A 56,575-nucleotide genomic window follows, 5' to 3' on the forward strand; every position below is an offset into this window, starting at 1 on the left:
TGGCCGCCCCGGCGCCGGTCGCCGCGCAGCCCGCACCGCGCCCGGCAGCCCCGCCGGCCCGCAAGCCGGCCCCGGTGTCCAACGCCATCGTCCGCCCCTTCCTGCGCAGCAGCAGCCGCAGCTGCTGCTGGCCCATCGGCGAGCCCGGCACCCCGGAATTCCGCTTCTGCACCTCGCAGGCGATGTCCGGTAAGCCCTACTGCCCCGAACACGCCGCCGTCGCCTATGTGAAGGTGCGGGACCGCCGCGAAGACGCCGCCTGAGCCAAGCCGGCCTTAGGCTCGGCAGCGAACCAGCCGCCGCATTTAGATCCGTGATGAGAAAGGCCGGGGAAGACATTCCCCGGCCTTTTTGATGTTCCCGGGCGAAGGCGCCTGCCCCGGACTTGTCCGCTTCAGGCAAATACCACAGGCTTTGCCCAGCGCCGCCCATCTCGCCTTGGAGCCGAAGGTCAGGGGAAGGAATTCCCCTGAAACCCCATCTTTTTTCTGTCCGTTGGCGTGCCGCTTCGGGAGCGGGAGGGGACGCCATGGGACTACAAAGGGCCATCGAGCTGAACCGTCAGGCACCGGAGGTCACACGCCTCAAGCGCGACCCGGCCGGGACGCAAAAACCTGACGCCTCCCCAATCACACCCGAACGACCCGCAGAAAAAAAGATGGGGGTCCGGGGGAATTCCTTCCCTCGGCCTTTACCCCATCCCGAAGGCAAGACGCCCTCACCCCACCGGCGTCTCCCGCACTCCGATCAGCCGCTTACGCACCTTGGCCGAGAGGTAATCGATCACCCCCACCGTGATCACCATCAGGATGATGATGAACGCCACCTCGTCCCAATGCCGCACCTTGATGCGCTCGGCGATCTGCAGGCCGATGCCGCCGGCGCCGACCACGCCCAGGATGGCGGCGGAGCGGGTATTGCTTTCGAAAAAGTACAGTGCCTGCGCCAGCATCACCGGCATCACCTGCGGCAGCACGCCGTAGCGCATCGCGTGCAGCCGGCTGCCACCGGCGGCGATCACGCCCTCGCTCTGCTTCTTCTCGGCATTCTCGATGGCCTCGGCATAGAGCTTGGCCAGCACCGCCATGTCGCTGGTGAAGATGGCCAGCACACCGGCCAGCGGCCCCAGCCCCACCGCGCGCACATAGGCCAGCGCCCAGATCAGCTGGTCCACGCCGCGCACACCATCGAACAACCGCCGGACCGAGAAGCGCAGCAGCGTGACGGTGACGATGTTGCGCGCCCCCAGGAACCCCAGCGGCACCGCCACCAGCGCGGCCAGGAAGGTACCCAGGAAGGCCATGGCGACGCTTTCCGCCATGCCCTTCAGGATATCCATCCACAACTCGCCCGGGCTCGGCGGCACCATCAGCCGGACGATGACGGCCAGGCCCGACAGCCCGTTCCAGATGCGGGTGGGCGTGATGTCGAACCACCACAACAGCGTGCCCAGCCACAGGATGAAGGCGGCGCCCGCCACCCAGCGCAGCGCCTTGACCGCCGGCGTGGGCCCGAAGGCGCGCGGCAGCCGGTTCTGCCAGAGGGCGATATCTGCCTGCGTCATGTCAGTGGCCCTCCGCCGCGCTGCCGATCACCCGGTGCCGCAACCGCTCGGACACCATGTCGATCAGCACCACCGCCAGCACGATCAGCACGATGATGGCGCTGATCTCCTCATAGTAGTTGGACGAGATCACCAGGTTCAGCTCCTGCCCGATGCCGCCGGCACCGACGAAGCCGATGACGCTGGCGCCGCGCACGTTGATTTCGAAACGCAGCAGCGCGTAGCTGATGAGATTGGGCATCACCTGCGGCAGGATGGCGTAGCGGCACGCCTGCGCCCAGTTGGCGCCGGAAGCCCGCAGCCCTTCCCACGGCTTCAGGTCGGCATTCTCGATGACCTCGGAGAACAGCTTGCCCAGCGCACCCGCCGTGTGGATGAAGATCGCCAGGATGCCCGCCAACGGCCCGACGCCGAAGGCCCAGACGAAGATCAGCGCGTAGACGATCTCCGGCACCGTCCGCGCCGCTTCCAGCCCACGCCGCGTGGCGATGTTGATCCAGCGGGCCGGCGCCACGTTGCGCGCGGCGGGGAAGGCCAGCAGCAGCGCCACCACGGCGCCCGCCAGCGTCGCCAGCGCCGCCATCTGCGAAGTCTGCAGCAACAGCCAGGCCCAGTCGTCCAGCCGGTAGAACCAGAAGGCGATGCTGCCTTCCGTCCCGGCGCCGGAGAGCAGCGCATGCCACTGCAACGACGGCAGCAGCTTATAGAAATATTCGCCCACGCGCGGCAGGCCGGCGGCCAGCGAAGCCGGGTAGAACTCGCTGATCCGCGCCGCCAGCAGCAGGCACACGGCCAGTACGGCCAGGGCCAGCAGGCTGGAAAGCCGCCGCTGCCGGCGTTGCGCCTGGAAGGCCGCCTCGCCGCGCAGGGCGGCGGGATGGGCTGTCACGGCCAGGCTCATGGCTGATGTCTCATGAAGTGCTATTCCCGGCGGCGTCGCGCCGCCGCCTCTTCGCGCCGGAGGTCGATGAAGATCTGGTAGTCGCTGTGCCGCGCCTCGCGGTACCCGGTGCCCTCGCCACGGCTGATCTGCGTGTAGATGTCCGGATGCGCCTTCGGCAGGCCCAGGAAGAACTGCAGCAGGTCGGCCTTCAGCGCCGCCGGCAGGTCGGACCGGATGGAGATCGGCCCGGTCGGAATGGGCTCGGACCGCCAGACGATGCGCAGGTCGCTCATCGTCAGCATGCCCTTCTCCACCATCGCCCGCAGGTTGCCCCGGGTGAAGCCGCTATCCTCCGGCCCCTGACCGGAGGTCCAGGTGCAGGCGGCGTCGTACTGCTTCTGCAACACCGCCACGACGGCCTGCTCATGTCCGCCGGCGAAGCCGGTACGGCTGAAATACTGCTCGGGGTTCACCCCCTGCCGCCGCAGCGCGGCGCGCGGCACCAGGTACCCGCTGGCCGAATTCGGGTCCGCCCAGGCCAGGGACTTGCCCTTCATGCCGGCCAGGTCGTCGATGCCGGAATCCGCCCGCGCCACCATCACCGCCAGGTAGCCGATCGAGCCATCCTCCTGCTCTGGCACCACCAGCGGCTCCACGCCGCCATTGGTATCCAGCCACGCCCCCGCATAGGCGGAGGAACCGAGCGAGGCGATCTCCACCTGCTTCGCCCCAAAGGCCTGGATGGCGCCGGCATAGTCGCTGGCCGGATACACCTTCACCGGCACGGCGAAGGTATCCTCCAGCAGCCTGCGGTAGCCGTCGAACCGCGCCATCCGGTCCACCTCGTTCTCCCCGCCCAGCAGCGCGATGCCGAGATGCGGCTGCTGGTCCGCCCAGGCGCGGCGCCCCGGCGTGGGGAAGGTGACATCGGCATCCACGCTCCGCCGCGGCGCCGCCTGCGCGCGCGCCACCGCCGGCAACAGCGCCGTGGCGGCAAGGGTGGTCGTGATCTGGCGACGGGTCATCAACATGGCAGGGCTTTCACGGCGCAACGGGCCAAAACGGGCAAAGTCTCTTGCGCCAGTAAGGCACGGAGGCCGCCCGCCAGCCAGTATTGCCGCCGATGTGTCGGCGTGGGGAAAGGCCAGGGGGAATGAATTCCCCGCGGACCCCCCTTCTTCTTTTTGCGAGTCCAGGACCGTGCGAATGGCCTGAGGGTGGCGCAATGGGCAAAGCCTGTCGTTCAAAAAGGCCACGCTCGTGGAACCCTCAGTCACCGGGGGTCTCGGACCCCTGGCGTCGCCCCGGAGCGTGCCGCGCCCAAGGCCGAAACCGCTCCAACACCGCAGAAAAAGAAGGGGGCCTGGGGGAATTCCTTCCCCCAGCCTTCCTCACCCCAGAACCTTCAAGCGGCGCCCGGTACCAATCAGGACCGGCGGCGACGCTCCGCCGCTTCCTCGCGGCGCAGCTGCACGATCGGCTCGAACTGGGCGTGCGTCACGCGGGCATAGCCCTTGCCGCCGCCGCGCTCGATCGCCTCGTAGATCGCCGGGTGGGCGGCAGGCAGCGCCAGGTGCAGATTGGTGAAGTCTTCCTTGAAGGCCGCCGGCAGGTCGCTGCGGACCACCAGCGGGCCGTTCAGGATCGGGCGGGACTTCCAGATGATGCGCATGTCGCCCATGTTCAGCATCCCCTTCTCCACCATCGCGCGCAGATTGCCGCGGGAGAAGCCCTGCGCCTCGTCGCCGATGCCGGATGCCCAGGTCACGGCGGCGTCGTACTGCTTCTGCTGCACGGCGACGACGGCCTGCTCGTGCCCGCCGGCGAAGCCGGTGCGGCTGAAGTAGCTGTTGATGTCGATGTTGGACCCGCGCAGCTCGGAGCGCGGCACCAGGTAGCCGGACGTGGAGTTCGGGTCGGCCCAGGCCAGGGACTTGCCGCGCATCTGCTCCAGGCTGGTGATGCCGGAGTCCTTCCGCACGATCATGACCGAGATGTAGGAGATCGAGCCGTCATTCTCCAACGGCACCACCAGCGGCTCCACGCCGCCATTGGTGTCCAGCCAGGTGCCGGCATAGCCGGACGCACCCATGGAGGACGCCTCGATCTGCTTGGCGGCGAAGGCCTGCATCACGCCCGAGTAATCGGCAGCGGGGTACAGCCGCGTCGGCACCTTGAAGGTGTCCTCGATCAGCTTGCGGTAGCCGTCGAAGCGGCCCAGCCGGTCGCCTTCATTCTCACCGCCCAGCAGGCCGATGCGGATCTGCGGCACCTGCTTGGCCCAGGCGCGCTCGCCCACGGCCGGCATGGCGGCGGTGGCACCGGAAGCGGCGCCTTGGGCGCGCAGGGAAGCGGGCAGCACCAGAGAGCCGGCCGCCAGGGCGGCCAGGGAACGACGCGTAATCATTTCAGCAATCTCCTCGGGGGTGCCCCCTGTCCGGGGGCGACGGCCTCAGGCTGGCATCGGTGCGGCCCGCGCATGGGCCACTGGCGCCGCGGCGGGGGCGCCATCCGGCACCTCCGCCTCGGCGAATTCGTCTTCGGACACGCCGTAGATCTCGCGGATGCGCGCGCCGGTCAGCTCGGCGGGCGGGCCGTCGAACATCATCCGGCCCTGCTGCATCGCGACGATGCGGTCGCAATACTCGCGGGCGGTGTCCAGGTGGTGCAGGTTGACCAGGACGGTGATGCCGTCCTGCCTGTTCACGTCGCGCAGCGCATCCATCACCACCTGCGCGTTGCGCGGGTCCAGGCTGGCGATCGGCTCGTCCGCCAGGATGATCTTGGGCTGCTGCATCAGCGCGCGGGCAATCGCCACACGCTGCTGCTGGCCGCCGGAAAGCGTATCCGCCCGCTGCAACGCCTGGTCGTCCAGGTCGAAGCGCGCCAGCGCGGCCAGCGCCATCGCCCGCTCGGCGGCGGAGAAATGCTTGAACAGGGACGCGACGGTGGCGGCGAAGCCATGCCGGTGGTTCAGCCGGCCGACCAGCACGTTGGTCAACACGTCCAGCCGCTGCACCAGGTTGAACTGCTGGAAGATCATGGCGCATTCGGTGCGCCAGTTCCGCAGTTCCTGCCCCTTCAGCCCCGTCACGTCCACGCCGTCATGCAGGATGCGGCCCTCGGAAGGCTCGGTCAGGCGGTTGATCATGCGCAGCAGGGTGGACTTGCCGGCACCGGAACGCCCGATCACCCCGACCATCTGCCCCGCCGGCACGGACAGGCTCACCCCATCCACCGCGGTATTGGCGCCAAACCGGCGCGTGAGACCTTCAAGCTGCAGCATCGACCGCCCTTCGCGTTCCCGGGGCGTATATAGGGCACGCATGACAGACCGATGACCAGCGGATGACATCCGTATGGAAGCCGCGAATGTTCAATCCCGGTTGACGTTGCCCGCCGATCCCTCAATAGCCGCGCCGCAGCAAACCGGAGCAGCCCGTGCCGCCAGCGCCCTCGTCCCGCTCACCGGCCGCCCCTGCCCCCGGCGCCAGCATCCTCCCATCCGCGGCCCCCACAGGCGCGCCCGCGACGCCGGTCCCGGCCCCCGGCGCCGGCTCCGTGGGGGCTTCCACGTTGACCACCAAGGACACGCCAATCCCGGCCATCCCCACCGGCTCCGTGGCGCCTTCCACACCCACCGCCATCACGGGTGGCCCCCCAGCGGCCATCCCCGCCTCTCCCAACCCCACCTCCGGCATCGGCACCACAGCCGCCGGCGCCACCCTTGCCCTGGGCAGAGGCACCACGGGCAGCATCGGCACCAACGGGGTGACCGCCGGGGGGCCCACCGGGGGAGCCGGCGCAGCCCGGCGCGGCCGCCTGGAAGCCTATGGCATCGGCCTGCTGCTCGGCCTGCTGATGGTGGGATGGCTGCTGCCGGCGGAGGTTCTCTCCGGCCAGGGCGGCCTGTGGCGCAGCGCGGGGGTGGACCTGTCGCAGAACCTCTCCGGCCACCTCGCCTACCAGTCCGGCCCCTGGCACTGGCCGCTGCTGGTCAGCGGCAACCTGTTCCCGCCGCACGGCCTCAGCATCGCCATGACGGACAGCAACCCGCTGCTCTCCCTGGTCGCGCGCATCGTGGTGGCACCGCTGGCCGGCCACCCGGTCAACCTGTTCGGCGCCTGGATCGCGCTGTGCTGGCTGCTGCAGCCGGTCGCCGCCATCTATGCGGTGCGCGGCTTCACGCCCCCGGCGCTGCCACGCGGCCGCGCCCTGGCCATCGCCGCCGCCGCCGCAGCCATGGCGCTGCTGTGGCCCACCCTGCTGCACCGGCTGGGCCACACCAACCTGCTGGCGCATTTCTGCCTGCTGGCCGCCCTCGGCCTCGCCGCCCGGGCGTTGCGCGACGGTACGCCCCTGCGCTTCTGGCCCGGCTTCGCGCTGCTGGCCGCCACCATTCTCATCCACCCGTATCTGTTCCTGTTCGCCGGCGCGGTGCTGGCCGCGCCGGTCCTGCGCCCCCAGCCCGGCGGCTGGCGCGGCCTGCTGCGCCCGGGTGCCACTTTCCTGGCCATGCTGGTGCTGCCGGTGCTGCTGCACCGCCTGCTCAGCGGCACCAGCGGCGGCGCGGACCGGGGCTACGGCTTCTATTCCATGAACCTGCTCTCGCCGCTCTGGCCCCAGGTCTCCGGCCTGTTCGGGGCGGACCTGCCGGTGCTGGATGCCACCGGCGGCCAGTATGAAGGCTTCAACTACCTCGGCGCCGGTACGCTGCTGCTGGTGCTGCTGGCGCTCATCCTCGGCTGGCGGCGCGGCTGGCTGGGGGGCTGGCGCCGCTGGGCGCCGCTGCTGGCGGTGCTCGCCAGCCTCACCGCCGTGGCCGTGACGCCCCGCCTCTATGCCGGCCCCTGGCTGATCCTGCCCCTGCCCGCTTGGCCGTGGGACCAGGTCTTCGGCATCGTCCGCGCCTCCGGCCGCGTCTTCTGGCCGGTCGGCTACGCGCTGCTTCTGGGCGCCATCGCCCTGCTCGGCACCCGCCTGCCCCTGCGCGCCCTGGCGCCCGCCCTGGCCCTGGCCGTGGCACTGCAGGCCGCCGATGCCGCTCCGCTGCTGGGCGAGGTGCGCAACCGCCTCGCCCAGGGCGATGCCGGCCTCACACCGCTACCCACCCTGCCGCCCGGCACCACCCTGCTGCGCACGGCCCTGGCCTGCCCCGCCACCGCGGCCGACACCACCCTGGCCGAGCGCCTGCGCCTGGCCGCCGTGCAGCAGGGCGCCGCGCTGGCGGAAATCCGTGCCTCCCGCCAGCCGCGCTGGTTCAACTGCGAAACCGCGCTGACCGACGCGCTGGAGACCCCCCTGGCCCCTGGCGAGACCCGCCTGCTGCTCGGCCCCGCCATCGCCCTGCTGCGCCCGGCCGCGCTGGGCCCCGGCGCCACCTGTGTCCGCCAGCCCAACGCCGGGGCGGACGCCGTGTTCTGCGCCACCACCCCCCACCTGCCCGGCACACCACTGCCCGCCACCGCGCCCCTGCCCCGCCTGGGCGCGGCCCCGGTGCTCGCCAGTTCCTGGAAGCCCGACGCCCACGGCCTGCCCTGGTCCGAAGGCCCGCGCGCCACCCTGCTCTTCACCACCACCGCCCCCCGCCTGCGCCTGACGCTGGACGGCATCGGCCGCCGCCCCGGCGAGGCCCGCGACATCACCCTCCGCATCCAGGACGCCCCCCCCCTCACCCTCTCCCTGCCGGACCTGCAACCGACCGAAATCCTGCTGCCCATCCCCGACCCCACCCGCCCCGTGCGCGTGGCCATCGACATCTTCCGCCCCATCGACCCCACGCGGCGGGCCCTGGCCGCACCGGTGGACCGGGCGGGGGTGCGGCTGCGGGCCATCAGCGGCGTGGATTGAGGGAAAGGCCGGGGGAAGGAATTCCCCCGGACCCCCATCTTCTTTTTGCGGTGTTGGCCGGGGCGCTAGTGGCGGTGGCTGCCAGTAGAGATGGCATGGCCTGCGGCGCCAACCTCAGGCCGGCCGCGAACGGCGTCTGCCAAGGCGCCCATAGCGCGCCATCGCCATTGGTCGAGACAGAAGGCGCACATCACCCGGCCGGACAAAGGCACCGGCCCCGTTCCGCCCACCTCCTATAGAAAACTAGGGCTGATCGACATTCGGTTCAGTGTGAAAGGGAAGGTCAGGGGAAGGAATTCCTCTGCGTAAACGTATACGTTGACGCCATCTTTTTTCTGTCAGTCGGCATGGGATACGGGGCCAGCAGGTGCGACCGTGACAAAGATCACGGGCCATCTGGACTGAACCAGCAGCCTCCGGCGTCACCCTGGTCCGGGCCTGGAAAAGCCGACGCCGCCACATCCACGACCGAAAGACTCGCAGAAAAAAGAAGGGGTCCGGGGAATTCCTTCCCCGGCCTTCCTCTCCCCGACCGCAGCCCCCCCCTAATCGTCCTTCCCCTCGACGAACGCCTTGAACGCCTCCCCGTAACCGCCATGCCAGCGGGACAGCGGCGGCCGGTTGCGCACGATATCCCCGGCTGCCCACAGGATGCGCCGCTCATCCAGCGCACGCGAAACATCGTTGTCCGGGCACAGGATGTAGAAATCCCCTTCCGACAGGCGTTCCAGCATGAAGTCCACGGTCTGCTCCGGCGTCCACGCGCCCGCCGGCTTCTCGGTGCGCCCCCCGGCTGCCAGCGGCGTGAACACGAAGCCGGGGATCAGCAGATGCGCGCTCACCCGGCACCCCTCGGTGTTCCGCAGATCATGCTGCAATGCCTCGGTAAACGCCTTCAGCCCGGCCTTGGAGACATTATAGGCCGGGTCCCCCGGCGGCGTGGTGATGCCTTGCTTGGACCCGGTGTTGATGATCATCCCGGGCCGCCCCCGCGACACCATGCCCGGCCCGAAGGCCCGGCTGCCATGGATCGGCCCCCACAGATTGACGCCGATCACCCGTTCCCAGTTCTCCACCGGGCCGAAGATGGCGCTGCCCGGCTGCACGCCGGCATTGTTCATCAGCAGGTCGGTGCCGCCGAATCGCGCGCGCACGGCAGCCTCCAGCCGCTCCAGCTCCTCGGCGCGGCTGACGTCGCAGGACACGGCCAGAATATCCTCCTGTCCACCCCTGGCCGCGGCCACCAGCGACGCCTCGGCCTGGGCCAACCGCTCGCCGCCCAGGTCGGCGATGCAGACCTTCAGCCCCATCGCCACGAAGCGCCGCGCCGCGGCCAGCCCGATGCCGGAGGCGCCCCCGGTCACCACGGCCACGGCATCGTCCGGTAGGTTCAGGCTGGGCATGGCATCACTCTCCTCGGCGGTTCATCCTCGGCAGCCATATCGGCAGGCGCCGGCGCCGGGCCAATGGTGCGTCAGCGCATCGCGCCCAGCAACAGCAGCACCACGCCGCCGACGATCCCCAGCGCCCCGATCATCTCCTGCCGCTTCAGCGTCTCCTTCAGGTAGAAGCGGCTGAACAACAGGGTGAACACGATCTCCGTCTGCCCCAGCGCGCGCACCATCGCCACCGGCGCCAGCGCGAAGCCGGTGAACCAGCACGCGGACCCGAAGGCGGAAAGCGCGCCGACCGGCAGGCTGTCCCGCCAGGTGCGGAACACGGCGCGGAACTGCTCCGGCTCCTTCCAGGCCAGGAACCCACCCTGCATCACCGTCTGCATCGCGTTCGCCACGCACAGCGTCACCAGCGCGCGCAGCACCGGGTCCTGGTGCGGCAATTCCAGGTTGGCGGATTTGACGAAGATCGCCGTCAGCGCGAAGCCCGTCCCCGCCCCCAGCCCGCACAGCGCCGCCGGCTGCACCGTCGCCCGCAGCAGCTCCGCCCCCGTCAGGTTGCGCCCGGCCAGCGAGAGGTACAGCACGCCCCCCACCCCCACCGCGATCCCCAGCCAGGACAGCGCGGAGAGATGCTCCCCCAGCAGCACCAGCGCCAGCACCGCGCCCTGCACCGCCTCGGTCTTGGAATAGGCCGTCCCCACCGCGAAGCCGCGCGGCCCGAAGGACATGATCAACAGGTTGGTGCCCAGGATCTGGGTGAACCCGCCCAGCGCCGCGAAGCCCAGGAACGCCCAGCCGGAGATATCCGGCAACGACTGCCCCGTCGCCAGCACATAGGCCGCCAGCAGCGCCAGCCCGAACGGCACGCCATAGAGGTAGCGCACCACCCCCGCGCCATTGACCGAGAGCTGCCCGCGCAACCGCTGCTGCAACGCCGTCCGCCAGCACTGGAACAGGGCGGCGGACAGAGTGGCGGCGATCCAGAGCGGCATGGCGGGTATCCCAGGCTTGGCAGTGCGGTGCAGCAAGCTGGACCCGCAACGTCCCCGCCGCAAGCCGCCACAGCCGGAAGCACGTCCCATAACAGAGCCGCATCCGCCACGCCGCGCCGCGAGCGGGTAGGCCACCCCGCGTCACCCTGTCGGGAACGCCTCTCACCCCGCGAAACAGGGGGTTTCCTTCCGGCGCGGCCCCGTGCAGCTTGTGGCGTCAACCGCCCTTCGTCCAGGACCACCCCTTCCATGCTGCTCCTCATCCCCGGCCCCGTGCAGACCCGTCCCGAGATCCGGGCGGCCATGGCCGTGGACATCGCCCCCTGGGACAACGACTTCAAAGCCGAATACGCCGCCATCCGCGAAGCGGTGCGGGAACTCGCCGGCGGCGTCGCCGGGCAGCATGTCTGCCTGCCGCTGCAAGGCGCCGGCCACTTCATCACCGAAGCCGCCGTGCGCACCTTCGTCCCGCAAGGCCACAAGCTGCTGGTGGTGATGAACGGCACCTATGCCGAGCGCATGGCCCGCCTGGCCCGCGAGGCCGGACGCGAGGTCGTGGTCCTGCCGGTGCCCGACACCCGCAGCGTCACGCCCGAGGAAATCACCCAGGCTCTGGCGGCCGACCCCGCCATCGGCCATGTCGGCATCGTCTATTCCGAGACCGGCAGCGGCATCATCAACGACATCCCCGCCGTCGGCGCCGCCGTGCGCGCCGCCGGACGGCGGATGATCGTGGACGCCGTCTCCGCCTTCGGCGCCCTACCCTTCAGCCTGAAGGACCAGCCGGAGGTGGACGCCGTCGTCTTCACCTCCAACAAGTGCCTGGAAGGCCTGCCCGGCATCGCCTTCGCCATTTCCCCGATCGAGCGCGTGACGGCCTGCGCTGGCCAGGCCAACTCCTGGTCCTTCGACCTCGCCGATGTCTACGCCGTCTCGCTGCGCGCCGGCCCCGGCAGCTTCCGCTTCACGCCGCCGGTGCAGGCGCTGCACGCCTTCGGCAAGGCGCTGGAGGTCTACAAGGCCGAAGGTGGGCGCGAGACCCGCCTGGCCCGCTACCGCGAAAACGCCCGCCTGCTGCATGAAGGCGCCCAGGCCCTGGGCCTGAAGCCCTACCTGGACTGGCAGCACCAGGGCCCGATCATCGTCACCATCCACCAGCCGGGCGACCCCGCCTTCAAGCTGCAGGACTTCGTCGATGCCCTGAAGCGCCGCGGCGTGCTGATCAGCAACTTCTACAACACGCCCGTCCCCACCATGCGCATCGGCTGCATCGGCGACGTTCATGCGGACGACATCCGCTTCGCCCTGCGCGCGATGAGCGAGGCGCTGGACGAACTCGGCATCCAGCGCCGCAACGCCGCCTGACGCAGCGCCACCGGCCGAGGCGGCCCTGATCCACGCCGCCCGGCCACCGCTACGGAAACCCGCCGCGTCCGCCGCGGCGGGACCGGGGACCCGACCCCTGCGCTGCTAGCCTTACCCCTGCGGACGCCAGAGGCCGCGCTCTGGCCGGCCCTCTACCAGCAGGGCATCCCCGATCGGCTGAACGTCGTGCGCCACCTCGTCCTGCCCGCTAGCCAGGCAGGGCCGCAGGAGCCAGCCGACATCCCACAGGGTTGGGGAGAGGGAAGGTCAGGGGAATGAATTCCCCTGAAACCCTATCTTTTTTCTGCGAGTTTGGCGTGGGCTTCAGGACTGGCAGGCCCAGCCTGGATGAAAATCAAAAGCCTGATCCAGGCCCGCAGTCATCGGAGGTCATGAACCTCGTGCGCCGCCCCGGGCCAAGGCTCGCGAAGACCGACGCCCCCACAACCATGCCCGAAAGACTCGCAAACAAAAGATGGGGTCCGGGGAATTCCTTCCCCGGCCTTCCTGCCCCAGGCCCAATGTCGATCCTCGCTAGAAAAACGGCATCGGCCCCGGAAAGCTGCCGATCGGCACCCAGTGCGTCACCAGCCCGGTGCCTTCCCGCCAATGGTGCAGCAACAAGGCCGGAGGCTCGACGAAGGACGCCGGCACCGCACCCGCCCCCAGCCGCAGCGCGATGGCGGTGGTCGTGCTCGGCGCCGTCACCAGCAGGGTGCCGCCGAAGCGCAACTGCATGAAGCGGTGGATATGCCCGCACAGGATGCGCTCCACCGCCGGGTAGCGGGAGACGATCGCCGCCAGCCTCTGGCCCTGCCGGCAGCAATAGGCATCGATGCAGCCTATGCCGCTCTCGAACGGCGGCTGGTGCATCATGATCAGGGTGGGCCGCTCCGGCTCCTCCGCCAGCCGCGCCTCCAGCCACAGGCAGGCGGCGTCGTCCATCTCGCCATGATGCCGGCCAGGTACGGTGACATCCAGCGCCAGCACCCGCACCGCGCCCGCATCCCCCACCGCCGCATGCAACGGGCCGGATGGCGCTACAAAGGGGTTCCGCCCCAGGCAGGCACGGAAAGCCTCCCGCTCGTCATGATTACCGGGAATGACCACCAGCTTCTGCCGGATGCGCCCCAGCAGTTCCGCCGCCATGGCGTAATCGGCCGCGCCGCCCTCATCCACCAGGTCACCGGTCAGCAGCACCAGGTCCGGCGCCGGCACCATCGCCTCCAACTGCCGCAGCGCCGCCTCGAACATCGCGTTGGAATCGACCAGCCCCTGGTACAGCACGCCACGCGGCCGCAGATGCGGGTCCGATAGATGGGCAATCAGCATCCCGCACACCCCGGCGCCACGGCCCCATCGCCCGGCAGCGGTCAGCAGACCAGCAACCACCTGCCCGCGTCAAACCCCGGCCCGCCCACACACGGCACTGAATGCCGGGCCCCACCCAGCATCCCGCCCATCCCGGACGCCATGCCTACCCCGGCTTGCGCGCCACTATCAGCGTCGCCGTCGCCGCCAGGTCCTCCAGCGGCCGCCCGGCGAATTCCGGCGCCAGCCGGCCCTCCAGCCGCATCTGCCGCACCTCGCCCAGCACCTTCGGCGGCACCCGGGCGCGCTCGCTGACAATGATCCAGCCCGCCTCCCGCGCCGCCGCCAGGTAATCCGAATGCCGGAAGCGGTTGGTGTAGCCTTGGATGTTCATCGAGGCCAAGCGCCAGCGCAGGCTCTCCGCCGGGTAGCACAGGAAGCTCATCAGGCTGCCGCGGCCGTCGCCATGCTCCCAGTGGTCGGTGTTGTCGATCGAATGGCACATATGCCCGCCCGGCCGCACCACCCGCAGCAGGTCCCGGAACAGCCCGGCCACGTCCTCCGCCGGCACATGCTCCATCACGGCGCGGGAGACGGCGATATCCACCGAATCCGCCGGATGCCTCCCCGGCTGCCACGGGCAGATGTAAGCCGGCGCGAACTCCGCCATCCGCGCCTCCAGCGCCGCCACCTCCATCCCCAGCCGCCGCGCCGCCTCCGGCAGCCTGGGCCGCAGGAACGCCGCCGCGGTCGGGATGGACGTCTCGTCGTACAGCCGCTCCAGGTCCGTCAGCGTGACATGCGTCACCCCGGCCATATGGAACAGCATGGGCGCGATCGGCGTCCACCCGCTGCCAACCTCCAGCATCTCGCCCTCCAGCCCCACCCCGGCCGCGCGCAAGGCATCGACCATGTCCAGCGCATCATCGAAGGTGAAGCCGTTATGGGCCATGTTCGGCTGGTACGGCACCAGCCGCCGCTTCAGGCGACGCGCCGTATCGGCAAACGGCAAGGCAGCCTTCAACAGGCTGCGGGCGAGCTGAATATTCTGCATGGCGGCGCCATCCCAACGTCTCGCCCATAACGTTACGTTTCCAAATCATTCATGACAAGCGTCGTGTGGGGCTGCCTTCTCCGCAGGCTGTCGGCGGAAGGCCGGGGAATGAATTCCCCGGACCCCTTCTTTCTTCTGCGCGTTTGGCGTGGCGCTTCAGGAATGAGAACTGGACGCTTTGATGATTTAAATAACGGGCCACGCGGGCTGGACCCTCAGTCGCCGGAGGTCCTGGACCTCCGGCGCACCCAGCCGTCTCTCAAGACCACGCCTTCAACGGCCACGCCGTCAAGAACTCGAAAAAAAGGAAAAGAAGGGGCCCGGGGAATTCCTTCCCCGGCCTTCTTTCCCCCTTCACCCCCGCGCGCCCCCGAACGGCAGCCCCGCCAAATCCGGCTCCACCCATTCGCGCCGAGCCTCCACACTGAACAATCGCTCGCGCGACCAGTAGGCCAGCATCCATTCCCGCCGCCCCAGGGGCGACTCCAACAAGGCATTGCAGGCCGCATGCAACGCCGTCCCCGCCGGCACCTCATCCAGGAAGGCCGAAGTCGCCCGCAGGGAGGCCAGGGTGATGGTCGCATGGTAGCCGCGCGTGTCGTCGTTCGGCACGCCGGTTGCTTCGTTATAGGCGCGGATCAGCCCCGGCATGTCGCGCTCCGGCACCAGATGCGGGCAACGCGCGGTGATCCAGATGGAGGTTGCCACATGCGCGGCATGCGTCCAGTCCGGCTTGGGCAGGCTGCGGTCCATCATCGCCTCGGCAATAGCGCGCAGTTCGTCGTCATCGGTGAATATCATCTCGGTCTCTCCTGTGTCGGTGGATGGCCGGCAGGAGGTCCGGTGCCAGGAACCCGCCGGTTGGGGCGGTTCCTGGGGGCCGTCTCGGCGGGGCGGGGGCCTAGCCCCGCCGCGGCCAATCCGCGCGCACCCGCCCCGCCGCGTCGCGGCAGGTTTGCTGGCTGGCCACGCTCAGGCGGCGGCAGCCCAGGCCCGCCATCGCGGGCATGCGGGGGAACATGCGGTCCATGGCGCGCATCTAGCCGCCCGGCCCACGCCGCTGTCAATCTTGCGCCGTACCCGCCCACGCCCGAAGCTGTCGTCCGACGGACTGCAAGAAGGACTGCCTCCGATGACGCTGCGTGACCGCCTGGACGCCCTGCACCCCGAGATGACGGCCTGGCGCCGGGACTTCCACGCGCATCCCGAGCTGGGCTTCGAGGAAACCCGCACCAGCGCCATCGTGGCTTCGATGCTGGAATCCTGGGGCATCGAGGTGCATCGCGGCCTGGGCAAGACCGGTCTGGTCGGCGTGCTGCGCGGCAAGCGGGACGCCGCCGGCGCCAACCGCGCCATCGGCCTGCGCGCGGACATGGACGCCCTGCCGATGCAGGAAGCCAACAGCTTCGCTCACAGCTCGCAGAACCCCGGCCGCATGCATGCCTGCGGCCATGACGGCCACACCACCATGCTGCTCGGCGCCGCCAAGGTCCTGGCCGAGACGCGGGATTTCTCCGGCACCGTCTACCTGATCTTCCAGCCGGCCGAGGAAGGCCTGGCCGGCGCCAAGGCCATGCTGGATGACGGGCTGTTCGAGCGCTTCCCCTGCGACGCCATTTACGGCATCCACAACGAGCCGCTGCTGCCGCTCGGCACCGCCAAGGTGCTTACCGGCACCGCGCTGGCGGCCATCGACTACTTCCAGGTCACGTTGCGCGGCCGCGCCGCCCATGGTGCCCAGCCGCATAACGGCATCGACACCGTCTCCGTCGCCGCGCAGGTCATCAACGCGCTGCAAGCCATCCCGTCCCGCCATGTCGATGCGCTGGAATCCGCCATCATCAGCATCGGCCAGATCCATGGCGGCACGTCCGACATCATCATCCCCGAGACCATCGAGCTGCGCGGCTCCGTCCGCACCCTGAAGCCCGAAGTGCGCGACCGCGTCGAGGAGCTCTTCCACCGCGCCGTCCGCCTCACCGCCGAGGCCCAGGGCGCCACCGCCGAGATCGTCTACCGTCGCGCCTACCCGCCCACCATCAACACCCCGGCGGAGACCGACCGCGCCGCCATCGTCGCCGCCGAGGCGCTCGGCCCCAACGGCACCATCCTGCGCGACGCCCCGCCCATCCTGGCCGGCGAGGATTTCGCTTTCATGCTGGAGAAATGCCCCGGCGCCTACATCCTGATGGGCCAAAGCCAGGGCGGCATCGGCGCCGTGCCCGTGCACAACAGCGGCTACGACTTCAACGACGCCCTGCTGCCCATCGGCGCCAGCTACCTGGCCGGAATGGTGAAACAGGAACTCGGCTGATCTTGGCAGAAGAAAGGCCCGGGAAGGAATTCCCCGGGCCCCTTCTTTTTTCTCTTCGGTTTTTACCGGCGTGGCCGTCGGAACGCGCAGCCCGTCTGAGCCCAGACGAGGCACGATCCTGCACCCGCCGTTCCAGAGGCCTCATGCCAACTGACAGAAGAAAGACGGCGTAAACGTATACGTCTACGCAGGGGAATTCATTCCCCCGAGCTTGCCGTCCCGCCTCATCCCCCCGGCAGCACCCGGCTCACCACCTGCCGGGCCGTGTTCTTCAACACGCTGCCCAGTTCCGGTTCCCCGGCCAGGCTGCTCATGAAGGCCTTCGCCTGCTGCACCGTGATATGCGGTGGCATGGGCGGTACGTTGGGGTCGGTGCGGGCTTCCAGCACCACCGGCCGGTCGGCGGCCAGCGCCTGGTCCCAGGCCGCGCCCACCAGCTCGGGGTCGTCCACCATCAGCCCCTTCAGCCCGATCATGTCGGCGTACCGGGCGTAGGAGAAATCCGGCACGCTCTGGCTTCCCAGGAATTTCGGGTCGCCCGCCATCACCCGCTGCTCCCAGGTCACCTGGTTGAGGTCCCGGTTGTTGAGCACAAGCACGATCAGCCGCGGGTCCGCCCAGTCCTTCCAGTATTTCGCGACCGTGATCAGCTCGTTGATGCCGTTCATCTGCATCGCCCCATCGCCGCAGATGGCTACCACCGGCCGCTCCGGGTGGGCGAACTTGGCGCCGATGGCATAGGGCATCCCGGACCCCATGCTGGCCAACCCGCCGGAGAGCGAGGCCTTCATCCCCCGCCGCAGCTTCACATCCCGCGCATACCAGTTGGTGGAGGAGCCAGAATCCGCAGCGATGATCACGTCATCCGGCAGGCGGGGCGAAAGCTCCCAGAACACGCGCTGCGGGTTGACCGGGTCGGCCTTGGTCATCGCCCGCTTTTCCAGCAGCTTCCACCAGCTTTCCGTCCAGCCGCCGATGCGCTTGCGCCAGCTGGCATCGGCCTTCTTCTCCAGCAGCGGCAGCAGCGCCCGCAGCGTGGCGGCGGCATCGCCCGCCAGGTTCACCTCCATCGGGTAGCGCAGGCTGAGCATGGAGGGGTCGCGGTCGATCTGCACGGCCCGCGCCGCGCCTTCCTTCGGCAGGAATTCGGAATAGGGAAAGCCGCTGCCCACCACCAGCAGCGTGTCGCATTCCTGCATCATCTTCCAGGATGGCTCGGTACCCAGCAGGCCGATGCTGCCGGTCACGAAAGGCAGCTCGTCCGGCACCGCGGCCTTGCCCAGCAATGCCTTGGCGATGCCGGCGCCCAGCCGCTCCGCCACCTCCAGCACCTCGTCCGTCGCCTCCAGCGCCCCGGCGCCGACCAGCATGGCCACCTTCTTGCCGGCGTTCAGCACCTCGGCGGCACGGGCCAGCGTCGCCGGCTCCGGCACCACCAGCGGCGCCGCGTAGCCCACGCCGCTATGGATGGTGCCGTGCGCGTGCGGCGGCGTCTCCACCGCGTCCAGTTCCTGGATGTCGTTGGGCAGGATGACGCAGGCCACCCGCCGCTCCGCCTGCGCCACCCGCATCGCGCGGTCGATCACGTGGCGCAGCTGCTCCGGCACGCTCACCTGCTGCACGTAGTCGCAGACATCGGCGAACAGCACGGCCAAGTTCACTTCCTGCTGGTAATGCCCGCCCAGCGCCGCCCGCGCCTGCTGGCCGACAATCGCCACCACCGGCATGTGGTCCGCCTTGGCATCGTACAGCCCGTTCAGCAGATGGATCGCCCCGGGGCCGGACGTCGCGAGGCAGACACCCACCTCCCCGGTGTACTTGGCATGCGCGCAGGCCATGAAGGCCGCCATCTCCTCATGCCGCACCTGGGTGAAGTGCATCGTCTCCTTCGCCCGGTCCAGCGCCCCCATCACGCCGTTGATGCCATCACCCGGATAGCCGTAGATGCGCTTCACGCCCCAGGCGGAGAGGCGCTCCACCACGAAGTCGCCGGCCGTCTTTGCCATTGCGGGTCTCCCTTCATGCAAGCGGCTGCCGCGGAACGCCGCTGGCCCGGCCTGGCGGAACCTCCGGCCCAGCGCTCACGCCCGGCGAAGCACCGGTCCTGGAACCCCGGCCGAGTCCCGCCGGAACGCACCCGCCCAGCAAGCTGAAGCGCAAAAGGCCAAGCTCCACCCAGCGGGGTTCCGCAACAGTCTCTTGGGGATGCAACGCGAGGGGCGGCCGCCTGTTGCCCGCCTCGCGGCAAAACCGTCCGGCCCACCGCCCCGGCACCGGGCGCCGGATACGCAACAGGGGGCCGAAAGGCCCCCTGCGCGCCGCCATCGTCATGCCGTGCCCGTGGCGGGGCCCAGGGCCCCGCCACGCGCCTCCGGCCTTCAGCCCGCCAGGGTGCGCCCGGCGGAGCCCAGGTCCACGAACGCCTCGTCCAGGCGCTTCACGATGCCCTTCTCGGCCGCGCGCAGCCACTTGCGCGGGTCGTACAGCTTCTTGGTCGGCTTGCCGTTGGAGGGGTCGATCTGGTGCGTGAAGGCCACCGCATTGGCCTGCACATAGGCGCCCACCGGCTCCGCGAACGCGAACTGCGTGTCGGTATCGATGTTCATCTTGAACACGCCGTAGGACACCGCTTCGGTGATCTTGTCCTTCTCGGAGCCGGAGCCGCCGTGGAACACCAGCGCCATCGGCTTGTCGCCACCGCCGAACTTCTCGGCCACCGCCACCTGCGACGCCTTCAGGATCTCCGGCCGCAGCTTCACGTTGCCGGGCGCGTACACGCCATGCACGTTGCCGAAGGACGCCGCCATCGTCACGTGGCCGATGGGCGAGAGCACTTCCCACGCCTTCAGCACGTCTTCCGGCTGGGTGTAGAGATGCGCGTTATCGGCCGATTCCTCGATATCGTGGCCGATACCGTCTTCCTCGCCGCCCGTCACGCCAAGCTCGATCTCCAGGCTCATGCCCAGCGGCGCCATGCGCTTCAGTACCTTGGCGCATTCCTCGATATTCACATCGAGCGGCTCGGCCGACAGGTCGATCATGTGGGAGGAGAACAGCGGCTGCCCAGTCCGCTTCATGTGCTCCTCGCCATGGTCGATCATGGCATTCACCCACGGCAGCAGGCTGCGGTCGGCGTGGTCGGTATGCAGCACCACGCAGACGCCATAGGCCGCGGCCACCGTGTGCACATGCTGCGCGGCGGAGACCGCGCCCAGCACGCGGGCGGCATTGGCATCGGGGCAACCCTCGCCGGCGAAGAAGCGCGCGCCGCCGTTGGAGAGCTGGATGATCACGTCGGACTTGTTCTTGGCCGCCGCTTCCAGCACCGCGTTGATGCTGTTCGTCCCCACCACGTTCACGGCGGGCAGCGCGTAGCCGCCGTCCCGGCAGGCCTCCAGCAACGCCAGGTAATCGGCGCCGGTGACCACGCCGGGCTTCAGCTTGGTGGTGGCCTTCAGGTCGGTTCTATCGTTCATCAAGGGGATCCCCACGGTCGTCTGTCACTATACAGCACCGGCACTATACATCATTGGCGCCGCCGGCCAGAGAGGGCGGCCGGCTGGCCATCAAACTGTCTTGTCATGCTTATCGTTGCCCGGCAGGAAACGTTCCGCCCAGCGCACCAGGGTCAGCAACACCAGACCTATCGCCGTGGCCAGCCCCGCCAGCACCCACTGCCCGGTCCCGGCCGCAATGCCCAAGGCCACGGCCAGGATCAGGCTGGCCGCGCTGGTCAGGTTGTGCACATCCCGGTGCCGGGTAAACACCAGCCCGGCCCCGATGAAGCCCACCGCCTGGAACAACCCCTGCACCACCCGCAGTGGATCAGCCTCCCCACCCTGCCGGTGCACCATCTCGTGCAGCATCAGGCCGGAGATCACCACGACCGCCGCGCTCAACGCCAGAATGCCATGGGTCCGCATGCCAGCGGCAAAACCGCGCAGCTCACGGTCCAGCCCCAGCGCCATGCCCAGCACCGCCGCCGCCACCAGCCGCTCAGCCATCTCCCAGGCCGTGAATGAGCCGATCGTCGCCTCCATCCCCCTCTAACGGCGTAACCCGGGCCGGGATGCGCTTCAGCGGTGGAGCGAAGGCCGGGGAAAGAATTCCCCGGGCCCCTTCTTTTCCTTCTTCGAGCTTGGCGTTGCGCCTCAGGACTGAGAGCGGACGCCGCTTGATGATTTTCATAATGGCCACAAGGGCTGAACCCGCAGTCGCCGGAGGTCTAGGACTCCGGCGCACCCAGCCGTCTTTAGGAACTGCCCTACCAACAGCCACGCCCGAAAACTCGCAGAAAGAAAAGAAGGGGCCCGGGGAATTCTTTCCCCGGCCTTCCTCCCCACCCAGCAAAACCATCACGTCAACGCCCCCGCCCACCGGCTCTCCGGCTCCCGCAGCAGGTCCACGAAGGCGCGCAACGGGGCCGGCATCAGCCGCCGGCTGGGGTAGTACAGGCAGGGTCCGGGGAAGCTCTGCCACCACTCCCGCAGCACCGGCCGCAGGGCGCCGCTGGCCAGATGCGGCGCCAGCACCTCGCCGAAGGAGAAGATGATCCCCAGCCCCTGGGTTGCGGCCTCCATCTGCATCTCGGCACCGTTGGTCAGCAGCGGCCCATCGGGGCGGATTCGCACCACCTCCCCGGCCCTCTCCAATTCCCAGGGCAAGGTGTGGCCGTTGATGAAGCGGTGGCGGATGCAGCGATGCGCCAGCAACTCCCGCGGGTGGCGCGGCTCGCCGTGGGCGGCCAGGTAGGCCGGCGCGGCGGCCAGCGCATAGCATTGCTGCCGGGGCCCGATCGGCACCGCGATCATGTCCTGCGCGATGCTCTCGTCGTAGCGGATGCCGGCATCGTAGCCCTGCGCCAGCACGTCGACGAAGCTGTCCTCCGCCACCACGTCCAGCATCACCCCGGGGTGGCGCAGCATGAAGCGCGCCGCGATCGGCGGCAGCACCACGCGCGAGACGATCCCCGGCACGTTCAGCCGCAGGGTGCCGATCAACCCGCCGCCGTCGCGGAACCCGTTCACCGCATCCAGCGCCGCCGCCACCTCGCGCAGCGCGGGCGCCAGCCGCTCCAGCAATTGCTGCCCGGCCTCGGTCGGGGTCACGCTGCGGGTGGTGCGGTTCAACAGCCGCACCCCCGCCCCCTCCTCCAGCCGCCGCACCGCCTCGCTCAATGCGGAGGCCGAGACCCCGCGCAGCCGCGCCGCGCCCCGGAAGCTGCGCTCCCGCGCCACCGCCGCGAAGGCATCCAGGTCAGCGAGGTCCGGCTCAGCCATTGTGCGGATTTCCGTACAGATCGTGCATGAAAGCGCTGATTATCACCGCAGTCGCCCCGACGCATAACCCCTCCCGGCACGATCCGCTGCCCGAACAGGAGCACCCCATGCAACAGCGCCAACTCGGCCGTACCGGCCCCCAGGTTTCCGCCCTCGGCCTCGGCTGCATGGGCATGTCGGCATGTACGGCCCGTCCGACCGCGCCGAAAGCCTCGCCACCCTCCACGCCGCCCGGGACGCCGGCATCACCCTGCTGGATACCGGCGACTTCTACGGCATGGGCCATAACGAGCTGCTGATCGGCGAGGCCCTCCGCACCCTGCCGCGGGACCAGGTGCAGATCAGCGTCAAGTTCGGCGCCCAGCGAGACCCGGCCGGCAACTGGATCGGCTACGACGCCAGCCCGGCCGCGGTGAAGACCGCGCTGGCCTACACGCTGCAGCGCCTCGGCGTGGAATACATCGACATCTACCGCCCCGCCCGCCTGGACCCGGACGTGCCGGTGGAGGACACGATCGGCGCCATCGCCGAGATGGTGGGGGCCGGCTATGTCCGCCACATCGGCCTCTCCGAGGTCGGCGCCGCCACCATCCGCCGCGCCGCCGCCGTGCACCCCATCGCCGACCTGCAGATCGAATACTCGCTGATCTCCCGTGGCATCGAGGACGCCATCCTCCCCACCTGCCGGGAGCTCGGCATCGGCATCACCGCCTATGGCGTGCTGTCGCGCGGGCTGATCAGCGGCCACTGGCAGGCCGGCCAGGGCAGCGCGGCCGATTTCCGCAGCCACAGCCCGCGCTTCCAGCAGGGCAATGTGGAGCGCAACCTGGCCCTGGTCGAAGCGCTGCGCGCCATCGCCACCGCCAAAGGCGCCAGCGTCGCCCAGATCGCCATCGCCTGGGTCGCGGCACAGGGCCAGGACATCGTCCCCCTCGTCGGCGCCCGCCGGCGGGACCGGCTGGCCGAGGCCCTCGGCGCCCTCGACGTCACCCTCACCCCGGCCGACCTCGCGGCCATCGAGCAGGCCATCCCCAAGGGCGCCGCGGCCGGGGACCGCTACATGGCGGCGCAGATGCACCACCTGGACAGCGAGCAAGGCTGAACGAACGCGCGGCACATCCGGCCCGGGGCGGCATGCCATCCCGGGCCACCGCAACCCAACTGTCATCAATCCCCGCCACGCCACCGCCGCATCCCCCTTGCGGCGCCCCCGCCCACAAGGGCAAGCATCCACGCATCACGCGCGGAGCCACTCCCTTGGACATCGTCATCGGCCTCGGCCTCATCCTGCTGCTGATCGGCGCCAGCATCCTCATCTCCCTGTCCGAGATCGCCTTCGCCGCCGCGCGTGAAACCCGCCTGCGCGTCCTCGCCCAATCCGGCGAGGCCCGCGCCACCCAGTTCCTCGCCCTGCGGCGGGACCCGGCCGGCGTGGTCACCGCCCTGCAGATCTGCGTCAACGCCGTCGGCATCCTCGCCGGCATCGTCGGCGAAGGCGCCCTCACCCCCGGCCTCACCCGCGTGATGCTCAGCCTCGGCGCCGAGGCCTGGGCCAGCAGCCTGGCCTCCATCCTCTCCTTCGTCGTCGTCACCTCGCTCTTCGTCCTGCTGGCGGACCTGGTGCCGCGCCGCGTGGCGATGATGCAACCGGAACGCGTCGCCATCGGCGTCGCCTGGTTCCTCGCCATCTCGGTCAAGCTGCTGCGGCCGCTGATCTGGGTGTTCTCCGGCATCGCGGACGGGCTGATGCGCCTGCTCGGCCTGCCCACCTCCGCCCGCGCGGACGTGGTGACGCCCGAGGAACTGCGCGCCACCCTCGCCGCCAGCGCCGAATCCGGCGCGCTGGACGCCAGCGAGCACCGCCTGATCGAGAACGTGCTGGCACTGCGCGAACGTACCGTCACCTCCACCATGACCACGCGCGACGAGATCATCTTCCTCGACCTGCGCGAAACGCCGGAGGAATGGCGGGAGAAAGTCCACCGCCACCCCTATTCCCGCTACCCGGTCTGCGACGGCGGGCTGGACCACGTCGTCGGCTACACCCGCGCGGAAGACGTCCTGGCCGAAGTGCTGCAAGCCGGCCCCGGCGCCCTGAAGCCGGAAGCCCTGAAGCCCGGCACGCAGGAACCCGCCCGTATGCGGCGGGACGCCCCCTCGGTGCCCGAGACCCTCGACCTCTGGGAAGTCCTGGCCCAGTTCGAGGCCCAGAACGCCGGCTTCGCCCTGGTCGTCAGCGAATACGCCGTCGTCGTCGGTCTCGTCACCTACAAGGACGTGCTCGCCGCCCTGGTCGGCGGCCTGGCCGACCCGTTCGAGGAACGCGTCATCCTCAAGCGGGACGAGAACTCCTGGCTGGTGGACGGCATCGCCCCCATGGCCGACGTCGCCATCGCCCTCGGCGCCGAAACCCTGCCGACCGACGGCCCCTACCACACCGCCGGCGGCTTCGTGATGCACCGCCTCCGCCGCGTCCCCCGCAAGGCCGACCGCGTGGAAGCCGCCGGCTTCGTCTTCGAAGTGGTGGACGTGGAAGGCTTCCGCGTGAACCAGCTCCTCGTCACCCGCAAACAGACACCACCAACCGGTCCCGCCTGAAACACTCGGCGCTCCTTCGGGGAAGCAAAAAGCCGGGGAAAGAATTCCCCGGTCCCCTTCTTTTCTTTTTTCGAGTTTTGTGGGCGCGGATGTTCAGAGGTCTGTCTGACCTGAGACACGGCCTGTCTGCGCTAGGGGTCCCTGACGTTGCTATGGACTACCCGTTAGAAGCCGATATTGCTGTGCCGCCGATGAGAAAAAATATAATTAAATCAATAGTTTGAACCCAACCCCGTGAACCTTTGGTAAGTATTACGGATCTGCGTTCAAGCATCTGGCATTCCTGCACCCGCGTACCGCAGGAAGGTGAAGTAGATCAGCGAATCAAAAGCCGCCATCACAGCATTATAATTTCAGCGCATGCGGTCCCAGCCCGTCTCGCCCACGATAAACATCTTCAAAGAGGCGTCCACTCCCACCCCTGAAGCACCGACGCCAAACTCGAAAAAAGAAGATGGGGCCTGGGGAATTCCTTCCCCAGCCTACCGCTTCCCCGCCGAGCCACCAGGCACGGAAGCCGAACCACGCCTACCCCCGCCGCGTCGCCACCAGCAGCACGTTCGGGAAGGGCGTCCCTTCCCAGCAGGGTGTCACCGTGCTGTCGAAGCCCAACCCCGCCAGCACCGCCTGCATCCGCGGCAGCTGCATCGCCCGCAGGCCGAAGGGCGGCTGGCCGCGCAGCGTGCGGTGCAGCCGTTCGTTCCACAGCCCCACGGCGCTGCGCCAGCCGGCATCCGGGTCCAGGGTGCGGATCAGCAGGCGTTGCCGCGCCGCCGCCGCCATCGCGGCCAGCAGCGCGTGCTGCGCCGGTTCCGGCAGCAGGAACAGCACGTCCATCAGCAGCAGCGTGTCGCCTTCCGGCAGTTCCGGCCGGCTGAGGTCGGCCGCAGCGTACTCGGCGGGCAGCCCGCGCGCGGCGCGCTGCGCATCCTGCACCCGCACCATATCCAGGTCGTAGCCGGACACACGCTCCGCCAGCCCTGCCAGCAGCAGCGCGAGGGAAAGCTGCCCCCGCCCGCAGCCCAGATCGACCACATGGCCAAACCCGCCCGGCGTCGCCGCCGCCTGCCGCAGCACCACCGCCGTCGCCGGGTCCCGCTTCAGCTTGGACGGCACGAAATGCCGCCCCGTCCGCGTCCCCTCCCGGTACCGGGTGGCAACGCTGCGGTAGAGTGCGGGCAGGTCATGCAACGGCAAAGGCTGGGCCAGGGGCATCTGGGCTTCCGTGTCAGGCGGTGCCGCATGAAACCACATGACGTGGCTGCAATCTATCCGCCACCCGCCGCCCATCAGCGGAAGGTGAACCAGCCCTGCCTCTCACATTGAAGGGTCGGGCGGGAAGGAAGGCTGGGGAAAGAATTCCCCAGACCCCTTCTTTTATTTCTGCGAGCTTGGCGTGGCGCCTCGGGACTGAGCGGACTCTCTTAATGATTTTAACAATGGGCCACGCGGGCTGAACCCTCAGTCGCCGGAGGTCCAAGACCTCCGGCGCACCCAGCCGTCCCTCAAGACCGACCCTTCAGCAGCGCCCCAGCAAGACTCGAAAAAAGAAGATGGGGTCCGGGGAATTCCTTCCCCGGTCTTCCCTCAACCGACCACCAAGCGACTCCCCCGTCAGCGCGGTGCCGCCGCTCGCTCCAGCCGGTCGTTGATCGCCACGCCCAGCCCCACCATCGGCACCGGCATCGCCGCAATGCCCATCAGCCCCAGCCGTGCCCCTTCCGCATCCAGCCAGCGCAACCCGGCGAACAGGCGGGCGGCCGCCTCCACCACATCCCCGCTCTCGCTGAGTTGCCAGACGGCACCGGCGCCGGCCAGGGCGGGCCCAAAGGCCAGCAGCGCCTCATCCGCCCGCACGTCGCGCGCGCCCAGCCGCACCGGCAGCCCCGGCGCGTAGTGGGACAGCAGCATCCCGGGGGAAGGCCGCGCGGCGTCCCCGCCATGCGCGCCCGCCACCGCGACAGGCCCGATCTCGGCCTCCAGCTCCTCGCGGGACAAGCCACCGGGGCGCAGCAGCGTCGCCACCGGCGTGCTGAGGTCCAGCACCGTGCTCTCCACCCCCACCGTGCAGGGCCCGCCATCCAGCACCGCCGCCAGCCGGCCTTCCAGCCCCGCCAGCACATGCCCGGCCGTGGTGGGCGAGACCTGGCCGGACCGGTTGGCGGAAGGCGCCGCCACCGGCACTCCGGCCTGGCGCAGCAGCTCCCGCGCCAGGGGGTGGGCCGGCACGCGCACCGCCAGCGTGTCCAGCCCCGCGCCGGTCAGCGGGTCGATCCGGCTCTGGGCCCGGCGTGGCAACACCAGCGTCAGCGGCCCGGGCCAGAACCGCGCCGCCACCCGCCGCGCCCGCTCATCCGCCTCAACCTCGGCGAAGGCGGCATCGGCGTCGGGGAAATGGCTGATCAGCGGGTTGAAACTTGGGCGCCCCTTGGCGGCGAACACCGCCGCCACCGCCCGCCCATCCCGCGCATTGGCCCCCAGGCCGTAGACCGTCTCGGTCGGGAAGGCGACCAGCTCACCCGCCCGCAGCAGCGCCGCCGCGCGCGGCAGCTCGGCTGCCGCCAGCCGCTCGGTCACGGCCGGGCGGGCTCCAGGCTGCCCTGGCAGACGAAGGGCGGGTTCTCCCAGCCCGGCTTGCCGTATTCCAGCAGCGCGCCATCGAAGCGCGTGCAATGCCCGCCCGCCGCCCGCAACACCGCCTCTGGCGCCGCCGTGTCCCACTCCATAGTGCGGCCGAAGCGGGGGTACAGATCCGCCGCCCCCTCCGCCAACCGGCAGAACTTCACCGCGGAGCCGATCTTGATCACCTTCGCCACCTTGCGCCCCTCCAGGAACGCATCCAGCCGCGGGTCGGCCGAGTAATGCCGGCTGGCCATCACCGTCAGCCCTTCCTCCGGCACCGCGCGGGCGAAGATCGGCCGGCGGCCCGCCGCATCCTCCTTCCACGCGCCCTGGCCCAGGATGCCGGTGAACAGCTCCCCGGTCACCGGAATGGCCACGGCGCCCAGATACGGCCGCCCATCCACCACCAGGCCGATATTCACCGTGAACTCATCCCGCCCGGCGGCGAATTCCCGCGTGCCATCCAACGGGTCCACGGACCAGAACCGCCCCGCCACCGCCGTCTCGATGCCAGCGGAGCACTCCTCCTCCGCCACCACGGGGATATCCGGCGTGGCGGCGCGCAGCCCTTCCAGGATGATGCCCTCCGCCAGCCGGTCGGCGGCGGTCACCGGGCTCATATCGTCCTTGCGCTCCACGTCGAAGCCGGCGGCACGGACAGTCAGGATGGCCTCGGCAGCAGCGCGGGCGAGACGGGAAGCCAGGGCAAGCAGGTCTGCGTCATTCATGATGCCCTCTGCTTTAAGGCCTGGCGGGCCGGGGGGGAAGCAAGCAAGGCCGGGGAAAGAATTCCCCAGACCCCATCTTTCTTTTTTGCTGTTTTGGCGGGTCGGCTGTGGGGGCGGCCGTCCACAGACCTCAGCCATCCGGAGCGCGACACAGGTCAGCCCCCAGCCGCTGGCAGATCAGCGGCCCCATTCTCGTCACCCAGGCACCATCCAGCACAGCTCCCGAGCCCGGCCTCCACCAGGTGGATCTTCTGAAAATCGCGCCCGGCGACGCCGCGCGCATCTTCCCGCCAGCGAGAGCGCCCCTCAAGCACCACACAAAACGCGCAGAAAAAAGACGGGGCCTGGGGAATTCCTTCCCCAGCCTTCCTTCCCTAGCGCCCAAGGCGCGGCCCCCTTGATGCACACCCGCACCCCGCCCACCCTGTCCATCCCGCCAAGCCGCCCCACATCCCCCGGGACGCATTCAGGACCTTCCATGGCCCCGCCGCCCCGCATCGCCGTGCTGATCCCCTGCCATAACGAGGAAGTGGCCATCCCCGGCGTCGTCGCCGCCTTCCGCGCCGCCCTGCCCACCGCCGCCATCCATGTCTGCGACAACAACTCCACCGACCGCACGTGCGAATTCGCCGCCGCCGCCGGCGCCCTGGTCACCACCGAGCCCCGCCAGGGCAAGGGCAATGCCGTCCGCCGCCTGTTCGCGGATATCGAGGCCGATGCCTACCTGCTGGTCGATGGCGACGGCACCTACGACGCCGCCGACGCCCCCCGCATGGTGCAATTGCTGCTGGCCCAGCGGCTGGACATGGTGAACGGCATCCGCGTCAGCCACGAACAGGCCGCCTACCGCCCCGGCCACCGCCTCGGCAACCGGGTGCTCACCGGCCTGGTGCGCCTGGCCTTCGGCAACCAGGTGACGGACATGCTCTCCGGCTACCGCTGCTTCTCCCGCCGTTTCGTGAAGTCCTTCCCCGCCCTGGCCCAGGGCTTCGAGACCGAGACCGAATTCACCGTCCACGCCCTGGAACTGCGCCTGCCCGTGGCCGAAATCCCCACCGCCTATAGCGAGCGCCCCCAGGGCTCCACCTCCAAGCTGAACACCTACCGGGATGGCTTCCGTATCCTGCGCGCCATCCTTACCCTGCTGGCGCGGGAGAAACCCTTCGCCTTCTTCGGCGGCTTCTCGCTGCTGTTCCTGCTGCTGTGCCTGGGGCTGCTGGTGCCAGTGCTCAACACCTATTTCGACACCGGCCTGGTCCCCCGCCTGCCCACCTTCCTGGCCGCAATGGTGCTGCTGATGCTCTCCGCCCTCTCCCTCGCCTGCGGCCTGATCCTGGACACCGTCACCCAAGGCCGCCGGGAAGCCAAGCGCATCGCCTACCTCTCCATCCCCGCCCCGCCCCAGCCCTGAGGGTCACCTCCTGAAGGGACTAAAGGCCGGGGAAAGAATTCCCCGGACCCCTTCTTTTTTCTGCGAGTTTGGCGTCAGGCTGCGGGACTGAGAGCGGCGCTGCTTGATGATTTTTACAAATGGGCACCAGGGCTGAACCCTCAGTCGCCGGAGGTCCCCGACCTCCGGCGCACCCAGCCATTCGTCAGAACTACCCCTGCGACAGCCACAAGCAAAAACTCAAAAAAGAAAAAGATGGGGTCCGGGGAATTCCTTCCCCGGCCTTCACCCGCCCCCCAACGCCCCTGCTTTCGCCAATTCCGCCCCCGCCCATCCCGCTGTAGGATTCCGCCAGATTGAAAGCAGGCGAACCACATGACATTGGCGATGAGCTGGGACGAATGGGCCAGGCACGACGCGACGGCGCTGGCCGCCCTGGTCCGGAAGGGCGCGCTGACCCCGGCCGAGCTGGCCGCCCAGGCCGCCGCCGGCATCGCCCGCACCAACCCCACCCTCAGCGCCGTGGTCGAGGTGTTCGAGGACGTGGTGGCCGACCCGTCGAAGGACGGCCTGAACCCTGAGGGCCCGCTCGCCGGCGTGCCCTACCTGATGAAGGACCTCGGCCCCACCCTAAAGGGCCGGCTGCAGGAAATGGGCTCCAGGCTCATGCAGGGCAACCGCGCCACGGCGGACAGCTTCCTCACCAGCCGCATCCGCAATGCCGGCCTCAACGTCATCGGCCGCACCACCACGCCGGAATTCGGCTGCTGCTCCTCGGCCGAGAACCCGGCAATGTACGTCACCCGCAATCCGTGGGACACCAGCTACACCACCAACGGCTCCTCCGCGGGCACGGCGGCGGCGGTGGCGGCGGGCGTGCTGCCCATCTCACACGCCACCGATGGCGGCGGCTCCATCCGCATTCCCGCCGGCGCCACCGGCAATATCGGCCTGAAGCCCTCTCGCGGTGTCTTCTCCATCGCGCCCAATCTGTCGGACCTCTCCGGCCTCGTCTCCATCCAGGGCTGCCACACCCGCACGGTGCGGGACACCGCCGCCTTCGTCGATGCCTGCCGCGGCGGCGCCCCCGGCGAGTTCATGCCCTTCTGGCAGCCCGAGGAAGCCTACTCCACCCTCATCCAGCGGGACCCCGGCCGGCTGCGCATCGCCCTCTCCCACGAATGGGGCGACTACCGCGCCACGCCGCATTTCGTGGCGGAGCTGGAGCGCGTGGGCCGCTTCCTCGAATCCCTCGGCCACCATGTCGAATGGGCGCTGCCGCAGGTCGATTTCCGCGCCGCCTTCGCCGCGCAGACCACCTGCTACATCAGCAACTTCGCCCAGACGGTGAACAACCTCATCACCGCCCGCGGCCTGGAACGCCCGCCGGAAGACCTGGTGGAGCCCATCAACATCCGCATCTGGGAAGCCGGCCTGCACACCTCCTTCACCGAGCGGGCAAAGATGCAGGCGGTGTTCAACACCACCTCCCGCGCCTTCGGGGCCTTCTTCGAGGATTGGGACATCATCCTCACCCCCATCACCGCCCTGCCCACGCCGAAAATCGGCACCACCGAATACCTGACGATCAGCGACAATCCCTCGGTGCTCGACTGGTTTGGCAACCTCTGGCGCAACTTCGCCTATACGCCGCTGTCCAACCTCTGCGGCATACCCGGCATCTCCCTGCCGCTGGCCACGCAGGAAAGCGGCCTGCCGCTCGGCATCCAGGCCCAGGCCAGGCAGGCCAATGACGGCCTGCTGCTGCAACTCGCCGCCCAGATCGAACGCGCCCTTGGCGGCCGCTGGAACGACGGCCGCCGCCCCGGCATCCACGTCACCCAGGACTGAACGCTGCTTCCGAATTAGGAAGGAAAAGGCCGGGGAAGGAATTCCCCGGACCCCTTCTTTTCCTTTTGCGCGTTTGGCGTTCGGGCCAAACGTGAGGGCCAGCGCCTTGGATGTTTCAAAGCCACGCTGCCTCAACCGAGAGCGAAAGCCACACGGTCCAGCGAAAGCCATTATGCCCGATGGATACGGCATGCTCCAGCAGCAAGCGCTGAACCCTGCCCTTAAAAGAGCCATGCCGCTGCCATTCCTTCAAACGATGAAGGCCAGAACAGCACAAAATCTAAATCAGCGCAGCAGAGCTGGAGCGTTGTGGCTTGAAGCGGAACCACCGAAAAGCCTGAAGCACGCGATCACACAAAGATCGAAAGCCGGGTGCATGAGCAAATATCAACGTGTCACGCTCTAAAGGATCTACGATCCGCCAGGAATCGCCACCCGCACGCCACCTCCAAGATTCTGACACGCTCCCCAAAAGGACGGCCGCGATGGACACAGACAGCCCCAGGCCACATCCACCTCCCCTGCAAGATCAACCTGCCAGCGTCACGCCCTCACGCAAGCGGCTCCCCACCCGCCGCCCCGCAGGCGCCCACCTTCACCCCACCTCGCGCAGCAGCGTCATCCAGTTCGCATCCGCCTCGCCCGGCTTGAAGCCGTAGCGCGCATACAGCGCATGCGCATCCGCCGTCGTCAGCGTCCAATGCGTCACCGTCCGCAATTCCGGATGCGCCAGGATCGTCTCCACCAGCGACTTGCTCAGCCCGATGCCCCGCGCCGACGGGTCGATGAACACGTCACCCAGATGCGCCCGCAAGGCATAATCCGTCAGCAACCGCCCGAAGCCGACCTGCCGCCCCTCCGGCGCATAGAGGCCGAAGCACAGGCAATTCGCCCAGCTCCGCTCCGTCACCGCCCGAGGCCGGTCCCGCGCCCAATACGTCCCCGCCAAGGAGGCCAGGACGAACGCCATATCCAACCGTCCTCGCTCATCACTGATCACATAGCCATCCGGCCGCACCACCACATGCGCCATCACACCGCCTCCGCACCCGTCACGCACCACATCAAGGCCATCTCCCGCCGCACCTCATCCATGGCCAGGACACGCGCCGCCAAAGCCAAGGCGCCCGCCCCACCCAACACATTTCCCGGACCGGCCGGGAACCCCAGCTTGCCAAACAGCGCAGCTTTCTGGAAGCGCAGCCAGGCTCACCTTCGCGCTCCCGCACTGGGTCAAAGAAAAGGCCGGGGAAGGAATTCCCCGGACCCCGCCTTTTCTTTCCGCGAGTTTGGCGTCACGCCGAAGAATCGAGCCGACGCCGCCTGATGATTGTTAAAATGGTCCACCTGCGCTGAGCCCTCAGTCGCCGGAGATCCAAGACCTCCGGCGCACCCGGCCGTCTCTCAGGTTCAACCCATCAACAGCCACACACCCGAAAACTCGAGAAAGTAAAAGAAGGGGCCCGGGGAATTCCTTCCCCGGCCTTCCCCTCCCTCACAATCCAGGCCGCCAGTTCACCCGGCATCCCCATCCCGTCGCCCCAGCATCTCCTGGATGCGCCGTGCCAGGATCTCCACCGGGAAGGGCTTGCTCAGCACATGCATCCCCGGCCCGAAATGCCCTTGCCCCAGCATGGCATTCTCCGCGTACCCGGTGATGAACAGCACCTTCAGCCCGGGCCGCAGCAGCCGGGCCGCGTCCGCCAGTTGCCGCCCGTTCATCCCCCCGGGCAGGCCCACATCGCTCACCAGCAGGTCAATCCGCTGGTCGGAGCGCAGGATCTCCAGCCCGGACGGCCCGTCCTCCGCCTCCAGGGCGTTGTAGCCCAGGTCTTCCAGCACGTCGGTCACCAGCATGCGCACGGTGGGCTCGTCATCCACCACCAGCACGGTTTCACCGAACCGCGCCTTTCGCATGTCCGCCTGCTGCCCGGGCGCCTGGGCCTCGGCCACCGGTCCGGCATGGCGCGGCAGGTACAGGCACACCGTGGTGCCCTGCCCCACCTCGGAATAGATCCGCACCTGCCCGCCCGATTGCCGCGCGAAGCCATAGATCATGGAAAGCCCCAGCCCCGTCCCCTGGCCGATCGGCTTGGTGGTGAAGAACGGGTCGAACGCCTTGGCCACCACGTCGGGCGGCATCCCCGTGCCGGTATCACTGACGCAGAGCGAGACATACTGCCCGATCGGCAGCTCCCGCTCCCGCGCCGCCGCCTCGTCCAGCCAGCGGTTGGCGGTCTCGATGGTCAGGCGCCCACCCTCCGGCATCGCGTCCCGCCCGTTGATGGCCAGGTTGAGCAGCGCGTTCTCCACCTGCCCGGCATCCACCAGCGTGCTCCACAACCCGCTGGACCCTACCACCTCGACCGAGATCTCAGGGCCCGTGGTGCGGCGGATCAGCTCCTCCATCCCCGCCACCAGCCGGTTCAGGTCGGTCGGCCGCGGGTCCAGCGTCTGCTGGCGGGAAAAGGCCAGCAGCCGGTGCGTCAGCGCCGCCGCGCGCTCCGCCGCCCCCTTGGCGGCGCTGACGAAGCGGCCGACCTCGTTGGCCCGACCCTGCGCCACCCGCGCCTCCAGCAACTCCAGGCTGCCGATCACGCCGGTCAGCAGGTTGTTGAAGTCATGCGCGATGCCGCCGGTTAGCTGGCCCACCGCCTCCATCTTCTGCGCCTGTCGCAACTGCGCCTCGGAAGCCCGCAGCTCGGAAGTCCTGGCCTCCACCTGCCGCTCCAGCGTCGCGGCCAGCCCCTCCAGGTCCTTCTCCGCCCGCCGCCGCTCCACCGCCATGCGGGTACGGTTGGCCACCTCGCGGATGAAGGTCAGCTCCTCCGCCGGCCACTCGCGCGGCCGGTCGTGGTTCAGGTAGAGCAGCGCCACCAGCCCGTCATGCTCCGTCACCGGCATGTTGATGAAGGACCAGGCGCTGATGGCCTTCAGCGTCGCCGCCGTCGCCGCCGTGCGCGGGTCCGTCTCCGCATTGGTGACGATGGCCGTCTCGCCGCGCTTGAGGTCCTCGATATAGGACCCGTGGTCACGGAAGTTCAGCGTGCCGGCAATCGTCTTGATGCCCGGCGCGTTCCAGTCGCGCTCGACGGTGATGGTCTCCGCCTGCGGGTCCACGCTGCCATAGCCGGCGCGGCTGACATGCAGCGCCTTGCCCAGCACCTCCGCCGCCGCATAGGCCAGGTCGCCCGGGCTCTCCAGCAGGCGGAAGCGGTCATCCAGTTCCAGCAACGCCTGCGTCCGCAACTCGGCTTCCTTGCGCTGGGTGATGTCCAGCGAGGTCCCGGCCATCAGCCCCGGCGTGCCATCCGGCCGCAGGCTTACCTGGGCGCGGATCTGCACCCAGCCGATGCGCCCATCCTCCCGCAATACGCGGTAGTCGAGCTGGTAGTCCTCGCCGGTGCGCACGCTGCGCTCCACCGCCGCCGCCATCCGCGCGGAATCATCCGGGTGGATCGCCGCCTGCAACTCCGCGAAGCTGAACGGCGCATTGGGGTCGCGGCCGAAAATCTCCCGGCAGATGCTGGACGTCACCAGCTCCCCGCTCACCAGGTCCAGCTCCCAGATGCCCAGCCGCCCGGCCTGGGTGGCGAAGCGCAGCCGGCTCTCGCTGTCCTCCTGCGCGCGCAGGCGGTCGCCCAGCTCGGCCAGCAGGGCGGCATTGCGGCTCTCCAACCCCGCCATGCGGTCACGCTCCAGCGTGACATCCACCTGGCTGGCGAAGAAGTATGCCAGCCGCCCCTCCGCATCCCGCACCGGCGCCAGCAGCAGCCGGTTCCAGAACGGCTCGCCGTTCTTGCGGTGGTTGCGGATATCGATCTCGATCGAACGCGCCGCCGCCACCGCCTCGCGAATCCGCCGCACCGTCTCCGGGTCCGTCTCCTCGCCCTGCAGGAAGCGGCAGTTGTGGCCAAGGATCTCCTGGCGCGAATATCCCGTCAGCCGGCAGAACGCATCGTTGGTGAACACCACCGGATTATCGTGCTGCCGCGGATCGGTGATGATCATCGGCATCCGCGTCGCCCGCACAGCCGCGACGAACGGGTCCGTGCCCGAATCGATGCCCAGGATCTCGGCGCCAATCCGCTCCGCATCGCTGGCCGTGCGCTCGGCCCGCGTCGCGTCGTCCCACGGCTTACTCACGGGTATCGCCTTCCGCCGCCTGCCCAAAACCGGGCCTGGCGACAACGGCAAAGCCAAGGCTTGGGCGTCCCAAGGCTCGCGCCCCGGCCCTCCTGCATCCCGAATCGCGTGGGCGTTCAAACGTCATGCTGATGCATGTAGAGCCGTCCGGGGAGGGCACAAGAGACCTTCGGCCCCGCCTTGGCCTTCGCCGCTTCAACAAGACTTCAACACCAGAACAGCAACGAAATCAGCGGTCGCTCAACCCTGCTGCCTCGGCCTGGATCTCTCAGCCCGGGCCCGCGCCTTCCGGGTACACCGCCACCCCCCGCCCGGCGAAGAAGCGGTCGAATTCCGCCGGCGCCATTTCCGCATTCTCCTGCGCCGCCCTGTCATGGCCAGACGGGTTGTGGAACACGATCCGCTCCGCCGTCGCCCGGTGCACCAGCACCAGATGCCCGCCGCGCCCCGGCGGCGCCCGCTCCGGCCAGCGAATGCCCGGATGCACCGACGCCATGAAGAACTCCGCCTGGCGCAGGATGTCCGGCAACGCCGCCGCCTCCACCCCCACCACCACCTCGGCCACCATGCCGAACTGCGCCGCGACATACCGGGTGAACGGCGCGTAGATCAGACCCTTGATGCCGCCATCCGGCTGGCGAACATACCCGCCATGCTCCGTACAGCCGCGCGCCAGCTCCAGCGTCGGCACCACCCGCCCGGTGCGCGCCGCCAGCATCATCTTCAGGCAGGCCATGCCACACACATGGTCCGCCCACTCCACATATTCCGCCTGCGTCGCCGCACCGGAGGACGCCCAGGACGCGTCCCTCGCCAACGCCACCTTGGCCCCCTCCGCCACCACGGCCTCCGTCAGGTCCCGCGATTCCCACTGGCTGAAATACGGCACGCCCATGCAACCGCTCCCCGTCTTTCCACATCTCCGCCTCAGGCGGACCGCTCTTCGAAACGAGAAGGGAAGTCCGGGGAAGGAATTCCCCGGACCCCTTCTTTTTCCTGCGAGCTTGGCGTCACGCCTCGGAACTGGGCGGACGCCGCCTGATGATTGATGAAATAGACCACGCGGGCTGAACCCTCAGTCGCCGGAGGTCCTGGACCTCCGGCACACCCAGCCACCTCTCGGGCGCAACCCATCAACAGCCACAGCAGAAAAACTCGAAAAAGTAAAAGAAGGGGCCCGGGGAATTCCTTCCCCGGCCTTCCCTGACCACCCTCCCCGGTCAGCGCCCCTTGGCGTCGTCCAGCCCGTCGCGCAGCGTCTGTTCCGGCAGTCCCAGCACCAGCAGGAAGGCTGCCGTCATCACCACGCCGCTCAGCAGGAAGCACCCCGTCAGCGCCGTGCGGTAGGCGTCGGACACCGCCAGGTGCTGCGCCGCCGTCAGCCCCGCCAGCGCCTTCACCCCATGTTCCGTGATGGCCGCGACATCGACCTCCCCGCCAATGCGGTGGGAAGCCGCCAGCAGGCGGGAGGACATGATGGTCCCCGACGCCGCCACCCCTACCGCGCCGCCCAGCGAGCGCAGGAAGGTCATCGCCCCCGTCGCCGCCCCCAGCTCACGCTGAGAGACGGCGTTCTGCACCGCCGTGGTCAGGTTCGGCATGCCCATGCCCATCCCCAGCCCCAACAGACCCATCGAGACCAGGAACACCGCCGGCGCGGCGCCGAAATAGGCGAACACCGCCAGGCTGGCCAGCGCCACCGCCTCCAGCCCCAGCCCCGCCAGCAGGAACGCCTTGTTGCGCCCGAGGCGGGAGACAATCCGCCCGCCAATGACCGAGCTGAGCACCATGCCCACCACCTGCGGCAGCAGCATCGCCCCCGCCGCCGCCGGGTCCATCCCCAGCACCAGCTGGAAGTACAGCGGCAGGAACACCGTCGAGCCCATCATGGCGAACACCATCATCCCGCCCACGGTCACGCCACGGGCGAACACCGTGTTGCGGAACAGCGAAAGCCGGATCAGCGGTTCCGCCGCCCGCGTCTCCCGCCACAGGAACAGCGCGAACAGCACCACCACCCCCGCCACCATCCCGGCACTCTGGGTGGAAGCCCAGGGGAACTCCGTCCCGCCCCAGGCCAACAGCAACAACAGGGACGCCGTGGCCCCCGCCAGCAGCGCCGCGCCGGCATAATCCACCGGCCGCGACGGCCCCGGCGGGCGCGGCTTCAGCCCGATCGCCACCAGCACCAGCGCCAGCGCCCCGATCGGCAGGTTCACATAGAACACCCAGCGCCAGGAAAGCGTCTCGGTGATCACCCCGCCCAGCAACGGCCCCGCCACGCTGGCCAGCGCGAAGGTGCCGGTGAACAGTCCCTGGTAGCGCGGCCTCTCGCGCGGGGAGACGACATCCCCCACCGCCGCCTGCGCCAGCACCAGCAACCCGCCCGCCCCCAGCCCCTGTAAGGCGCGGAAGGCGATCAACTGCCCCATCGACTGCGCCGCGCCACTGGCGAAGGAGCCCGCCAGGAACATCAGGATCGCGACGAAGAACAGCCGCCGCCGCCCATACAGGTCGGACAGCTTGCCATAGAGCGGCGTGGTGACGGTGGAGCACAGCATGAACGCCGTCACCACCCAGGAGATATGCGCCATCCCGCCCAGGTCGCCGACCATGCGGGGCAGCGCGGTGTTGACGATGTTCTGGTCCAGCGCCGCCAGGCACATGGTCAGCAGCGCACCCGCCATCACGGTGCGGATCGGCGCCCGCACCGGCGGCACGGTGGCACTGGCCGCCGCGGCACCCACGCCGCCTGCCGCAGCCGGCGCGCCGGTGCCACGGGCCGCCACACGCGGATCGGTGTCGTGCTTCGCCGCGGGCGCGGGCTTAGGGTCATTCGCCGCGGGCGCGGCGGGGGCTTGGTGGTCTGGCACCCGCCTTCCTCCTGTGTCTGGTCCGGCTCGGCCCCGGCCACGCTCCGGCCGGTCGGGCGCGCCATGTTCCCTTCGCTCTACACCCATCTTCAGCCCACGCCAAAACCGGCAGCCAGCCACAGCCAGGACGCTGCCGCCTCTGGACAAGCCCGGAACCGGTATCCTAATTTCATTTCCGAAACGGAGTTCCGGCGATGTCGCGTTGGGGCGAATTATTCTCGGGCGCCGGACTGGGCCTCCTGGTCGGCCTGCTGATGGGCCTCTCCGCCGCCTCTGTCGTCGGCAGCATCCTCGCCGCCCTCGCCGCGGCCTTCGCCGCCTTCTTCGGGCTGGTCCCCAATGTTGGCACGGGCCACGGCCTGCGCGTCGGCGCCTTCGGCCTGGCCTGCGCGGTGGGCGTCCTCGGCGGCCTTACCCTGCGCACCGGCGCCATCGGCCTCGCCCCCAGCATCCACGCCGATGTCGCCGCCTGGCAGGCCGCCGGCTACCCGGCGGAGGAAGCCAGGGCGCTGGTCGCCTTCCAGCGCCTCGGCGTCCGGCCGAAGGCGCTGGAGGTCGGGCCACGCCCCAACGCCGGCATCGTCGACCCGGTGCTGTTCTCCACCGTCACCGACCTCTGCGGCCGCCTCAACCGCCTGCCGCCGCCCGAGGCGCTGAACCTGTTGCGGGACCCGACGGCCGGGTCGGTCGGCAACGCCCTCGCCACCGGCCTGCAAGCCTCGCCGGAGGCCGCGCGGCCCGAGACCGTCCGCCGGGCGGTCGCTGCCCTGTGCAACTGACCCGGCACGGCACACAGGCTCCGCACGGCACCCAGGCTCCGCACCGCGCCCAGCTTCCACACGGCGCCCAGGCTCCGCACGGCACCGGGGCTCCGCGCGGCGCCCGCCGCGCGCTGGCCGCCCTCGCCGCCTGCGCCACCCTTGCCGCCCACCCGGCCGCCAGCCAGCCCAGCCGGGAGGTCCTTGATGGCGCAGCACCCGCCATCGTGCGGGTCATCGCCTCCGGCTGCGGTGGTACCGCCCGCGGCGGCACCGGCTTCGCCTGGGAATCCGCCGGGCAGATCGTCACCGCCCTGCATGTCGTGGCGGGGTGCGATACGCTGCGCGTCAATTTTCAGGGCATCGGTGAACGCCCCGCCCGCGTCGCCCGCCTGTTCCGCCCGGCCGACCTCGCCCTGCTGGCGGTAGACCAGCCACCCACGCTCACCCCGCTCCTCGCCTCCACCCGCATTCCCGTGGGGGAGACCGTCATGGTCTTCGGCTACGGCCTCGATACCTCGACGCGGGAAGAACGGCCGCTCTACGTCACCACCGCCAGCACTAGCACCCCGCTGTTGTCGGACGCGGTGAACGCCGAGGCCCGCACCCAGCTCCTCTCCCTCGGCGCCCCCGCGCTGGAGACCGAGATCTTGCGCGTGGACGGCAACCTCCTGCCGGGCCATTCCGGCGCGCCGGTGCTGGATGCCGCCGGTCGCGTCGTCGGCATCGGCTCCGGCGGCCTGCAGCGCGGCACCGTCGGCGTCGGCTGGGCCATCCGGGCCCGCTACCTGGCGGAACTGGCCCGCGCGCCCGCCCTGGCGGATGGCCGTGCCCCCGGCCTCGGCACCGCCCCCAACAGCCCCGGCTACGCCACCCTGGTACTGGGCGCCGGCGCTCTGCGCGCCCGCTGCGGGCAGCTGGATTTCATCCGCTCCCGCACCGGCCTCTCCCTGGCCACCCTCGTCGCCTCGTCGGACGACCAGCGCGGCTTCCAGTCCATCGCCATGACCGCCGGCCGCCCCTGGGACGTCCTGGCCGCGATGCAATTCGACATCTGGACCGAGCAGCGCAGCGGCGCCGGCGTCGCCGTCCCCGCCGGCGGCACGCTCACCCCCCAGGCCCATGGCTGCACCGCCCGCTGGGCCAACGGCCTGGTCGACCTTTTCGTCAGCGGCGCCGACGTGCCGGCCGCCAACGACCCCACCTGGCCCATGGCGGTGGAGCTGACGACAAGCGCCTTCGGCAACGCCTGGGCCCAGGAATTCCTGCCCTTCCTGCAGATCGACCCTGGATTCTCCTACGGCCCGCCCCGCTCCGGCCCCGGCGGCCTGCTCATCAACCGCATGACCTTCATCGGCCAACGCCCCGGCCAAGTGCCCCACGCCGCCTTCCAAACCCTCCTGGCCAAGGGCAATGCCACCATCGGCGTCGCCGCCATCACCCGCCACTACCCCTATCCGATGACCCCGCCCCCCGACGAAGCCACCTACCGCGCCTGGGTCGCCGCCGCCCTCGCCGCCTACCTCTCCACCGTGCCGCCCTAGCCGGGCGTGGTGACAAAGCGGGAAGGCCGGGGAAGGAATTTCCGGACCCCTGCTTTTTCCCTGCGGGTTTTGGTTGGCATCAGGGCCGGACGTGCAGGCTCGTTGTGAAAAGCCGCCCTCCGCGCAGGCGCTTAGCTTTCCGAAAACGATCTCCCCGTCACACTTCAAGCGATCGCTGCGAAGCAGGGCCCTGCAAGGATATGAAAACTCACCGTGGCTGAACCACCCACCGCCAATCGCGCGAGACCCCACCGCGACAAGGCCAAGTCTTCAAACATCCGCTCCCAATAGCGCCGACCAGAAACTCGAAGAAGATGGGGTCCGGGGAATTCCTTCCCCGGCCTTCCGCCCGCCAAGCCGGTACGGAACACATCCACCCGGGTACAGCTCCCCCACGCCCCAGCCCCTCCCATCCGCAGCCTGGAAAATGGCGCCCGTGGCATTCCTTCGCCGCTCATCGCCCCCGCCCATGGCGCCCCCGATCCGCCATGCTATCCTGGCCTGACGATCCAGCCCCTCCCCATCCCTCACCGATGGAACCTGCCGCCCATGACCGACATCCTCTTCGTCAAGCCCATCCTCCCCCGGGCCGGCGCCCTGGTGCTGCCGCTGGCGGAGGGCTTCGTGCTCGAAGGGCTGGCGAAGCAGGCGGATGAAGCCACCAGCGGCGCCGTCTCCCGCGGCCTGGAAGCCGCCGGCTTCAAGGGCAAGAAGGGCCAGTCCGCCACCCTCTACGGCCCCGGCGGCCACCTCTCCCGCATCGTCGCCGTCGGCCTCGGCGCCGCGCCGCTGGAAGCATCGGCGGCCGAGGCCGCCGGTGGCCACGCCCTCCCCTTCATCGCCACCGAGGTCGAGGCCACGATCGACGCCGGCTCCCTCCCCGCCGCCCAGGCGGCCTCGTTCGCCCTCGGCCTCCGCCTGCGCGCCTACCGGTTCGACCGCTACCGCACCAAGGAAGCGGCGGAGGAGAAGCCCAAGCTCACCCGCGTCACCATCGCGGTGCCGGATGTCCCCGCCGCCCAGGCCGCCCACGCCCCGCTCTCCGCCATCGCCGACGGCGTCTTCCTGACGCGGGACCTGGTCAGCGAGCCGCCCAACATCCTCTACCCGGCCGAGATGGCCGATCGCTGCCGCGCGCTCGAGCCCCTCGGCGTCACGGTCGAGATCCTGGAGCCGAAGGCGCTGGAGGCGCTCGGCTTCGGTGCCCTGCTCGGCGTCGCCCAGGGCTCGGCGCGGGAAGCCCGCGTGGTGGTCATGCGGTGGAATGGTGGCGCGGAGGGCACCGCCCCCGTCGCCTTCATCGGCAAGGGCGTCACCTTCGATACCGGCGGTATCTCCATCAAGCCCGCCGGCGGCATGGAGGACATGAAGTTCGACATGGCGGGCGCCGGCACCGTCATCGGTCTGATGTCCGCGCTGGCCGGCCGCAAAGCCCGCGTCAACGCCGTCGGCCTCGTCGGCCTGGTGGAGAACATGCCCTCCTCCACCGCCCAGCGCCCGGGGGACGTCGTCACCACCCAGTCCGGCCAGACGGTCGAGGTCATCAACACCGATGCCGAAGGCCGCCTCGTCCTGGCGGACGTGCTCTGGTACGCACAGCACCGCTTCAAGCCGCGCTTCATGGTGGACCTCGCCACCCTCACCGGCGCCATCATCATCGCCCTCGGCCACGAACACGCCGGCCTGTTCAGCAACGACGACGCCCTGGCCACGCAACTGACCAATGCCGGCACCGCGGTGGGCGAGAAGCTCTGGCGCATGCCGCTGGGCGAGGCCTACGACAAGCAGATCAAGTCCGACATCGCGGACATGAAGAATGTCGGCGGCCGCCCCGGCGGCTCCATCACCGCCGCCCAGTTCATCCAGCGCTTCATCGATACGAAGGACGGCGCCATGCCCTGGGCGCATCTCGACATCGCCGGCACCGCCTGGGCCACCAAGGACGCCGCCACCACGCCGAAGGGCGCCACCGCCTTCGGCGTCCGCCTGCTGGACCGCCTGGTGGCCGACCACTACGAAGGCTAGGCAAGTGGCCGAGATCGGCTTCTACCACCTCACGCGCACGCCCATGGAAGCGGCGCTGCCCAAGCTGCTGGGCCGCGTCCTCTCCCAGGGCGGCCGCGCCGTCGTCCGCGTCGGCACCCCGGAGCGGCTGGCGGCGCTGGACACCTCTCTCTGGCTCTCCGCCGACCCCGACTGGCTGCCCCACGGCACGCCGCTCACCGGCAACGCCGACCTGCAGCCCATCTGGCTGACGACGGAGGACGAGGCCCCCAACGCCGCCCGCTTCCTGTTCCTGGTGGACGGCGCCAACACCGCCCGCACCCCCGAATACGACCGCGTCTTCGACCTGTTCGACGGCCAGGACGACACCGCCGTCGCCGCCGCCCGCGCCCGCTGGTCCGCCGCCAAGGCCGCCGGCCACAGCCTCGCCTACTGGCAACAGGGTGAGCGCGGCTGGGAAAAGAAGGCCTGACGCTTTATGGGCCGAAAGGCTGGGGGAAGGAATTCCCCCAGCCCCCCATCGTCTGTTTGCCAGTCTGCCTGACGCCTCATTGAAGGGCGCAGAGAGACTGCGGGCGCAGCAGTGCCATCTTCCAGGCGCACTGAAAGTATCGGCAACGCCAGAAGCGTGATGATGTAGATATTGATCGCCTACCTTCGAAGAACATGAAGGCGAGAGCTATGATTCACTCTCGTACGCCACAAGCGACGCAAGCATTCACCACAACATCATCTGCCATTGATCGCGTGAATGGCCTTGGATCATGGATCTGATCGGTATCGCACCCCGGCTGGCGTGAAGCCCCCCTCCTGCCCGGAACGCTGCCGCGCCCCCGCGGTTATGTCCCTCTCAGCCAGGGAAACCGCCATGCCGCGCAAAGACCCCCACCGCTGGTCCGCCCATGTCAACGAGACCAGCGACGCGATGGACCTCAAGCCGGACGTCTTCAAGCAGGACGATCCCACGGCCATCGCCCGCTCCCTGAAGCGCTCGGCGGAACACAGCGACCGCCGCAAAGCCAGCCCCTTCCGCTCAGCCATGTCGATGCTGACCTTCTACATCAACCGCGCCGGCCACAACCTCTCCGCCCGCCGCCGCAAGAAGCTGGAAGCCGCCAAGGACGCGCTGCGCCACGAATTCAAGCGGGACTGACCGCGCGCCCCGCCCCACGTCGCGCCACCGCATATCCACCTTGCGGTCCACGCCCCGCCGTCACACCCTCTCCCCAACCGGCCCCGGCGCCGCGCGCTCCCCGGCGCGCCCGCCCCGGCCGCCCATCCAAGTCAGCGGCACAACCCGCGATCCCGGGAGAGAAACACGAATGACCCCAACACGACGCACCCTGCTCGGCGCCGCCGGCGGAATGCTCGGCACCGCCGCCCTCGCGCGCGGCGCCACGGCGCAATCCTTCCCCTTCGCGCCCAACCAGCGCTACCCGGACCCGGCGGTGCAGGTCCTCGACCCCAGCTTCGCCAAGTACCGCATCTACAGCAGCACGCTGGAACAGGTCGCCACCGGCATGCGCTGGGCCGAAGGCCCCGCCTACTTCCCGGAAGGCGGCTACCTGCTGTGCAGCGACATCCCCAACAACCGCATCATGAAGTTCGACGAGAAGGACAACAGCTTCACCGTCTTCCGTGGCCCCGCCAACTACGCCAACGGCAATGCGCGGGACCGCCAGGGCCGCCTCGTCACCTGCGAGCACTCGGTCACCCGCCGCGTCACCCGCACGGAAAAGGATGGCTCCGTCACCGTCCTGGCCGACAGCTTCGAAGGCAAGCGCCTCAACGCCCCCAACGACATCGTCGTCCGCGCGGATGAGACGATCTGGTTCACCGACCCGCTCTTCGGCATCAACGGCGAATGGGAAGGCAGCCGCGCCCAGCCGGAACAGCCCACCACCAACGTCTACCGCATCGGCACGGACGGCAAGCTCGCAGCCGTCATCACCGATCTCGTCAACCCCAACGGCCTGGCCTTCTCCCCGGACGAGAAGAAGCTCTACGTGGTCGAATGGCGCGGCACCCCCAACCGCAGCATCTGGTCCTACGACGTCAACGCCGACGGCACCGTCGGCAACAAGACCAAGCTGATCGATGCGGCGGACCAGGGCGCGCTGGACGGCTTCAAGGTGGACCGGGACGGCAATCTCTGGTGCGGCTGGGGCAGCAACGGCGCGTTGGAGCCGGAAGCGCGCGATGTCGGTGGCCGCCGCGTCCACCAGCTTCGCGGCAAGTCGGAGGACCTCGACGGCGTCATGGTCTTCAACCCGCAAGGCAAGCCCATCGGCTTCATCCGCCTGCCGGAGCGCTGCGCCAACCTCACCTTCGGCGGCCCCAAGAACAACCGCCTCTACATGACCAGCTCCCACTCCCTCTACGCCCTGTACGTCGAGGCGCACGGCGCGGTCTGACCCACCGGCGGCGGCCGCATCCCCCAGAAGCGGCCGCCCTCACGCCATTTGCAAAACCCGCAGGCGGTTGCTCAACCTCTGCCCGATCGCGCGCTCACAGTCCCGGCCGCGTCAGCCAGCACACGCCAAAGCATGGCCACCGCGGCAAGACACGGCGCCACTCCCCCACGTCCCCGCCACGTGCCTCACGCCTGCCGGTCGCGTCACGCGTTCACGCCCTACTCTTCCCGCCCATCGAACGCCCGCTGCGCGTCCACCACCGCCGCCATGTTCCGCTCCACCCACGCATCGAAGGCGCGGATCGGCTCGCTCAGCGAAGCCCCCAGCGGCGTCAGCGCATATTCCACCCGCGGCGGCACCTCGCTGAAACTGCGCCGCAGCACGAAGCCATGCCGCTCCAGCCGCCGCAGCGTCTGGATCAGCATCTTCTCCGAAATCCCGCCAATCCGCCGCCGCAGTTCCGCCGTCCGCCCCGGCCCGATCGCCAGCGTATGGATCACCAGCAAGGACCACTTATCCGCCAGCGCCTCCAGCACGCGGCGGGACATGCACCCCTGCTGGAACACATTCGCCGCCGGGCACGCCGCAACCGTCGCCACGCCCACCTGGACATCCCCGGTCCGCGCATCCACCACCGGCGCCTCCGGCACATCCGCCTCCAGCCCAGCAGCGCTCGCCACCCGCGCGCTCATCCCCACCATCCGCCCTTCGCTCATCCGCGCGCCTTCGCATGGCACAAAACTTACCACAAGGTACGTACTTGCCGCCCGCCCGCCCCCATGCGAAGCCCAACGCCCGGAACGGCCGCCACACCCGGCGGCCTTCCCCACGGAGGCCCCGCCATGAAGCTCTACTACACCCCCGGCGTCTGCTCGCTCGCCCCCCACATCACGCTCCGCGAAGCCGGCCTGCCGTTCGAGCTGGAGAAGGTGGACATCCGCGCCGGCAAGCTCGCCAGCGGCGAGGACTTCGCCCCCATCAACGGCAAGGGCTACGTCCCCGCCCTGCAGCTGGACAATGGAGAGCTGCTGACCGAAGGCCCCGCCATCTCCCAGTACATCGCGGACCTGGCCCCCGCCGCCGGGCTCGCCCCCGCCGCCGGTACGATGGACCGCTACCGCCTGCAGGAATGGCTGAACTTCGTCTCCACCGAGATGCACAAAGGCGTCGGCGCTTTCTTCAACCCGGCCATGACGCCGGAATGGCGCGCCGCCGCCATGCCGCGCCTGACCAAGCGCCTCACCTGGCTCGCCTCCCAGCTGGAGGGTCGCGACTACCTGATGGGCAACACCTTCACCATCGCCGACGCCTACCTCTTCACTGTCCTGCGCTGGACCAAGCCCACGAATATCGACCTCTCCCCCTGGCCGATCTTCGCCGCCTACTCCGCCCGCGTCGCCGCCCGCCCGCATGTCGCCGCCGCCATGCAGGCCGAAGGCATCGCCTGATGCACTCGGGGGCACCGGAGGAAGCTCCGTCCCCGGTGCCGCCATGCTTTCAGCGAGAAGGCCGGGGAAAGAATTCCCCGGACTCCTTCTTTTCTTTTTCGAGTTTCAGGGCCGGGCTTTTGAACGGGCGATCCCGAAAGACGGCTGGGTGCGCCGGAGGTCCCGGACCTCCGGCGACTGAGGGCTCAGCCCGCGCGTTAAGCAGCGCAATCTCCCGGTCCCGCAGCCTGACGCCAAACTCGCAGAGAAAAGAAGGGGGCTGGGGAATTCTTTCCCCAGCCTTCTCCATCACCCAAGCCGTCACGCCCCGGCGCCCGGCCTGAAGCCCCCGCGCGTCACACCCCCACGGCGCATCCCAGCCGCAGCCCGTCCGTCGTGCCGTCATGCAGGCAGATCTGGTTCCGCCCTGCCGCCTTGGCGCGGTACAGGGCCGCGTCCGCTTCCACGAAGATCTGCTGCCCGCCCGCCGCGCCCCGCCGCAGCGTCGCGCCGATGGACACGCTGATATCGATCCGCTGGCCGTCATGCAGCACCGGCTGGCACAGCACCGGCAGCGCCGCCGAAAGCCTGCGCCACAACCGCGCCCGCCCCATCGGCCCGCCCAGCATCGCCACGAACTCGTCGCCGCCAATCCGCGCCACCAGCACCGTGTCGCCCAGCGCCCAACGCAGCCGCTCCCCCAGCCGGCGCAGGCACTCATCCCCCGCCGCGTGGCCCAGCTCGTCATTGATCCGCTTGAAGTAATCCAGGTCCACCACGACCAGCGCGGAGACATCCGGCCGCCGCCCCTGCGCCAACTCGTGGCACAGCGTATCGAACACCGCGCGGTTGGCCAGGCCGGTCAGCGCATCGCAATCGGCGCGCTGCCGCAGCCGCTCCCAGATGATGCGCTCCTGCGTGATATCCTGCTTGGAGCCAAACAGCCGCACCGCCCGCCCATCGACGCGCATCACCCCGGCGGTCAGCCGCATCCAGCGGTCCCGGCCCTGGGCATCGCGGATGCGCGCATCCAGCACGAAGCCGCTGCCCTGGTGAATGGTATCCGCCCGCAGCTGCTCCATCCGCTGCCGGCAGGCATCGTGGTACATCTGCGCGGTGGCTTCGCGCTGCAGCGCCAGGCCGCGCGGCAGGCCGAACAGGTCGTACACGCCATCGGTCCAGCGCATGGCGCCGTTGGTCAGGTCAAACTCCCAGGCACCCACGGGCCCCGCGGGCGGAGCTTCCCACGACTGTGCCTGATACGCGGCAGCTTCCACCCGGTAGGCCATACTGATCCAGACGTGTTCGAAGCCGAGCCTAGAGCGTGATGGCTTGGGATGGAAATACCGAAAGCCTGAATCCCGCAATCAAACATCAGCCGAGACCATGGTGCGTGAACGAATGTGAACGCACCATGCTCCAGGCAAGGGCGGCCCGCCCGGCAAGCACGCAAGCGCCCCCTGCCCGCGCCGCCCCGCGCAGTCCGCAGCGTGGCTTTGACTCCCCCGCTTAACGTTGATATCAACCTATCACGCCGGCGCCCACGACCGGCCCATAACGGAAACGCCACCGGACACACCGGAGAATGACCATGCTGCACAACCGCATCGTCTCCCGCGAAGAATGGCTCGACGCACGCCGCACCCACCTGGCGCGGGAAAAAGCCCTGACCCGGGAACAGGACCGCCTGAACGAGGAACGCCGCGCCCTTCCCTGGGTGCGGGTGGACCAGGCCTATACCTTCCAGACGCCGCAGGGCCCGCAGCCGCTCGCCGCCCTGTTCGGCCCGCGCAGCCAGCTCATCACCTACCATTTCATGCTGGCCCCGGGCTGGGATGCCGGCTGCACCGGCTGCTCCTTCGGTGCCGACCATTTCGATGGCATGCTCCCCCACCTGGAGGCCGCCGATACCCGCCTCGTCGCCGTCTCCCGCGCCCCCCTGGTGGAGATCGAAGCCTACCGCCAGCGCATGGGCTGGCACTTCCCCTGGGTCTCCTCCGCCGGCGGTGACTTCAACCGGGACTTCCACGTCTCCTTCCCGCCAGACAGCGTCCAGGACGGGCAAGTGGACTACAACTTCACCCGCACCGACCTGCCGCACGGGATGGACGAGCTGCACGGCCTCAGCGTGTTCTACAGGGACGCCGAGGGGCAGGTCTTCCACACTTATTCCAGCTACGCCCGCGGCACCGAGCACCTGCTCGGCACGATGCTGCTGCTGGACCGCGTGCCGAAAGGCCGCAACGAGCACGGCACGATGGACTGGGTACGCCGTCACGACGAGTACGCCTCCGCCGAGCCCGCCGCCTGCTGCCACGCCGCCGCACCCCTGGCCTCCTGACCCCGTCCGGGCGGCGCCCATCCGCCCGGCCACCACCACGCCCCCCCTTGCCCACACCCACGTGCCCAACCCGCAGCGCTCAGCCCACCGGCCCAGGCGCCCAGCAAACACCACGGGCCAACAAAGGCCGCCACATCACCGGGAGATGACGACATGCATGTAGACCCCCAGGCCGAACACCGCTGGCTGCAACGACTGGTCGGAGGCTGGACCTTCGAAACCACCTGCTCCATGGGCCCCGACCAGCCCCCCGCCCAATCCAAGGGCAGCGAACAGGTCCGCGCCCTCGGCGACATCTGGATCCTCGGCGAGGGCGAAGGCGAAATGCCCGGCGGCGGCATCGGCCGCACCCTCATCACCCTGGGCTACGACCCGCTGAAATGCCGCTTCACCGGCAGCTTCATCGGCTCGATGATGACGCATCTCTGGCATTACAACGGCACCCTGCAAGGTGACGTCCTGACGCTCGACACCGAAGGCCCCAGCTTCAACGATCCCAACCAGATGTCGCAGTACCAGGATATCGTGACCATCCGCTCGGACAGCGAACGCACCCTCGCCTCCCGCGTCCGCCTGCCCGACGGCAACTGGCACGACTTCATGTCCGCCACCTACCGCCGCGTCACCTAGGGCGCCGCTCGGAGGAAGGCAGCGAACGCCGGGGAAGGAATTCCCCGGACCCCTTCTTTTCTTTTTCGGTTTTTGGATGGGCTTGTGACGAAGCTGGTCCGGGGCCAGGCCGGTTCGTGCCGGAGGTCCTGGAGCAGATTTCTATCAGGTCGCATCACCTGATGCAGTGAAGATGCTCTTCAAAACAACAGGCCAGAGCATGGGAGGTCAGCCTGTGCGGATGGAAAATGCTCTAAACCTCCGGCGACTGCCGGTTCAGCCCTGGCGACCCATCATCAAAAGCGTCCGCCCTCACATCGGAAACCCGACGCCAAACCCGCAGAAAAAAGCAGCGGTTCGGGGAATTCCTTCCCCGACCTTCCTGTTTTCTTTCCAAGGCGGACAGCACCCCCGGTCACGCCGGCACCGGCAACGTCACCCCACACCGCCGCAGCACTTCGTCCAGCAATGCGTCGCGCACCGGCGCATGGGATGTTTCGCGTTCCCGCGTCAGGGCCAGTTCCGCCGCCGCGTCCACGCCGCGCAGCCGTTCCGGTGGTGTCATGCCAATCCAGTCGGCCACGCAGCCGGCATGGGCCTCGGGGTGGAATTGCAGCCCGACCGCGCGGCGGAAGGCGAAGGCCTGGATGGTGTCGTCCGCCCGCGCCAGTACTTCGGCGTCCGGCGGCAGATGCACATGGTCGCCGTGCCAACGCACCCAGGGTCCGCGCCAGACCGGCGCCGCCACGTCCTCGATCTCGCCCCAGCCGGCATGCAGCCGCCCGGTCGCTTCCACCCGGCCGCCGATCGCCGCCGCCAGCAACTGCGCGCCGAAGCAGATGCCCAGCACCGGCCGCCCGGCCGCCACGGCCTGGCCGACATAGGCCACCTGCCAGCGGATCCAGTCGTCGCCGTCATACACGGCCTTGGGCGAACCGAGGCTGATGAGGAGATCCGCCGCATCCAGCCTGTCGCGGTGCGCCGCCAGCCCAGGCCCCGGCACGATGTCCAGCCTGGCCCCGCGCCGTTCCAGCGCCGCCCCCAGCAGGCCGATCGGCGCCAGGGGCGAGTTCTCGAGGACGGCGACGCGCATCGTATTCTTCATGCTCCGGTGGGGCGTGTCGCGCCATCATGCCACCCGCGCCACCGGCCTGCCAACGCCTGCCGCGCCGATTGCACGCCCGCGCCATTCCCCGCACAAACGCCCGGCGCGCACCCGCGGCCAACCGGATCACTCACACCGCCCATCCGCCCCACCGAGGCAGCCGAACCAACCCGCTCGCCATCCACACCGACCAACCGGCCAACCGGCCAACCAAACCAAGAAGCCAGCCGAACCCCTCAGGCAGCCAACAACCCCATCCAACGCATCGGCCCAACGAGGCCACCCAGGAAAGGAGCCACCCCATGCTCACCGGCCAATGCCATTGCGGCGCCATCCACTATGAAATGCCGTCCGAGGTGCTGCACCACGCGCTGTGCCACTGCACCGATTGCCGCCGCCATGCCGGCGCGCCGGTGGTCGCCTGGGCGATGATCCCGGCGGAGCAGCTCCGCATCACCAGCGGCCAGCCCGCCACCTACAACTCGTCGGAACACGGCCGCCGCCTGTTCTGCGCCGCCTGCGGCACCAGCCTGTTCTACATCAACGAGGCCAACCTGCCCGGCATGGTCGATATCCAGACCGCGACGCTGGATACCCCCGACGCCCTGCCGCCCCCCACCGCCCACATCCAGGCGGCGGAACGCATTTCCTGGATGCAGCACGCCCACACCCTGCCGGCCTTCGACCGCTACCCCGGCTGAGTCAGCGCACCTCGCGCGGCCAAGGCACCTGGTACCATTCGCCGCATCCGCGCTTCAGCCGAGGAATAGCCGCGCCCGGCGCACGCCAACCATCCGTCCATCCACGAACCAACCGACCCTCTCCCCAAGCGCACCCACACATGGGTTCCAAAGGCCTCAGGCCTTTGGCGGGGAGAGTTCGAGAGGGGCAGCGCCCCCTCTCGACCCACAAGAGCCACCGCCCTTTCAGATCACCAGCCCGCCATTCACATGCAGCACCTGCCCGGTGATGTAGGACGCCCCCGGCGAGGCCAGGAACGCGATCGCCGCCGCCACTTCCTCCGGCAGCCCCAGCCGCCCGGCCGGGATGCGCGTCAGCACCGCCTGGCGCGCCGCGTCATCCACCGCCGCATGCGCCTGCGCGTCCTTGCGGATATAACCGGGGGAGACGGCGTTCACCGTCACCGTCGGCGCCCACTCCACCGCCAGCGCCCGGATCAGCGCCTCCGCCCCCGCCTTGGCGGCGGCCGAGGCGGCGAAGATCGTCGAATCCGGCCGGAAGTAATGCGCGACGAAGGAGGATACGCCAACGAAGCGCGGCGCCTCCCCCTGCGCCAGCAACGGCCCGGCCGCGCGCGCCAGCCGCAGCAGCGCCCACAGGATGGTGTCCTGGGACTGGGCGAAAGCCTCGTCGCTCAACGCCATCACCGCCGTGCGGTCAGCGAAGCCGGCGTTGGAGACCAGCACGTCCAGCCCGCCCATCGCGTCGGCCGCTTCCGCCACCAGGCGCCCGGCGGCATCGGGCTGCATCAGGTCGGCCAGCAGCACATGCGCGGTGCCGCCCTGGCGCCGCACCGCCTCGGCGGCGCGCTCCGCCCCCTCGCGGTTGCCGCGCGCGTGCACCGCCACGCTCACCCCCGGCCCGGCCAGCGCCGCCGCCGTCGCCGCACCGATGCCGCTCGAAGCCCCGGTCACCAGAATCCGCCGTCCCGCCATGTCCCATCCTCCAGCTTTGTCCGCATCACGATAGGCGCGGCGCCTTGCGCGCCCAAGAGGCCAAGCCCATGCTGACGCGCAGCCGGCGCCAACAGCCGGGCAGCCGCAGGGCGCCGCAGGCCGGCCCCGCGGCCGGACAAGCGGAAACGACCCAGGGAATCATGACCAGCATGCTGACTGTACTGGAACCGGAAGGCCTCTACCCCGACACCAGCGAGGAACAGCGCATCCTCGGCCCCGGCGTCCGCCTGCTGCAGGGCGGCGGCGAGGAATCGATCGCGCATATCCCCGACGAGGTCTGCGCCCAGGTCGATGGCCTGTTCGTCTTCCGCAACTGGCTCGATGCCGCCGATATCGCCCGCTTCCCGCGCCTGAAGGTCGTGGTCCGCATGGGCGTCGGCTACGACCGGCTGGACCGCGCCACCCTGGCGGCGCGCGGCGTGAAGGTCTGCAACGTGCCCGACTACGGCACCACCGAGGTGGCGGACCACGCCATCACCCTGGCGCTGGCGCTGCGGCGCGGCATCACCCTGCATCACGACCTGCAGCGGGCGGACCCGCCGGCCCCCTGGGCCTATGTCCGCCACCCCATCCTGCAGCGCTTCGGGGAACAGCGCTTCGGCATCCTCGGCCTCGGCCGCATCGGCACGGCGGCGGCGCTGCGGGCCAAGGCGCTGGGCTTCAAGGTCGGCTTCCACGACCCCTACCTGCCGAACGGCGTGGACCGTGCCCTGGGCATCACCCGCTACCGCACGAAGGAGGAGCTGCTGGCCAACACCGACATCCTCTCCCTGCACGCGCCGCTGACCCGCACCACCCGTGGCTTCGTGGGGGAGAAGGAACTGCGGACGCTTCCCGCCGGCGCCGTGGTGGTCAACACCGCCCGTGGCCCGATGCTGGATATCGAGGCGCTGTACACCTGCATGAAGGATGGCCACATTGTCGGCGCCGGCCTCGACGTCATCCCGGACGAACCGCCGGTGGACCCGATCCCGCGCCTGCTGGCCGCCTACCGCGCCCGCGAGTCGTGGCTGGACGGCCGGCTGATCGTCACGCCGCACAGCGCCTTCTATACGCCGCATGCCTATGACGACATCCGGATCAAGAGCGCGGAGACGATGCGGGACGTGCTGGTGGACAGACTTGCCAGCAATGTGATCACGCCTGAGATGGACTGAGCCAAAAAAGCGACTAACGTTTTTGTTAGATTCTTTTTAAGAACTCTCATCTCCAGACGAGATTCAGACACTTCCTTACCAGAAAATAGTTATCATTCTCTGAAAATTAGTTGCTCTCTAAGCCCCCTCCGCTTCATTCCCAGCACATATCTTCGCGAGTGCAGCATAAAAAACGTCGGTACGGCGGGCACCCGTGTACATTAAGACATGCTCTGCGTGAGCGCTGAGGGGGTTTAGGGGATTTGGCGATGCATGTGATGCTCGACGTATCACGCCTGCTGGTCTGTGGACGCAAGCAGACCCCTTCGGGGATCGACCGCGTCGAACTGGCCTACGCACGCCATTGGCTGGCCGCCCCGCAGAACAGCTGCAGCTTCGCGGCCCAGGACCTGCGCGGCGGCTTCGCCCTGTTGCCCCGCGCCCTGGTGGCCGAGCTGGTCGCCGAACTCTGCATCGCCTGGGATGGCGGGGATGGCCGCATCACCGCCGCCCAGCGTGCCAACCGCATCGGCCTGCAGGCCCGTGGCCGCCTGCTGCTCGGCCTCGGCCGCGCCGACCTCTCCCGCATGCTGGCCAATACCCGCCGGCTGGTCTTCCTGCTCGTCTCCCACCGCGCGCTGGAACGGAAGGGCCCGATCGAGAGCATCCGCCGCCACGGCGCCGCCTTCGTTCCGCTGATCCACGACATCATCCCCGTTACCCACCCGGAATACGCCCGCCCCGGCCAGGCCGAGACGCACCAGCGCCGCATGGCCACCACCGGCGCCCTGGCGGATGGCATCATCGCCAATTCCGAAGCCACCGCGCAGGCGCTCGCCCCCTATCTCGCCCACCGCGACTCGCAGCCGCCCATCGTCGTGGCGCCGCTGGGGATCGAGAAGGTGCCCTTCAGCCCGCGCCCGCCCGCCACCTACCGCGGCCCCGGCGCCGCCTACGCGCACCCCTCCTTTGTCACCCTCGGCACCATCGAGCCGCGCAAGAACCACCTGCTGCTGCTTCACCTGTGGCGGGACATGGCCACCACCATGGGCAGCGACACCCCGCGCCTGACCATCGTCGGCAAGCGCGGCTGGGAAAACGAGAACGTGGTGGACATCCTGGAACGCTGCACCGCCCTCAACGGCGTCGTGCAGGAAGCCGGCCAGTTGTCGGACCGCCAGGTGGCCGGGCTGATGCGCAATTCCCGCGCCCTTCTCTTCCCCTCCTTCGCCGAAGGCTACGGCCTGCCGCTGGCCGAGGCCCTGGCCCTCGGCGTCCCCGCCATCTGCTCCGACCTGCCCGCCCTGCGCGAAGTCGGCGGCGATGTGCCGGACTACCTGGACCCGCTGGACGGCGCCGCCTGGCGCGAAGCCGTGCTGGACTACAGCCGGCCGGACAGCCCCCGCCGCGCCGCCCAGCTCGCCCGTATGGCCCGCTGGTCCGCCCCCACCTGGGAAGGCCACTTCACCCTGGTGGAAGCCATGCTGGAACGCGTGGCCTCCCCCTCCGCCGCGCCAGCCCTCAGCTGGGGCAGCCGCCGCCAGCCGGAGGTCCTGGCCCAGCCACCTCTTGTTGCGGTGCGGGACGAAGCCGTGTCATGAGCCGGCGAGCCCGCGTCCACACGGGTCCCGCCTAATCCGTTACCGCTTCGGGCCCGCCGCTTCGGGCCTGAACCCCTGACCCCATTGCGGGCCCTGCCGGCGCCCGCTGAATAGACGGAATGCCCGAAGGAACTTCCACCAGCGGCCCCGGCCGCGCCGCCGAGTCCACCGCCACCGCGCCGCAGGGCACGGATCTGGCGGGCGCGCCCATTGCGATCGTCGGCGCCGCGTGCCGCCTGCCCGGTGCGCCGGATCTCGCTTCCTTCTGGTCCATGCTCGCCACCGGCACCGACGCCGTGGGCCAGCTGCCGGCCGAGCGTTTCGCCCAGCCCGCCTTCTACCACCCGCGCAAGTCCGAATCCGGCCGCTCCTACAGCTTCGCCGCTGCGCATCTGGGCGACATCGCCCAGTTCGACGCCCCCGCCTTCGGCCTCTCCCCGCGGGAGGCGGCGGAGATGGACCCGCAGCAGCGCATCCTGCTCGAAGTCGCCGCCGAAGCGGTGGAGGATGCCGGCTGGCCGCTCGCCAAACTGGCCGGCCGCCCCGTCGGCGCCTTCATCGGCGGCTCCTCGACCGACTATGCCGAGCTGCGGCTGGGCGACCCCGCCGGCATCGACCGCTACTTCATGACCGGCAACACGCTGTCGATCCTGTCCAACCGCCTGACCAACATCTTCGACCTGCGCGGCGCCGGCCAGACCATCGACACCGCCTGCTCCTCCTCCCTCGTCGCGCTGCACATGGCGGTGCAGGCCCTGCGCTCCGGCCAGCTGGAAGCGGCGCTGGTGGGCGGCGTGCAGCTGCTGCTTTCTCCCTATGCCTTCACCGGCTTCTCCCGCGCCGGCATGCTCTCCCAGCGCGGCCGCTGCCAGGCCTTCGATGCGGCGGCGGATGGCTATGTGCGCGGCGAAGGCGCCGGCATGGTGCTGCTCAAGCCCCTCGCCCAGGCTCTGGCGGAGGGGGACCGCGTGCGCGGCGTCATCCTCGGCACCGGCACCAACGCCGCCGGCCGCACCATCGGCCTCTCCTTGCCCAACCGGGAAGCCCAGGCCGCCCTGCTGACCCGCGTGCTGGCCGAGAGCGGCCTGGACCGCGACGACCTCGCCTATTTCGAGGCCCACGGCACCGGCACCCAGGCCGGGGACCCGGTGGAAAGCTGGGCCATCGGCCGCGCGCTGGCCCGTGGCCGCGCCACGCCGCTGCCGGTCGGCTCGGTCAAGACCAATATCGGCCACCTGGAACCCGCCTCCGGCATCGCCGGCCTGCTGAAGGCCATGCTGGTGCTGGAGAAGGGGGTGCTGCCGCCCAACCTGCACTTCAACAACCCCAACCCGAATATCGACTTCGCCGGCCTCAACATCCGCATCCCCACGGCGGCGGAATCCATCGTCACCGGCCCCGGCAGCCTCGCTGGCGTCAACAGCTTCGGCTTCGGCGGCACCAACGCCACCGTGCTGCTGGGCGCCGCCCCCGCCGTGGCGCCGCTGCCGCAGGAGGCGCCCACCGCCCTGCCGCCGCTGCTGCTGACCGCGCATTCCGAAGCCGCGCTGAAGACCCTGGCCGCCAACTGGCGGGACCGCCTCGCCGCCCTGGCCCCGCCCCCCGCCACCCAGGGTCCGGCCACGCCCCCGCCCCTGCCCACGAAGCGGACAGCGGCTTCCGGCACGCAGCGCCCCGCCGCTTCCACGCCCGCCGCTACCAAGTCCGCCGCACCCGCCGCCA

General features: G+C 69.5%; 47 protein-coding genes. 22 read left to right on the forward strand and 25 right to left on the reverse strand.

Annotated elements, in window-relative coordinates; genetic code table 11:
- Positions 1 to 263: GcrA family cell cycle regulator (locus IBL26_RS17690; RefSeq protein WP_241749512.1), on the forward strand; the 263-nt coding region annotated here is incomplete at its 5' end.
- A 455-nt stretch (positions 264 to 718) separates the two neighbouring features.
- On the opposite strand, the gene phnE (IBL26_RS17695) is transcribed toward IBL26_RS17690, so the two are convergent.
- The 5 genes from phnE (IBL26_RS17695) to phnC form a co-directional block, all read right to left on the reverse strand.
- Positions 719 to 1,564, reverse strand: coding sequence for a phosphonate ABC transporter, permease protein PhnE (phnE, locus tag IBL26_RS17695; protein WP_187785840.1), 846 nt, complete (start codon positions 1,562 to 1,564; stop codon positions 719 to 721).
- A 1-nt stretch (position 1,565) separates the two neighbouring features.
- Positions 1,566 to 2,465, reverse strand: coding sequence for a phosphonate ABC transporter, permease protein PhnE (gene phnE, locus IBL26_RS17700; protein ID WP_187785841.1), 900 nt, complete (start codon positions 2,463 to 2,465; stop codon positions 1,566 to 1,568).
- A gap of 20 nt (positions 2,466 to 2,485) precedes the next feature.
- Positions 2,486 to 3,478: a phosphate/phosphite/phosphonate ABC transporter substrate-binding protein gene (gene phnD / locus IBL26_RS17705; RefSeq protein WP_187785842.1), complete on the reverse strand. Its 993-nt coding sequence runs from the start codon at positions 3,476 to 3,478 to the stop codon at positions 2,486 to 2,488.
- Positions 3,479 to 3,873: 395 nt separating this feature from the next.
- Positions 3,874 to 4,854: a phosphate/phosphite/phosphonate ABC transporter substrate-binding protein gene (gene phnD, locus IBL26_RS17710; RefSeq protein ID WP_187785843.1), complete on the reverse strand. Its 981-nt coding sequence runs from the start codon at positions 4,852 to 4,854 to the stop codon at positions 3,874 to 3,876.
- Between the two features lie 45 nt (positions 4,855 to 4,899).
- The gene (gene phnC, locus IBL26_RS17715) at positions 4,900 to 5,733 is read right to left on the reverse strand and encodes a phosphonate ABC transporter ATP-binding protein (RefSeq protein ID WP_187785844.1); all 834 of its coding nucleotides are present in this window, start codon (positions 5,731 to 5,733) and stop codon (positions 4,900 to 4,902) included.
- A gap of 290 nt (positions 5,734 to 6,023) precedes the next feature.
- Between phnC and IBL26_RS17720 the strand changes: the two genes are divergently transcribed.
- Positions 6,024 to 8,297 carry a DUF6311 domain-containing protein gene (locus tag IBL26_RS17720; protein WP_187785845.1) on the forward strand — a complete coding sequence of 758 codons (2,274 nt, stop codon included), beginning with the start codon at positions 6,024 to 6,026 and terminating at the stop codon, positions 8,295 to 8,297.
- A 545-nt stretch (positions 8,298 to 8,842) separates the two neighbouring features.
- Here the strand turns inward: IBL26_RS17720 and IBL26_RS17725 are convergent.
- Together IBL26_RS17725 and IBL26_RS17730 are read right to left on the reverse strand one after the other, a co-directional pair.
- The gene (locus tag IBL26_RS17725) at positions 8,843 to 9,700 is read right to left on the reverse strand and encodes an SDR family NAD(P)-dependent oxidoreductase (RefSeq protein WP_187785846.1); all 858 of its coding nucleotides are present in this window, start codon (positions 9,698 to 9,700) and stop codon (positions 8,843 to 8,845) included.
- Between the two features lie 71 nt (positions 9,701 to 9,771).
- A complete protein-coding gene (locus IBL26_RS17730; RefSeq protein WP_187785847.1) occupies positions 9,772 to 10,686 on the reverse strand; it encodes a DMT family transporter in 915 nt (304 codons plus the stop codon).
- A gap of 249 nt (positions 10,687 to 10,935) precedes the next feature.
- Between IBL26_RS17730 and IBL26_RS17735 the strand changes: the two genes are divergently transcribed.
- On the forward strand, positions 10,936 to 12,051 hold the full coding sequence (locus tag IBL26_RS17735; protein ID WP_187785848.1) for a 2-aminoethylphosphonate--pyruvate transaminase: 1,116 nt from the start codon (positions 10,936 to 10,938) through the stop codon (positions 12,049 to 12,051).
- Positions 12,052 to 12,585: 534 nt separating this feature from the next.
- Here the strand turns inward: IBL26_RS17735 and IBL26_RS17740 are convergent.
- The 3 genes from IBL26_RS17740 to IBL26_RS17750 form a co-directional block, all read right to left on the reverse strand.
- Positions 12,586 to 13,383, reverse strand: a complete 798-nt coding sequence (locus IBL26_RS17740; protein ID WP_187785849.1) for a phosphodiesterase — start codon at positions 13,381 to 13,383, stop codon at positions 12,586 to 12,588.
- A gap of 145 nt (positions 13,384 to 13,528) precedes the next feature.
- Positions 13,529 to 14,416, reverse strand: coding sequence for a class I SAM-dependent methyltransferase (locus tag IBL26_RS17745; RefSeq protein WP_187785850.1), 888 nt, complete (start codon positions 14,414 to 14,416; stop codon positions 13,529 to 13,531).
- A 354-nt stretch (positions 14,417 to 14,770) separates the two neighbouring features.
- Positions 14,771 to 15,217: a hypothetical protein gene (locus IBL26_RS17750; protein WP_187785851.1), complete on the reverse strand. Its 447-nt coding sequence runs from the start codon at positions 15,215 to 15,217 to the stop codon at positions 14,771 to 14,773.
- A 331-nt stretch (positions 15,218 to 15,548) separates the two neighbouring features.
- Here IBL26_RS17750 and IBL26_RS17755 point away from each other — a divergent pair, with 331 nt between their 5' ends.
- Positions 15,549 to 16,730 (forward strand): M20 aminoacylase family protein, encoded by a 1,182-nt coding sequence (locus IBL26_RS17755; protein WP_187785852.1) that lies wholly within the window; start codon positions 15,549 to 15,551, stop codon positions 16,728 to 16,730.
- Between the two features lie 224 nt (positions 16,731 to 16,954).
- Here the strand turns inward: IBL26_RS17755 and IBL26_RS17760 are convergent, their stop codons facing one another.
- From IBL26_RS17760 to IBL26_RS17775, 4 genes are all read right to left on the reverse strand, one after another.
- A complete protein-coding gene (locus IBL26_RS17760; RefSeq protein ID WP_187785853.1) occupies positions 16,955 to 18,736 on the reverse strand; it encodes a thiamine pyrophosphate-requiring protein in 1,782 nt (593 codons plus the stop codon).
- A 372-nt stretch (positions 18,737 to 19,108) separates the two neighbouring features.
- A complete protein-coding gene (fbaA, locus tag IBL26_RS17765; RefSeq protein WP_187785854.1) occupies positions 19,109 to 20,206 on the reverse strand; it encodes a class II fructose-bisphosphate aldolase in 1,098 nt (365 codons plus the stop codon).
- 90 nt (positions 20,207 to 20,296) lie between these two features.
- A complete protein-coding gene (locus IBL26_RS17770) occupies positions 20,297 to 20,734 on the reverse strand; it encodes an MgtC/SapB family protein (protein WP_241749514.1) in 438 nt (145 codons plus the stop codon).
- 351 nt (positions 20,735 to 21,085) lie between these two features.
- A complete protein-coding gene (locus IBL26_RS17775) occupies positions 21,086 to 22,009 on the reverse strand; it encodes a LysR family transcriptional regulator (RefSeq protein WP_187785856.1) in 924 nt (307 codons plus the stop codon).
- A gap of 181 nt (positions 22,010 to 22,190) precedes the next feature.
- Between IBL26_RS17775 and IBL26_RS17780 the strand changes: the two genes are divergently transcribed.
- Both IBL26_RS17780 and IBL26_RS17785 read left to right on the forward strand, forming a co-directional pair.
- A complete protein-coding gene (locus IBL26_RS17780; RefSeq protein WP_456316410.1) occupies positions 22,191 to 23,111 on the forward strand; it encodes an aldo/keto reductase in 921 nt (306 codons plus the stop codon).
- A 155-nt stretch (positions 23,112 to 23,266) separates the two neighbouring features.
- Entirely contained in the window at positions 23,267 to 24,607 is a 1,341-nt protein-coding gene (locus IBL26_RS17785; RefSeq protein ID WP_241749515.1) for a hemolysin family protein, read from the forward strand.
- Between the two features lie 528 nt (positions 24,608 to 25,135).
- Here the strand turns inward: IBL26_RS17785 and IBL26_RS17790 are convergent.
- From IBL26_RS17790 to cysQ, 3 genes are all read right to left on the reverse strand, one after another.
- Positions 25,136 to 25,822, reverse strand: coding sequence for a methyltransferase domain-containing protein (locus IBL26_RS17790; protein WP_187785858.1), 687 nt, complete (start codon positions 25,820 to 25,822; stop codon positions 25,136 to 25,138).
- Between the two features lie 399 nt (positions 25,823 to 26,221).
- Positions 26,222 to 27,184 (reverse strand): L-threonylcarbamoyladenylate synthase, encoded by a 963-nt coding sequence (locus IBL26_RS17795; protein ID WP_187785859.1) that lies wholly within the window; start codon positions 27,182 to 27,184, stop codon positions 26,222 to 26,224.
- Positions 27,181 to 27,957, reverse strand: coding sequence for a 3'(2'),5'-bisphosphate nucleotidase CysQ (gene cysQ / locus IBL26_RS17800; RefSeq protein WP_187785860.1), 777 nt, complete (start codon positions 27,955 to 27,957; stop codon positions 27,181 to 27,183). Before cysQ ends, IBL26_RS17795 begins: the two co-directional genes overlap by 4 nt.
- A 478-nt stretch (positions 27,958 to 28,435) precedes the next feature.
- Between cysQ and IBL26_RS17805 the strand changes: the two genes are divergently transcribed.
- The 3 genes from IBL26_RS17805 to IBL26_RS17815 all read left to right on the forward strand — a co-directional run bounded on the left by IBL26_RS17805 (position 28,436) and on the right by IBL26_RS17815 (position 31,604).
- Positions 28,436 to 29,368, forward strand: coding sequence for a glycosyltransferase (locus IBL26_RS17805; protein ID WP_187785861.1), 933 nt, complete (start codon positions 28,436 to 28,438; stop codon positions 29,366 to 29,368).
- 354 nt (positions 29,369 to 29,722) lie between these two features.
- Positions 29,723 to 31,198: an amidase gene (locus IBL26_RS17810; protein ID WP_187785862.1), complete on the forward strand. Its 1,476-nt coding sequence runs from the start codon at positions 29,723 to 29,725 to the stop codon at positions 31,196 to 31,198.
- A gap of 190 nt (positions 31,199 to 31,388) precedes the next feature.
- Complete coding sequence (locus IBL26_RS17815) at positions 31,389 to 31,604, forward strand: hypothetical protein (protein ID WP_187785863.1); 216 nt, start codon at positions 31,389 to 31,391, stop codon at positions 31,602 to 31,604.
- A gap of 189 nt (positions 31,605 to 31,793) precedes the next feature.
- Here the strand turns inward: IBL26_RS17815 and IBL26_RS17820 are convergent, their stop codons facing one another.
- From IBL26_RS17820 to IBL26_RS17835, 4 genes are all read right to left on the reverse strand, one after another.
- Entirely contained in the window at positions 31,794 to 32,231 is a 438-nt protein-coding gene (locus IBL26_RS17820) for a GNAT family N-acetyltransferase (RefSeq protein WP_187785864.1), read from the reverse strand.
- A 482-nt stretch (positions 32,232 to 32,713) separates the two neighbouring features.
- On the reverse strand, positions 32,714 to 35,344 hold the full coding sequence (locus IBL26_RS17825) for a PAS domain-containing protein (RefSeq protein ID WP_206684256.1): 2,631 nt from the start codon (positions 35,342 to 35,344) through the stop codon (positions 32,714 to 32,716).
- A 268-nt stretch (positions 35,345 to 35,612) separates the two neighbouring features.
- A complete protein-coding gene (locus IBL26_RS17830; protein WP_187785865.1) occupies positions 35,613 to 36,239 on the reverse strand; it encodes a hypothetical protein in 627 nt (208 codons plus the stop codon).
- Positions 36,240 to 36,564: 325 nt separating this feature from the next.
- Positions 36,565 to 38,217, reverse strand: coding sequence for an MDR family MFS transporter (locus IBL26_RS17835; RefSeq protein ID WP_367615461.1), 1,653 nt, complete (start codon positions 38,215 to 38,217; stop codon positions 36,565 to 36,567).
- A gap of 194 nt (positions 38,218 to 38,411) precedes the next feature.
- Between IBL26_RS17835 and IBL26_RS17840 the strand changes: the two genes are divergently transcribed.
- From IBL26_RS17840 to IBL26_RS17865, 6 genes are all read left to right on the forward strand, one after another.
- Positions 38,412 to 38,996, forward strand: coding sequence for a hypothetical protein (locus IBL26_RS17840; RefSeq protein ID WP_187785867.1), 585 nt, complete (start codon positions 38,412 to 38,414; stop codon positions 38,994 to 38,996).
- Positions 38,987 to 40,519 carry a trypsin-like peptidase domain-containing protein gene (locus tag IBL26_RS17845; RefSeq protein ID WP_187785868.1) on the forward strand — a complete coding sequence of 511 codons (1,533 nt, stop codon included), beginning with the start codon at positions 38,987 to 38,989 and terminating at the stop codon, positions 40,517 to 40,519. Before IBL26_RS17840 ends, IBL26_RS17845 begins: the two co-directional genes overlap by 10 nt.
- 549 nt (positions 40,520 to 41,068) lie before the next feature.
- Positions 41,069 to 42,544, forward strand: a complete 1,476-nt coding sequence (locus IBL26_RS17850; protein WP_187785869.1) for a leucyl aminopeptidase — start codon at positions 41,069 to 41,071, stop codon at positions 42,542 to 42,544.
- A 4-nt stretch (positions 42,545 to 42,548) separates the two neighbouring features.
- Complete coding sequence (locus IBL26_RS17855) at positions 42,549 to 42,995, forward strand: DNA polymerase III subunit chi (protein ID WP_187785870.1); 447 nt, start codon at positions 42,549 to 42,551, stop codon at positions 42,993 to 42,995.
- A gap of 396 nt (positions 42,996 to 43,391) precedes the next feature.
- Positions 43,392 to 43,676, forward strand: a complete 285-nt coding sequence (locus IBL26_RS17860; RefSeq protein ID WP_187785871.1) for a DUF3175 domain-containing protein — start codon at positions 43,392 to 43,394, stop codon at positions 43,674 to 43,676.
- Between the two features lie 169 nt (positions 43,677 to 43,845).
- Positions 43,846 to 44,937, forward strand: coding sequence for an SMP-30/gluconolactonase/LRE family protein (locus IBL26_RS17865; protein ID WP_187785872.1), 1,092 nt, complete (start codon positions 43,846 to 43,848; stop codon positions 44,935 to 44,937).
- 218 nt (positions 44,938 to 45,155) lie between these two features.
- On the opposite strand, the gene IBL26_RS17870 is transcribed toward IBL26_RS17865, so the two are convergent.
- Positions 45,156 to 45,629, reverse strand: coding sequence for a winged helix-turn-helix transcriptional regulator (locus IBL26_RS17870; RefSeq protein ID WP_187785873.1), 474 nt, complete (start codon positions 45,627 to 45,629; stop codon positions 45,156 to 45,158).
- Positions 45,630 to 45,779: 150 nt separating this feature from the next.
- On the opposite strand from IBL26_RS17870, the gene gstA reads away from it, so the two are divergent.
- On the forward strand, positions 45,780 to 46,385 hold the full coding sequence (gene gstA, locus IBL26_RS17875) for a glutathione transferase GstA (RefSeq protein ID WP_187785874.1): 606 nt from the start codon (positions 45,780 to 45,782) through the stop codon (positions 46,383 to 46,385).
- Between the two features lie 335 nt (positions 46,386 to 46,720).
- Here gstA and IBL26_RS17880 read toward each other — a convergent pair whose 3' ends face one another.
- On the reverse strand, positions 46,721 to 47,551 hold the full coding sequence (locus IBL26_RS17880) for a sensor domain-containing diguanylate cyclase (protein ID WP_187785875.1): 831 nt from the start codon (positions 47,549 to 47,551) through the stop codon (positions 46,721 to 46,723).
- 398 nt (positions 47,552 to 47,949) lie between these two features.
- Between IBL26_RS17880 and IBL26_RS17885 the strand changes: the two genes are divergently transcribed.
- Together IBL26_RS17885 and IBL26_RS17890 are read left to right on the forward strand one after the other, a co-directional pair.
- Positions 47,950 to 48,705, forward strand: coding sequence for a DUF899 domain-containing protein (locus IBL26_RS17885; protein WP_241749516.1), 756 nt, complete (start codon positions 47,950 to 47,952; stop codon positions 48,703 to 48,705).
- Between the two features lie 153 nt (positions 48,706 to 48,858).
- Positions 48,859 to 49,335 (forward strand): DUF1579 domain-containing protein, encoded by a 477-nt coding sequence (locus tag IBL26_RS17890; protein WP_187785876.1) that lies wholly within the window; start codon positions 48,859 to 48,861, stop codon positions 49,333 to 49,335.
- 394 nt (positions 49,336 to 49,729) lie between these two features.
- Here IBL26_RS17890 and IBL26_RS17895 read toward each other — a convergent pair whose 3' ends face one another.
- Positions 49,730 to 50,407 carry a type 1 glutamine amidotransferase gene (locus IBL26_RS17895; RefSeq protein WP_187785877.1) on the reverse strand — a complete coding sequence of 226 codons (678 nt, stop codon included), beginning with the start codon at positions 50,405 to 50,407 and terminating at the stop codon, positions 49,730 to 49,732.
- A 314-nt stretch (positions 50,408 to 50,721) separates the two neighbouring features.
- On the opposite strand from IBL26_RS17895, the gene IBL26_RS17900 reads away from it, so the two are divergent.
- Positions 50,722 to 51,120 (forward strand): GFA family protein, encoded by a 399-nt coding sequence (locus IBL26_RS17900; protein WP_187785878.1) that lies wholly within the window; start codon positions 50,722 to 50,724, stop codon positions 51,118 to 51,120.
- 225 nt (positions 51,121 to 51,345) lie between these two features.
- Here IBL26_RS17900 and IBL26_RS17905 read toward each other — a convergent pair whose 3' ends face one another.
- Complete coding sequence (locus tag IBL26_RS17905; RefSeq protein ID WP_187785879.1) at positions 51,346 to 52,095, reverse strand: SDR family NAD(P)-dependent oxidoreductase; 750 nt, start codon at positions 52,093 to 52,095, stop codon at positions 51,346 to 51,348.
- 161 nt (positions 52,096 to 52,256) lie between these two features.
- On the opposite strand from IBL26_RS17905, the gene IBL26_RS17910 reads away from it, so the two are divergent.
- The 3 genes from IBL26_RS17910 to IBL26_RS17920 form a co-directional block, all read left to right on the forward strand.
- Complete coding sequence (locus IBL26_RS17910; RefSeq protein ID WP_241749517.1) at positions 52,257 to 53,273, forward strand: C-terminal binding protein; 1,017 nt, start codon at positions 52,257 to 52,259, stop codon at positions 53,271 to 53,273.
- A 257-nt stretch (positions 53,274 to 53,530) separates the two neighbouring features.
- The gene (locus IBL26_RS17915; RefSeq protein ID WP_241749518.1) at positions 53,531 to 54,853 is read left to right on the forward strand and encodes a glycosyltransferase family 4 protein; all 1,323 of its coding nucleotides are present in this window, start codon (positions 53,531 to 53,533) and stop codon (positions 54,851 to 54,853) included.
- Positions 54,854 to 54,972: 119 nt separating this feature from the next.
- Positions 54,973 to 56,575: beta-ketoacyl [acyl carrier protein] synthase domain-containing protein (locus IBL26_RS17920; protein WP_187785881.1), on the forward strand; the 1,603-nt coding region annotated here is incomplete at its 3' end.

The organism is Teichococcus aerophilus, assembly GCF_014490485.1.
In the GTDB taxonomy this organism is placed as follows: Bacteria; Pseudomonadota; Alphaproteobacteria; order Acetobacterales; family Acetobacteraceae; genus Pseudoroseomonas; species Pseudoroseomonas aerophila.

Coding starts and splice junctions, on each gene's coding strand:
- phnE (WP_187785840.1), bottom strand. CDS start 1,564: ATGACGCAGGCAGATATCGCCCTCTGGCAGAACCGGCTGCCGCGCGCC.
- phnE (WP_187785841.1), bottom strand. CDS start 2,465: ATGAGCCTGGCCGTGACAGCCCATCCCGCCGCCCTGCGCGGCGAGGCG.
- phnD (WP_187785842.1), bottom strand. CDS start 3,478: ATGTTGATGACCCGTCGCCAGATCACGACCACCCTTGCCGCCACGGCG.
- phnD (WP_187785843.1), bottom strand. CDS start 4,854: ATGATTACGCGTCGTTCCCTGGCCGCCCTGGCGGCCGGCTCTCTGGTG.
- phnC (WP_187785844.1), bottom strand. CDS start 5,733: ATGCTGCAGCTTGAAGGTCTCACGCGCCGGTTTGGCGCCAATACCGCG.
- IBL26_RS17725 (WP_187785846.1), bottom strand. CDS start 9,700: ATGCCCAGCCTGAACCTACCGGACGATGCCGTGGCCGTGGTGACCGGG.
- IBL26_RS17730 (WP_187785847.1), bottom strand. CDS start 10,686: ATGCCGCTCTGGATCGCCGCCACTCTGTCCGCCGCCCTGTTCCAGTGC.
- IBL26_RS17735 (WP_187785848.1), top strand. CDS start 10,936: ATGCTGCTCCTCATCCCCGGCCCCGTGCAGACCCGTCCCGAGATCCGG.
- IBL26_RS17740 (WP_187785849.1), bottom strand. CDS start 13,383: ATGCTGATTGCCCATCTATCGGACCCGCATCTGCGGCCGCGTGGCGTG.
- IBL26_RS17745 (WP_187785850.1), bottom strand. CDS start 14,416: ATGCAGAATATTCAGCTCGCCCGCAGCCTGTTGAAGGCTGCCTTGCCG.
- IBL26_RS17750 (WP_187785851.1), bottom strand. CDS start 15,217: ATGATATTCACCGATGACGACGAACTGCGCGCTATTGCCGAGGCGATG.
- IBL26_RS17755 (WP_187785852.1), top strand. CDS start 15,549: ATGACGCTGCGTGACCGCCTGGACGCCCTGCACCCCGAGATGACGGCC.
- IBL26_RS17760 (WP_187785853.1), bottom strand. CDS start 18,736: ATGGCAAAGACGGCCGGCGACTTCGTGGTGGAGCGCCTCTCCGCCTGG.
- fbaA (WP_187785854.1), bottom strand. CDS start 20,206: ATGAACGATAGAACCGACCTGAAGGCCACCACCAAGCTGAAGCCCGGC.
- IBL26_RS17770 (WP_241749514.1), bottom strand. CDS start 20,734: ATGGCTGAGCGGCTGGTGGCGGCGGCGGTGCTGGGCATGGCGCTGGGG.
- IBL26_RS17775 (WP_187785856.1), bottom strand. CDS start 22,009: ATGGCTGAGCCGGACCTCGCTGACCTGGATGCCTTCGCGGCGGTGGCG.
- IBL26_RS17780 (WP_456316410.1), top strand. CDS start 22,191: ATGTACGGCCCGTCCGACCGCGCCGAAAGCCTCGCCACCCTCCACGCC.
- IBL26_RS17790 (WP_187785858.1), bottom strand. CDS start 25,822: ATGCCCCTGGCCCAGCCTTTGCCGTTGCATGACCTGCCCGCACTCTAC.
- cysQ (WP_187785860.1), bottom strand. CDS start 27,957: ATGAATGACGCAGACCTGCTTGCCCTGGCTTCCCGTCTCGCCCGCGCT.
- IBL26_RS17805 (WP_187785861.1), top strand. CDS start 28,436: ATGGCCCCGCCGCCCCGCATCGCCGTGCTGATCCCCTGCCATAACGAG.
- IBL26_RS17810 (WP_187785862.1), top strand. CDS start 29,723: ATGACATTGGCGATGAGCTGGGACGAATGGGCCAGGCACGACGCGACG.
- IBL26_RS17815 (WP_187785863.1), top strand. CDS start 31,389: ATGCTCCAGCAGCAAGCGCTGAACCCTGCCCTTAAAAGAGCCATGCCG.
- IBL26_RS17820 (WP_187785864.1), bottom strand. CDS start 32,231: ATGGCGCATGTGGTGGTGCGGCCGGATGGCTATGTGATCAGTGATGAG.
- IBL26_RS17830 (WP_187785865.1), bottom strand. CDS start 36,239: ATGGGCGTGCCGTATTTCAGCCAGTGGGAATCGCGGGACCTGACGGAG.
- IBL26_RS17840 (WP_187785867.1), top strand. CDS start 38,412: ATGTCGCGTTGGGGCGAATTATTCTCGGGCGCCGGACTGGGCCTCCTG.
- IBL26_RS17850 (WP_187785869.1), top strand. CDS start 41,069: ATGACCGACATCCTCTTCGTCAAGCCCATCCTCCCCCGGGCCGGCGCC.
- IBL26_RS17860 (WP_187785871.1), top strand. CDS start 43,392: ATGCCGCGCAAAGACCCCCACCGCTGGTCCGCCCATGTCAACGAGACC.
- IBL26_RS17865 (WP_187785872.1), top strand. CDS start 43,846: ATGACCCCAACACGACGCACCCTGCTCGGCGCCGCCGGCGGAATGCTC.
- IBL26_RS17870 (WP_187785873.1), bottom strand. CDS start 45,629: ATGAGCGCGCGGGTGGCGAGCGCTGCTGGGCTGGAGGCGGATGTGCCG.
- gstA (WP_187785874.1), top strand. CDS start 45,780: ATGAAGCTCTACTACACCCCCGGCGTCTGCTCGCTCGCCCCCCACATC.
- IBL26_RS17880 (WP_187785875.1), bottom strand. CDS start 47,551: ATGCGCTGGACCGATGGCGTGTACGACCTGTTCGGCCTGCCGCGCGGC.
- IBL26_RS17885 (WP_241749516.1), top strand. CDS start 47,950: ATGACCATGCTGCACAACCGCATCGTCTCCCGCGAAGAATGGCTCGAC.
- IBL26_RS17890 (WP_187785876.1), top strand. CDS start 48,859: ATGCATGTAGACCCCCAGGCCGAACACCGCTGGCTGCAACGACTGGTC.
- IBL26_RS17895 (WP_187785877.1), bottom strand. CDS start 50,407: ATGCGCGTCGCCGTCCTCGAGAACTCGCCCCTGGCGCCGATCGGCCTG.
- IBL26_RS17900 (WP_187785878.1), top strand. CDS start 50,722: ATGCTCACCGGCCAATGCCATTGCGGCGCCATCCACTATGAAATGCCG.
- IBL26_RS17905 (WP_187785879.1), bottom strand. CDS start 52,095: ATGGCGGGACGGCGGATTCTGGTGACCGGGGCTTCGAGCGGCATCGGT.
- IBL26_RS17910 (WP_241749517.1), top strand. CDS start 52,257: ATGACCAGCATGCTGACTGTACTGGAACCGGAAGGCCTCTACCCCGAC.
- IBL26_RS17915 (WP_241749518.1), top strand. CDS start 53,531: ATGCTCGACGTATCACGCCTGCTGGTCTGTGGACGCAAGCAGACCCCT.